The organism is Leclercia sp. UBA2479 (genome assembly GCF_002341985.1).
Taxonomy (GTDB): Bacteria; Pseudomonadota; Gammaproteobacteria; order Enterobacterales; family Enterobacteriaceae; genus Enterobacter; species Enterobacter pneumoniae.
Genome location: NZ_DDPB01000013.1, coordinates 113,932 through 171,351, shown reverse-complemented (window position 1 = coordinate 171,351; position 57,420 = coordinate 113,932). Strand labels below are relative to the sequence as shown.

Here is a 57,420-nt window from a genome sequence, read left to right as displayed (position 1 = left end):
GTAGTGACTTGCCACTCGGATGGCCGTGCCGGCACAGGCTATTATTTAGCGCTTATTGGCAGGGGCTTTGCAGGCTTTTTGAAAATATAGAAACTCGTGTTTATTGTAAAGTCAAAATGCGGGGAAATAAGGATGGCCCGACAAATAAGTGGGCCAAAAAGGAATAATTTTAAGCATCCATATATTCATGGGGTGGATAGTTTAGCAGTGCTAAAAAAGCATTAACTAAACGAGGGCGAACATTATCAATCGCTATATTATCGCTGAACTGACGCATTTGGGTCATTTCCATCCCTGCGTAACCGCATGGATTGATTCGATGGAAAGGCGAAAGATCCATATCGATATTCAGGGCCAGCCCGTGAAATGAACAGCCTTTGCGGATGCGTAAACCCAGTGAGCAAATTTTCATCTCGCCCACGTAGACGCCCGGCGCATCGGCACGTGGATGGGCTTCAATATCGAATTCCGCCAGCGTATTGACCACCGTCTCCTCAAGCAGTGTGACCAGCTCCCGCACGCCTAGCTTTCTGCGCTTCAGGTTAAGTAACACATACATCACCTGCTGGCCCGGGCCGTGGTAGGTGACCTGACCGCCGCGGTCGCTCTGGATCACTGGAATGTCACCCGGCATCAGCAGATGCTCGGCTTTACCTGCCTGGCCCTGGGTGAAGACGGGCGGATGTTCAACTAACCAGATTTCATCCAGGGTGTTTTCATCGCGGGTATCAGTGAATTCGTGCATAGCAATGGAGACTGGTTCATAGGGCTGTAGCCCCAGATGGCGGACAAGAATTTTATCCTGATGCAAAACAACATCTCCGAAAACGAGAGGAAAAGTGTAGCGGGGAGTATATCACAGGGGGAAAACGGGTTACCCGGCAAACCGGGTAACCGAGAGGATTAGAGCACCATACGTACGATTTCGATGTTACCGAGCTCTTCGTACAGGGTTTCCACTTGCTCAATGTGCGTCGCGGTGATGGTGATTGAAACCGAGTGGTAGTTACCTTTGCTGCTCGGTTTGACCGACGGAGAATAGTCACCCGGCGCATGGCGCTGTACCACTTCCACCACCTGATCAACCAACTCAGGTTTCGCCAGACCCATTACTTTGTAAGTAAAAGGGGTAGGGAATTCAAGCAGTTCGTTAAGTTTGGTTTTCATGTCAGCTCCGGTATTGCATCGAAAAAAGAATAACTCCCACGCGGGTGGGAGTTATCAGGTTACATAGTATATGGGGACGGAAATCACACTTTCAAGTGTTCAGATTTCAACCAAACCAGTGGTGGAACATCAATTTAATGTAATCAATGATTTTGCCAAAGAAATTGCCTTCCGGAATTTCTTCCAGCACCACCAGCGGACGCTGATCGATGGTTTTGCCATCAAGCTGGAAATTGATGGTGCCGACAACCTGATTTTTCTGCAACGGTGCATGCAGCTCGCTGGAGGTCAGCACATAGCTGGCTTTCAGGTCTTTCATACGGCCACGGGGAATGGTGAGATAGAGATCTTTATCTACACCTAAAGAGGCGCGATCGTTGCTGCCAAACCAGACGGGCTCGGAAGCAAACTCTTTACCGGCTTTCAGCGGGTTCACGGTTTCGAAGAAACGGAAGCCCCAGGTCAGCAGTTTTTTGCTCTCAGTTTCGCGACCTTTATAAGTACGACCGCCCATTACGGCAGAGATCAAGCGCATCTGACCTTCGGTGGCGGAAGCAACCAGGTTATAGCCGGCTTTATCGGTATGGCCGGTTTTGATGCCGTCTACCTTCAGGCTGTTATCCCACAGCAGGCCGTTACGGTTCATCTGGCGGATGCCGTTAAAGGTGAACTCTTTCTCTTTGTAGATAGAGTATTCGTTCGGCACATCACGAATCAGCGCCTGACCAATCAGCGCCATATCCCGTGCGGAGCTGTACTGCCCCTCTGCATCCAGGCCGTGTACCGTCTGGAAATGGCTATTCTTCAGACCCAGCGCGTTCACATAGCTGTTCATCAGACCGACGAAGGCATCCTGGCTACCGGCAGCAAAATCGGCCATCGCCACGCAGGCGTCATTACCGGATTGCAGGTTAATGCCACGAATCAGCTGGGATACCGGAACCTGCATGCCTGGTTTCAGGAACATCAGAGACGAGCCTTTAAAGACCGGGTTGCCCGTCGCCCAGGCATCGTTACCGATGGTGACCAGATCCGTCTCTTTAAATTTACCCGCTTTCATTGCCTGGCCGATGACATAGCTGGTCATCATTTTGGTCAGGCTGGCCGGATCACGGCGCGCGTCAGCGTTCTGTTCCGCCAGCACTTTGCCGGAGTTGTAGTCGATCAGGATATAAGATTCCGCGTCAATCTGCGGAACGCCAGGGATCATGGTCTTGATGTTAAGGTCATCGGCGTGAGCGGCAGACAGTGTGGCTGCGCAAAGTGCCGTGGTGAGCGCCATGCGCTGCACAAAACGAGCGGAGAAAGTGGTCTTCATGGTCAGAACAACGACGTCCGTGATGAAATTAAAAAAAGTGCCTTACTATAGCAAAAGCTATACAGGCAGGCATCCGACTTTCAGCGTGAGAGTGTTAACCACTCTGACAAAAACTGACAATTCGGACACCGCCGATTAATCATTTTGCAACAGCGATAAAGGACTGCAGTTGCGCTTCATTTTGTAAACGTTGTTGCAGCGCTGCGGCTTCACTCTTGCTGGCAAACGGGCCTAACTGAATACGCCAGACGGCGCCATTTTGTTCAAGGCGACCCGGTACACCAAACTTCTGGCTGAGCCCCTGCTGATACTGCTGGGCGCGAGCCTGATCGCTGACTGCACCAACCTGTACGACAAAGTTACCCGCAGCAGCAGGGGAGGCGGCAACGGCACCCTGGGTAGAGCCTGGCGCCGTGACCGGTGCTGTGTTTTGCGGCGCTGCAACCGGCTGCGGTGCTGGCGGCTCGCTACCTTCCAGCACGCCAGAAGCCAGCGTGGTTGGCGCACCGAGGAAGCCACTGCTGCTGACTGGCGCGCCCATGCTGTCTTCACTTTTCAGCGTATCGTTGCTGATAGCACGTACATCACCCTGGGGAACCGCAGGCTCAGCCGGGGAGGAGACGCTACCCATTCCGCCGCTTAAATCGGGGCGAGCAGGCAGAGCGTAGGTCTGTTTAGCGACCGTAGTGCAGGCCATACCCGGACCTGAAAGCGAACCATCCTGCGCCACGATGATAGGATCGATGCGCACTTTGGTATTGTTTGAGGTGTTCAGTCGGTCTGCCGCCGCGCGGGAGAGCGAAATAACGCGATCATTACCGTACGGGCCGCGATCGTTAATGCGCACCACAATCATCCGGCCATTGGCCAGGTTAGTGATACGGGCATAGCTCGGGATCGGCAGCGTTGGATGGGCGGCAGTAAGCTGCATAGGGTCGAACGCTTCGCCAGTAGCCGTCAGGTTACTGCCGGGCTCGGCATCATAAATCGCAGCCAGGCCAGCCTGACTGAAGCGCGAAGCATCCTGCACAATTTTATAGCTTTTGCCGTCACGCTCGTAATCCTGATTGGCGGTAGCGCTCAGCGGTTCAAAACGTGGATCGGCACCACTAATCTCAACAATCGGACCATTACAGACCGCTGGCTGCGCGGGTGCGACGGTCGCTTGCTGCTGACCATCGTCACTTGTACAGGCTGCCAGTAAACTTACTGCGATGCAGATCCCAGGCCACTGCTTGCGCATTGCGCTCCCCTTATACGCTCTTCGACAACATTTTTCTGTGGGTATGGATCGACATGACGATACCAAACCCGGCCATCAGCACGATCAGTGCCGACCCTCCGTAACTTACCAGCGGCAGCGGTACGCCAACCACCGGCAGAATACCGCTCACCATACCAATATTTACGAAAACATAAACGAATAAAATCAACATCAAGCCACCGGCCATTACGCGACCAAAGGTGGTTTGCGCCCGCGCCGCAATCCACAGCCCACGCATGATAAGCAGCAGATAAAGCGCCAGCAGGATTAAGATGCCAACCAGCCCCAGCTCTTCTGCCAGTACCGCAAAGATAAAGTCGGTATGACGTTCAGGTAAGAACTCCAGCTGCGACTGGGTACCATGGAGCCAACCCTTTCCGCGCAGGCCACCGGAACCAATAGCAATCTTCGACTGTATAATATGATAGCCCGCCCCCAGTGGATCGCTCTCTGGATCCAGCAGCATCATGACGCGTTGACGTTGATAGTCGTGCATCAGGAAGAACCACAGGATGGGAATAAAGGCTGCCACCAGCACCACCGCGATGCCAATCAGACGCCAGCTCAGGCCGGAAAGGAACAGTACAAACAGACCGGAAAGGGCGATAAGAATCGAGGTTCCCAGGTCAGGCTGTGCCGCCACCAGCAGGGTAGGCAGGAAGATCAGCACCAGTGCGATAGCCGTGTTCTTCAGTGAGGGGGGGCAGACGTCGCGGTTGATAAAGCGCGCCACCATCAGCGGCACCGCAATTTTTGCAATCTCTGAGGGCTGAAAACGTACTATCCCCAGATCAAGCCAACGCTGTGCACCCTTGGAAATGGCGCCAAACGCATCGACGGCGACCAGCAGAATGATACAAAAAATATAGAGATAGGGGGCCCAGCCTTCATAGACACGAGGTGGGATCTGCGCCATCACCACCATCACCACCAGGCCCATGGTAATCTGGCCGATCTTGCGCTCCGTCATACCCAGGTCCTGGCCGCTGGCGCTCCAGATAACCAGCGCGCTATAAACCAGCAGCGCCAGCAAAATCAGCAGCATGGCCGGATCGATATGGATTTTGTCCCACAGCGATTTTTTATTCGGATTATCCGTCACGATTATTGGTCCTCCGCGGCGGCGGTAGCCGGGTTTTCATTTGGCAATTCGGTGTTGTTATCACCCAGCATGATGTGATCGAGGATCTGGCGCATGATGGTACCAACCGCCGGGCCGGCGCCGCCGTTTTCCAGAATAATCGAGACGGCAACCTGCGGGTTGTCATAAGGGGCGAAGCCGATCATCAGTTTGTGGTCACGCAGACGTTCGGCAATTTTATGCGCGTTATAGGTTTCGTTAGCCTTCAGGCCGAAGACCTGCGCAGTACCGGATTTCGCCGCAATTTTATAAGGTGCGCCCGCAAAGTATTTATGCGCCGTACCGTTCGCACGGTTCGCAACGCCAAACATCCCGTCTTTGGCAATTTCCCAATAACCGGAATGAATATCGCCCACCGGCGGCTCGTGCGGCTGAATCCAGGGGACTTTCTTGCCATTTTCAACGGTGCTCATCAGCAGGTGCGGCACTTTTACCACCCCGTCGTTAATCAGCGTCATCAGCGCTTTGTTCATCTGGATCGGCGTAGCGGTCCAGTACCCCTGACCGATGCCTACCGGGATGGTATCGCCCTGATACCAGGGTTTTTTGAAGCGTTTTAGCTTCCATTCGCGGGTTGGCATGTTACCGGAGCGTTCTTCCGAAAGATCGATACCGGTGTAGTGGCCATAGCCAAATTTCCCCATCCACTCGGACAGCCGATCGATACCCATGTCGTAAGCGACCTGATAGAAGAAGGTATCGGCAGACTCTTCAAGCGATTTGGTGACATTCAGATGACCGTGACCCCATTTTTTCCAGTCACGGTACCGCTTTTCAGAACCTGGCAGCTGCCACCAGCCGGGGTCAAAGAGGCTGGTGTTACGGGTGATTACCCCAGAACTGAGGGCAGAAACGGCCACATACGGCTTCACGGTGGACGCTGGCGGGTAGACGCCCTGGGTGGCGCGGTTAATTAGCGGGGTGTTCGGGTCGTTCAGCAGGCCGGAGTAATCCTTGCTGGAGATCCCATCCACAAAGAGGTTCGGATCATAGCTTGGCGTTGAGACCAGCGACAGAATGCTGCCGGTACGCGGGTCGGTAACAATCACCGCCGCACGACTGCCGGCCAGCAGGGTTTCGATATATTGCTGCAGCTTCAGATCGAGGGTCAGGTAGATATCATGCCCTGCCTGCGGCGGCACCTCTTTTAACTGGCGGATGACGCGGCCACGGTTGTTAACTTCAACCTCTTCATAGCCCGTCTGGCCATGCAGCACGTCTTCATAGTAACGCTCAATCCCCAGCTTGCCGATATCATGGGTCGCCGCGTAGTTAGCGAGTTTGCCATCTTTATCCAGGCGTTCGACGTCTTTATCGTTAATTTTAGAGACGTAGCCAATAACGTGGGTCAGGGCCGAGCCATAAGGGTAAAAGCGGCGTTTATAGCCTTTCACCTCAACGCCCGGGAAGCGGTACTGATTAACAGCAAAGCGGGCGACCTGGACCTCGGTCAGGTTCGTTTTCACCGGAATGGAGGTAAAGCGGTGCGAGCGTGAGCGCTCTTTTTTAAAGGTCGCGATATCCTCGTCATTCAGGTCCACCACGCTGCGCAGGGCTTCCAGCGTCTGCTGAACATTATCGACCTTCTCAGGCATCATTTCGATTTGGTAGATCGTGCGGTTCAGCGCCAGCGGCGTGCCGTTACGATCGTAGATAATGCCGCGACTCGGCGCGATGGGAACCAGTTTGATACGGTTTTCATTAGAACGCGTCTGGTAGTCGGTAAAACGGACGACCTGCAGATTATAGAGGTTGGCAATTAGCACGCCAGTAAGCAGCAAAATCCCCAAAAAGGCGACCAGCGCCCGACGCACAAACAGCGCGGACTCAGCCGAATAGTCGCGAAAAGAATTCTGTAGTTTCATCCGCTGCTTAATTTATCCAGAACGTAATCATTACTCACGGTGATAAGGATGGTTGGTTGTGATGCTCCACGCGCGGTAGAGGCTCTCGGCAACCAGCACCCGCACCAGAGGGTGGGGAAGTGTCAGCGCGGAGAGAGACCAACTCTGTTCTGCTGCCGCTTTGCAGGCAGGGGATAACCCCTCCGGGCCGCCAATCAACAGGCTGACGTCGCGACCATCCTGCTTCCAGCGTTCGAGCTCGTGCGCCAGTTGGGGCGTATCCCAGGGTTTCCCCGGAATATCGAGAGTGACGATGCGGTTTTTACCTGCTGCAGCCAGCATCATCTCACCCTCTTTATCCAGAATGCGTTTGATATCCGCGTTTTTGCCACGCTTACCCGCCGGAATTTCGACCAGTTCAAACGGCATATCCTTAGGAAAACGGCGCAGATATTCAGTGAAACCGGTTTGTACCCAGTCGGGCATTTTGGTGCCAACGGCGACCAGCTGCAGCTTCACGCATTAACCCCAGAGCTTTTCCAGCTCATACAGGCGACGACTCTCTTCCTGCATGACGTGGACAATAACATCGCCTAAGTCAACAACGACCCAGTCAGCGGTCGCTTCGCCTTCCACGCCCAGCGGTAACATACCTGCCGCGCGAGACGCCTGAACCACATGGTCAGCAATAGACGCGACATGGCGCGTGGAGGTACCGGTGCAGATGATCATGCAGTCGGTGATGCTTGATTTGCCCTGAACGTCAATGGCAATGATGTCCTGACCTTTCAGGTCATCAATTTTGTCGATAACAAAATCCTGGAGTGCTTTACCCTGCAAGTGTTCCCCCTGGGGTGAGTGAGATTGAGCAACATTAAATTCGTAGCCAGACAGTATACCTGAACTGACGGCGGCGTCGGGACAATTGTCACCGGACGGGCGTTTGGAGGCGGGTATCATCCCACCCCCGGTCAGAGATTGCATCGCCATTTTTGTAAAACAGTTTTTGTAAAAGCATGCCTGGCATCGCCTGGCTGCGGAGGATATCAGCCTGGATGGGGCTGTCAATGGCGAGAGCGTGAATGGACGGCTTTTTCAGCCTTTCAGCGCGTCGTTGTCGGTTTTCTGGTACAGACCCTGCTGCTGAATGTAACGAAGTACCGCTTCGGGTAACATTTCTGCGCAGGATTGACCGTTCTGCAGGCGCTGACGAATCTGGGTGGCAGAGATATCAAACCACGGCGTTTCAGCCAGATAGATTTTACCGGCAGGCAAGGTATGCAGGTCGTCAACGTGGGGTGTCAGGTGCGCTTCCAGCCACTGCTGGTGCACCTCTTCTTTCATCGTTAAAGGATAGCCCGGGCGACGGCAGACAATAAGATGGCTGTTATTGAGGATGGTGTCGTACTGATACCAGGAGGGAAAGCTGAGTAACGAATCCTGCCCAATAATAAAGGCCAGCGGTGCGTCCGGGCCTTGCTCTTCTCGCCATGCCTGCAAGGTTTGCGCAGTCCAGGAGGGAGTATCCCGACGGAGCTCGCGCTCATCGAGGCGAAAAAGGGGTTTATCAGCAATCGCCAGCTCAAGCATAGTTTTACGCTGTTCGCTGGTCGCCTCCGGCTGAGGGCGATGAGGGGGCACATTATTGGGCATGATGATAACCCGCTGCAGCCCAATCAGGTTTGCCAGTACCTCTACCGGCTTCAGATGCCCATAGTGGACTGGGTCGAAAGTGCCGCCATACAGCGCCTGTAGCGTTTTCATATCAGCCTTCGATAAAAATATCAGCCAGTGCTTTATGGCACAGCAATAACGACAAGCTCTCCAGCTCTGACCATATCGACTGGCCGTAATCCTGTTTCAGCGTGAGTTCAGCGCGGGTCAACAGTTGCACGGCCTGGCGCAATTGCTCCGGGCTGAGGCGGTTCAGCGCCTCGGTGGTCATCCCCCGGCGGTTTTGCCAGACGCGGTGCTTATCGAACAGCGCGCGCAGCGGCGTGTGAGCTGACTGACGTTTCAGATTAACCAGCAGCAAGAGTTCCCGCTGCAGGGTTCTGAGTAGGATCACCGGCTCGCTGCCCTCAAGACGCAGCTGCTGCAAAATGTGCAGGGCACGTTTGCTTTTGGCGGCCAGCAGGGCATCTACCCAGTGAAACGGGGTAAAGTGAGCGGCATCGTTCACCGCCTGCTCCACGCGGGGCAGGGTCAGTTTGCCATCCGGCCAGAGCAGAGAAAGACGCTCCAGCGCCTGGGCGAGGGCCAGCAAATTCCCTTCATAACAGTAACAGAGCAGCTGGTTGGCGGCATCGTCGAGCTGAAGGTTGTTCTGCCGGGCGCGGGCGGCCACCCATTTGGGTAGCTGCGCCTGTTCCGGTGTCTGGCAGGTGACCAGCACGGACTGGTTTGCTAACGCAGCGATCCAGGCGGCATTTTCTTGTGCTTTAGTGAGCTTATTGCCTCGCACTATCAGCAGCAGATCGCTGTGCAGCAGGCTTACCAACGTAGCGAGTTGCTCGTTGATGGCGGCGTTAGGGCCGTTTTCGGGTAGCTGGATCGACAACGTCTGTCGCGTGGCGAACAGGCTCATCGCCTGGCAAAGCGAAAAAATCTCCTGCCAGTCGGTGCTGTTATCCAGCGTAAAGCTATGGTGTTCGTCGAACCCCTGGGTCGCGGCTATCTGACGCACCGCGTCATGGCTCTCTTGTAACAGCAGCGGATCGTTTCCGAGTAACAGATACGCCGCGCGCAGCCCCTCTTTGAGCTGCGCGCGGAGTTGTTCAGGGTACAACCTGATCATCAGTTACCCAGCGTCGTGGAGACGCGAGGCGTGGTCGTAACGGGCGTCGCTTCTGCCGTCTCTTTTTTATCCGCAGCCTGGATACTCGGCAGCTTACGGATCAACTGTTCAGCCGCTTTGTCGTACATTTCGTTGACGATAATGGTGCGTTCAGCATCTTTTGCCAGCGCTGCCTGCGGGTTATCGAAGAACGAACGGTACACTTTAGTACTGATCGGATAGATATCATGGCCCGGAATCAGTACTGCCGCGCTCACCTGCATGACCATCTGGTATTCCGCGGTACGACCATCCTGGAAGATGGAAGCGGTATCCTGGCTCAGGGATGAGCGCAAGACACGGAACGATGGCACATCCTGACGCAGAGAACCTTTTTCGATCAGTTCAACGCCGTTAAGGCGCAATTGGTTACGGATGGCACGGCTAAGCGGGCCATTCGGATCCCCGGAATCGAAGATCATGGTTTTCATCTGATCCGGCACCGCAGTGGTATTACGCAGGTGCCAGCCACAGCCAGCGGTGACAAGCACCGCCAGAGATAATAGTAATGTTGCCAGTTGTCGCACGCTTCCTCCTGCGCTTAGCCAACGACCAGATTCAGCAGTTTACCGGGTACGTAGATCACTTTACGTACGGTAACGCCGTCAAGGTACTTCGCCACCAGAGGCTCCTGAGCTGCACGTTCACGTACCTGCTCTTCAGAAGCATCCACTGCCACGGTGATTTTGCCACGCACTTTGCCGTTAACCTGCACCACCACCAGCGTGGTGTTTTCAACCATGGCTGCCTCGTCGGCAACTGGCCACGGCGCGTTGTCGATATCGCCTTCGCCGTTGAGCTCTTTCCACAGGGTAAAGCTGGCGTGCGGGGTGAACGGGTTCAGCATACGAACAACAGCCAGCAGCGCTTCGCGCATGACGGCACGATCCTGCTCGCCCTCCTGCGGGGCTTTCGCCAGTTTGTTCATCAGTTCCATAATAGCCGCAATTGCGGTATTGAAGGTCTGACGGCGACCAATATCGTCCGTAACTTTGGCAATCGTTTTATGCACATCACGGCGCAGTGCCTGCTGATCTTCAGTCAGAGCGTCAACCTTAAGATCCGCGACGTCGCCCTGTGCAAGGTGTTCATAAACCAGTTTCCAGACGCGTTTCAGGAAGCGGTTAGCCCCTTCAACGCCTGATTCCTGCCACTCCAGCGTCATATCTGCCGGTGAAGCAAACATCATAAACAAACGCACGGTATCCGCGCCGTAACGCTCAACCATCACCTGCGGGTCGATGCCGTTGTTTTTCGACTTGGACATCTTGCTCATGCCGGTATAGACCAGTTCATGACCTGCGGCGTCTTTCGCCTTAACAATACGGCCTTTCTCGTCGCGCTCAACAATCGCATCTACCGGGGAAACCCAGTTACGCTCGCCGTTCGCGCCCACGTAGTAGAAGGCATCTGCCAGCACCATACCCTGGCACAGCAGCTGTTTGGCTGGCTCGTCAGAGTTAACCAGGCCTGCGTCACGCATCAATTTGTGGAAGAAGCGGAAATAGAGCAGGTGCATGATGGCGTGTTCGATACCACCAATATAGATATCGACCGGCAGCCAGTAGTTTGCTGCTTCGGAATCCAGCATGCCTTCCTGATACTGCGGGCAGGTATAGCGCGCGTAATACCAGGAGGACTCCATAAAGGTGTCGAAGGTGTCAGTTTCACGCAGCGCAGGCTGACCGTTCACGGTGGTTTTTGCCCACTCCGGATCGGCTTTGATTGGGCTGGTGATACCGTCCATGACGACGTCTTCCGGCAGGATCACCGGCAGCTGGTCTTCTGGCGTTGGCATTACGGTGCCATCTTCCAGCGTCACCATAGGGATTGGCGCACCCCAGTAACGCTGACGGGAAACGCCCCAGTCGCGCAGACGGTAGTTCACTTTACGCTCGCCAACGCCCATGGCAGCCAGCTTGTCGGCGATAGCGTTAAAGCCCTCTTCGAAGCTCAGACCGCTGAATTCGCCGGAGTTGAACAGGGTGCCTTTTTCGGTCAGCGCCTGTTCGGACAGGTCAGGCTCAGCGCCATCTGCCGCCAGGATAACCGGCTTGATGGTCAGGCCGTATTTCTTAGCAAACTCGTAATCGCGCTGATCGTGGCCCGGAACCGCCATCACGGCGCCGGTGCCGTACTCCATCAGTACGAAGTTAGCTGCCCAGACCGGCACGGCTTCGCCCGTCAGCGGGTGGATAGCGTTGAAACCGGTCGCAACACCTTTTTTCTCCATGGTCGCCATGTCGGCTTCGGCCACTTTGGTGTTACGGCATTCATCAATGAAGGCAGCCAGCTCTGGATTGTTCTCGGCGGCTTTCTGCGCCAGCGGGTGCCCTGCGGCTACGGCCAGGTAGGTCGCACCCATAAAGGTGTCCGGACGCGTGGTGTAAACGGTCAGGGTCTGATCGTAGTTTTCTACGTTAAAGGTGATTTCCACCCCTTCAGAACGACCGATCCAGTTACGCTGCATAGTCTTCACGGTATCTGGCCAATGATCCAGATTATCCAGATCGTTCAGCAGCTCGTCAGCGTAAGCGGTAATTTTAATAAACCACTGTGGGATCTCTTTACGCTCAACTTTAGTGTCGCAGCGCCAGCAGCAGCCATCGATAACCTGTTCGTTCGCCAGTACGGTCTGGTCGTTCGGGCACCAGTTAACGGCAGAGGTCTTTTTATAGACCAGCCCTTTTTTGTAGAGCTCGGTGAAGAACTTCTGCTCCCAACGGTAATATTCCGGGGTACAGGTGGCCAGCTCGCGGCTCCAGTCATAGCCAAAGCCCAGCATTTTAAGCTGGTTTTTCATGTAAGCGATGTTGTCATAGGTCCACGGCGCAGGGGCCGTGTTGTTTTTCACCGCCGCCCCTTCAGCCGGCAGACCGAACGCATCCCAACCAATTGGCTGCAGCACGTTTTTGCCCAACATGCGTTGGTAGCGGGCGATCACATCACCGATGGTGTAGTTACGCACGTGGCCCATGTGTAGTCGACCAGAAGGATAGGGAAGCATCGACAGGCAGTAATACTTCTCTTTGCTCTCGTCTTCGGTGACTTCAAAGGTGCGCTTCTCGTCCCAGTGTTGCTGGACGTGGGATTCTATCTCTTCCGGGCGGTATTGCTCTTGCATGGCAGCCAGTGGTCCTGTGTTCAATACAGCTACAAATGTAGCCAATGTAAGTGGTATTCCAGATCCGCATAGCATAGCCCAAACGCCCGCGTCAAAACAGCCTTTAGCATAAAAGCGGCGGACATGAATTTACGCTATCTGTGGCAGAACTGACAAAGCGCTGAATAAATAAGGTCTATTATTAGAGACAGTTACTCACCCAGGAGGCAAAAAGATGAACAAGGTTGCTCAATTTTACCGTGAACTGGTCGCCACGTTGACTGAACGTCTGCGTAACGGCGAGCGCGATATCGATGCGTTGGTAGAGCAGGCGCGTCTGAGGGTAATCCAGACGGGGGAGTTAACGCGGACAGAGGTTGAAGAGCTGACCCGGGCTGTGCGCCGCGATTTAGAAGAGTTTGCCCGTAGCTATGAAGAGAGCCAGGGCGAGGTGGCAGACAGCGTATTTATGCGGGTAATTAAAGAGAGTCTCTGGCAAGAGCTGGCGGATATCACCGATAAAACGCAGCTCGAATGGCGCGAGGTGTTTCAGGATCTCAACCATCATGGGGTCTATCACAGCGGCGAAGTGGTGGGGCTGGGGAATCTGGTTTGCGAAAACTGCCACTACCATCTGGCGGTTTATACCCCGGATGTGTTGCCGGTCTGCCCGAAATGCGGTCACGATCAGTTCCAGCGCCGACCCTTCGAGCCGTAACCGTTCTGTGAACGAGTGAGAGGGGACGTGACGTTCCCTCAGCCCTGAGTCGGCGCGCTGAATCTGCGGAATGAGAGCGATGTCTCGGGGGTGTCCCACACCAGAATAAGCTGCAGCACAGGAGAATCTGACGGCTGCGGTGGAATATCGATCAACGACGTAATATATCCCCTGGCAATAAGCGCATTCTGTAGCGTGCGTGAAAAGAGCCGTACCCCTTCAACCCCAAGACATTTATTGACGGCCTGCTGAATAATCCCGCCCAAGAGCGTATACGCCAGCTGTGGGTTATCCGTATCAAATGTTACGTGAGTAATTTTTCTGCACGTGGTCTCGTGGGGAAAAAGGATCCGGTTCGGGCGTCGCTGAGGAGGCGCTGGGGCATATTTAGGCCTGTCCCAGCTGAAAGTCTGCTTTCGGTTATGACTTTGTCCGTGGAGATCCGGGATGCTGTTGGCAACGCTGGCGTGAGCAAACTGACAGCCAAATAAGAGAAACAGCAGGCCGGTGAACAGGCCATTGAAAATCATTGTCATGACGCAACATCCATTTTGATTCTTTCACTGAGGTATAACGACGATCGTCACATCGCAAGATCCCTTCTCGCGAGGTTATAGCTTTGTCGTAATGGTGAAACAAAGCAAATAATGTCTGATTTAAGAAGCGCTAATTATGTCGGGGACGAATCAGGGCCGGATTGACTAACCCGGCCGCGCAGGGTTATTGCTGATAAAAAGCCAGTCGCTCTGCCAGCAGATCGACAAACGCCTGACGATCAATATCCAGCATCACTTCAGTATTCGGTGCGTTGCCGCTGAGGAAGTAATAATCGACCACGGTCATGCCTTGCGTATATTTGCCCTGCGTCTCAACGCCGACCCAACGTGTTACGGTAGTGAAGATCTCCGGCTTCAACAGCCAGGCGATGGTACAAGGGTCGTGCAACGGCGCTCCGTTAAAGCCCCATTTCTCGGTTTTATGATATTCCATAAAGAAGTCGAGGAGCTCGGCGACCGTGGTGGCGACGGGGTTGCCAATGCTGCGAAAACGTTCGATATCAGCGGCCATAATCTGCGCCCGATGAGTAACATCAAGGCCGGCCATCACCACCGGAATTCCGGACTGGAAGACAATTTCGGCAGCTTCAGGATCGACGAAAATGTTGAATTCCGCGCTGGGCGTCCAGTTGCTGAGCGTCATCGCGCCGCCCATAATCACGATTTTCGCGATCCTGTCATGCAATTCAGGGTGGCTGTTAAGCAGCAGCGCCACGTTAGTCTGCGGGCCTGTGGCAACCAGGGTGACGGGCTCGCTGCTTTCACGTAGCACCTTCGCCATCAGCTCAACTGCGGTGCAATTTTGTGGCGCAAAGGTGGGTTCCGGCAGCGCCGGGCCATCCAGTCCACTTTCGCCATGGACGTTGTCGGCAATAATCAACTCACGCATCAGCGGTTTTTGCGCGCCGCCGGCAACCGGAATATCGGTGCGCTGTAGCAGGGTGAGCATCCGCAAGACATTGCGCAGCGTTTTATCCGGGGTCTGGTTTCCGGCGGAAGAGGTCACCGCTTTGACATCCAGTTCGGGGGAGGCGAGGGCAAGAACAAGCGCTATCGCGTCATCATGACCCGGATCGCAGTCGAGGATTATTGGCTGTGCCATAGGACTCTCCATTTCTCAGTGTAGTTTTGTGACAAGGCTAACGCTTACGCCATAAGCAGACGAGAACAAGAGAGTAAAAGCGTGAGGAGGTGCGCAATCCTGCGATTGCGCACCCTGGGTTTAGTGCAGAATTTTGGCGAGGAAGTCTTTCGCGCGGTCAGACTGTGGATTAGCAAAGAACTCTTCTTTGGCGGAGTCTTCGACGATCTTCCCTTCATCCATAAAGATGACGCGGTTAGCCACCTTGCGGGCAAAGCCCATCTCGTGGGTAACCACCATCATGGTCATGCCTTCGTTGGCCAGCTCAACCATTACGTCCAGCACCTCGTTGATCATCTCAGGGTCGAGCGCGGAGGTCGGTTCATCAAACAGCATAGCGACCGGATCCATGCACAGGGCGCGAGCAATGGCGACGCGCTGCTGCTGGCCGCCGGAAAGCTGCGCCGGGAATTTATCAGCATGCGCCGAAAGCCCAACGCGCTCCAGCAGCTTCAACCCTTTGTCACGAGCCGCCGCTTTATCGCGCTTGAGAACTTTCACCTGCGCCAGGGTCAGGTTCTCAATGATCGACAGGTGAGGGAACAGCTCAAAGTGCTGGAACACCATGCCCACCTTCGAACGCAGCTTCGCCAGATCGGTTTTCTTGCTATTTACCACGGTACCATTGACCGTGATCTCACCCTGCTGCACGGGTTCAAGGCCGTTCACCGTTTTGATAAGGGTGGATTTACCGGAACCCGATGGACCACAAACCACCACCACTTCGCCTTTCTTCACTTCCGTAGAGCAGTCGGTCAGCACCTGAAAGTGCCCATACCATTTAGAAACATTTTTCAGGGAAATCATTACACTGTCCTTTTCTTCAGCCAGCTGACCAACAGCGACGCGCTTAAACTAATGACAAAATAGACCGCACCTGCAAACAGGATCATCTCGACCTGCGTACCGTCACGCTCACCAATCGTAGAGGCGGTACGGAAGAAGTCCGCCAGACTGAGTACATACACCAGCGAGGTATCCTGGAAGAGAACGATACCCTGAGTGAGCAGCAACGGAACCATGGCGCGAAATGCCTGCGGCAGAATGATTAGTTTCATCGACTGCCAGTGGGTCATCCCTAACGCCAATGCCGCACTGGACTGCCCGCGTGAAATACTCTGGATCCCGGCTCGGATAATCTCGGAGTAGTAGGCCGCTTCAAACATCGAGAAGGCCACCATCGCCGAGATCAGGCGAATATCGGACTTCGGCGAAAGCCCCAGAACATCCTGCAAGAATCCAGGAACGATCAGATAAAACCACAGCAGCACCATCACGAGCGGAATGGAGCGGAACACGTTTACGTATGCGGTCGCGAACCAGGCGACTGGCTTAAAGCTCGACAGACGCATGACTGCCAGCAGGGTGCCCCAGATAATCCCGACGATCACCGCCGTGATGGTAATCTTCAGGGTAATGACCAGGCCGTCCAGCAGGTAGGGCATGGAGGGAACAATAGAACTCCAGTCAAACTCGTACATTATTTGCCCCCCAGGTTGCCCGGCAGGCGTACTTTACGTTCGACCAGGTTCATCACCAGCATGATGATGGCGTTAATCAGCACATAGGCCAGCGTAATCGCGGTGAAGGATTCCCAGGCGTGCGCGGAGTAATCCAGCAGTTTCCCGGCCTGTGCCGCCATATCCACCAGACCAATGGTTGAGGCGATGGCCGAGTTTTTCACCAGGTTCATCATCTCCGAGGTCATCGGTGGAACAATCACCCGATAGGCATTCGGCAGCAGTACGTAGCGGTACGCTTGCGGCAACGTTAGTCCCATCGCCAGCGCGGCGTTTTTCTGCCCACGGGGCAGCGACTGAATGGCGGCGCGTACCTGCTCGCACACGCGCGCAGCGGTAAACAGCCCCAGACAGAGCATCGAGGAGACAAAGAACTGAATGTTAGGATCCAGTTCCGCCTTGAACCACATGCCGATATCTTCCGGCAGCAGTTCTGGCACCACGAGGTACCAGGTAAAGAACTGAACGATTAATGGGACATTTCGGAACAGCTCCACGTAGAGCGTGCCGATTGATGAGAGAAAGCGATTCGGTACGGTGCGTAAAATACCGAACAGGGAGCCGACGAAGAAAGCGATGATCCAGGCCGTAATCGACAACGCGACGGTAACCTGAAAGCCGCTCCACAGCCAGCCAAGATAGGTGGTGTTGCCGAACGGGGCTTGTTGCAGAAAAATGCCCCAGTTCCAGTCTATTGACATAATAAACTCCAGAAAAAAAAGGGTAGCAGCGCTACCCTCGAAGATTGGTGAGAAGCTCATTTTTCGCGCTGAGTGGGGAACGACCACTCAACGTATAGTCTGTCCATGCTTCCCGACAATCGAGAGGGCAGGAGATCCCGCCCCTGTTGTTCTAATTAGTTAAGAGCCTTGTCGTTTGGTGATTTGAACAGTGCTTTCATGTCGTCAGACAGTTCAAAGTTCATATTCAGATTTTTTGGTGGGATAGGGTTCTTGAACCACTTATCGAACCATTTTTCCGCTTCGCCGGACGTCTGCACCTGAGCGATGGTGTCATCGATCAGTTTCTTAAAGTCCGCGTCATCTTTGCGCAGCATACAGCCGTAGGCCTCTTTCGACTGCGCCGTGCCGACGATTTCCCAGTTGTCTGGTTTCTTCGCCTTCGCACGTTCGCCCGCCAGCAGGGCATCATCCATCATGAACGCCACCGCGCGGCCGCTCTCCAGCGTACGGAAAGAGTCGCCATGGTCTTTGGCGCTGATGATACGCATATCCATTTTTTTCTCGTCGTTCAGCTTGTGCAGCAGAACTTCGGACGTGGTACCGGACGTCACGACAACCGCTTTACCTTTCAGGTCAGCGAAGTCTTTAATCTCACCGCCTTTTTTGGTCAGCAGGCGTGTACCTACGACAAAAATAGTGTCAGAGAAGGCGGCTTGTTTCTGGCGCTCCAGGTTGTTGGTGGTGGACCCACACTCAAAGTCGAAAGTCCCGTTCTGCAGCAGCGGAATACGGTTCTGGGAGGTGATTGGAATCAGCTTCACCGCCAGGTCAGGCTTGTTCAGCTTCTTCTTCACCGCTTCAACGATGGCGTTGGAATAGTCCTGTGAGTAACCCACGACTTTTTGCGTGTTGTCGTAGTATGAGAACGGGACAGAGGATTCACGGTGGCCGACCACGATGACGCCGTTTTTGGCAATCTTGTCGAGCGTGCTGCCCGCTGCCGGCGCAGCGTCGTCAGCGTGCACCACGCCTGCGGACATTCCCATCACCAGCATTGCTGTGGCCAGTTTACGTAATTGCATACCCAACTCCTTTCTTATCAGCGCCAGAGACGCATTGATACCCATTGTGATGTTGTTATATCTCGCGCTATGCGAGTGCAGTGTTATGCAAGCTTGTTAACATTTAGTCTGGCTTAATGTAAAGATTTTGCTGCGTTATTGTTTATTTTTGCGAAGCGCGCCGCACCATTCAGAGGCAAAAATCTCTCCTTGCACCGTTTCGGTGCTACCGCTGAACTACGGTGGTGCGACCAGGTTGTACATCAAGCCAGATTGCGTTTGCTTGAATAAACAAAGCAATAGCCGTGCCAGAATTGGCAGGTTTACGGTCAGAGAGATAAATAGCGAAGACTAGGGGAGAAAGGGGGGCGGAAACAGCCCCTCTCACCGGTGAGGAGAGGGGCCTTCAGGCTTACTTACGACGCTGACGCAAGCTCATCAGCACCGCACCAAAGCCAAACAGGGCGGTGATAATCCATACCGGCCAGTTGCCGGTACGCGCATACGGCGTCAGGCCCGTCGTTGGCGTAACGCTGGCGGTCAGCACCTGGCGGGTAAACTGCGGGATCATCGCCTGAATCTCGCCCTGCGGGCCAATAACAGCGGTGATGCCATTGTTGGTGCTACGCAGAAGCGGGCGGGCCAGCTCCAGCGAGCGCATGCGCGCCATCTGGAAGTGCTGCCACGGGCCGATAGACTTACCGAACCACGCATCGTTAGAGATCGTCAGCAGATAATCCGTATTTGCACGGAAATTATCCCGCACCTGTTCGCCCAGGATGATTTCGTAGCAGATGGCAGGAGTCAGCAACATGCCGTGCGCATTCAGCTGAGGCTGCACGTACGGGCCACGGCTGAATGATGACATCGGCAGATCGAAGAACGGTGCCAGTGGCCGCAAAATTGACTCCAGCGGCACGAACTCACCAAACGGCACCAGATGGTTCTTGTTGTAGCGGTTGGCCGATTCGTAGTTGTAGGCGTTATCTTTGCCCAGCGTGATGATGGTGTTATAGGTGTCGTAGCGGTTCTGTTTATTCAGTCGCGCATCGACGATACCGGTGATCAGGGTGCTGTTATGCTCGCGCATCAGGTCATCGACCCGGCGCAGGAACTGCTGCTGATTAATCTCCAGATCGGGGATGGCAGATTCTGGCCAGATGATCAGCTGCGATTTGCCCATCTCCGGCTCAGAGGCCTCAAGATAGATTTTGAGGGTATTAAGCAGCTGGTTTTCATCCCATTTCAGTGCCTGGGGAATATCACCCTGCACCATAGAGACCTGCATGGTGCGCTCGGGTTCCGGGGTGAACCACTGAATAAAACGTAGCGGGAAGGGGAGCGCGAATAACACCACGGCGGCAGCCAGCGGGCGCCAGTTGCGCTGCACCATCGCCAGCACCAGCAGGCCGCTTACTACCATCAGCAGGAAGTTGATGGCCTCAACGCCCATCACCGGTGCCAGCCCCTTCAACGGGCCGTCAATCTGGCTATAGCCAAACTGCAGCCATGGGAAGCCCGTCAGCACCCAGCCGCGTAAGAACTCGGTCAGTTGCCAGACGACCGGAGCCGCAATCGCCACGCGCCATACGTTGGCCTTTGGCCACAGGCGCGCCAGCACCCCGGCAAACAGGCCGGTATAGAGCGACAAATACGCGGCCAGCAACACAACCAGGAAAACGTTGACCGGGCCAGGCATGCCGCCAAAGGTGGCGATACTGACATATACCCAGTTTATACCGGTGCCAAATAGCCCCATACCCCAGGCGTAGCCAATGGCTGCGGCCTGTACCGGACGTCGGTTCAGGGTAAGCCCCTGTAGCCCCATCAAAGAGAGCAGGGCCGCGGGCCAGATGTCATAAGGAGAAAAAGCCAGCGTTCCGCTGGCTCCGAGAATTAGCGCCAGCAGCAGACGTACGCGCTGGCGTTCAAGCAATGGGGCAAATGCCATTTAAATCATTCTTCCATTGTGGGTTGCGGAGCATCGTCCGGCATTCTGACATGAACCTGAATAATACGACGACTGTCGGCCATGGCGACCTTAAACTGGTAACCGTCTATTTCAACCGTCTCACCGCGAGCCGGGAGATGGCCAAACGCCTGCATCACCAGACCGCCGATGGTATCCACCTCTTCATCACTGAAACGCGTGCCGAAGGTATCGTTAAAGTCTTCGATTGGCGCCAGTGCGCGGACGGTCCAGGTGTGGCGGCTCAGCTGACGGAAATCGATATCCTCTTCTTCGTCATATTCGTCTTCGATTTCGCCGACGATAAGCTCCAGAATATCTTCAATGGTCACCAGGCCAGACACGCCGCCAAATTCATCGATAACAATCGCCATGTGGTAACGCTGAGAGCGGAACTCTTTCAGCATGCGGTCAACCCGCTTACTCTCCGGAACAACCACCGCCTGACGTAACACTTTATCCATGCTAAAGGCTTCGGCATCGCTGCGCATAAACGGCAGCAGATCTTTCGCCATCAAAATCCCTTCGATGTGATCTTTGTCCTCGCTGATGACCGGGAAGCGCGAGTGTGCCGATTCGATGATCACATCGAGGCACTCGTCCAGAGGCTGGTTGCGTTTCAGGGTAATCATCTGCGAGCGGGGGATCATAATATCGCGAACGCGCTGGTCGGCGATGTCCATTACCCCTTCGAGCATTTCGCGCGTATCTTCGTCGATAAGGTCGTTCTGCCCGGAATCACGGATCAGCTCCAGAAGTTCATCACGGTTTTTGGGTTCGCCGTGGAACAGCTGGCTCAGAATAAGGGAGAAAAATCCCTTTTTGCTGTTTGTCGTGTCGCTACTGTGTGAATTGTCGTCGCTCATGGCGTTTGTTAAGGGTTCTCTTGTTAGTTAAATAATAACCGCCGCGCTATCTCCTTACGCGGCGGCATGATAGTCAGCCTGTGACCGACTACTCTTTCTCGGCAATGTACGGATCCTCATAGCCCAGAGCAAGCATTATCTCTGTCTCGAGGGACTCCATCTCTTCCGCTTCCTCATCTTCAATATGATCGTACCCCAGCAGATGCAGGCTGCCGTGCACCACCATATGGGCCCAGTGGGCCTCGAGCGGCTTCTGCTGCTCTTGCGCTTCCTGCTCAACCACCTGACGGCAGATGATCAGATCGCCCAGCAGCGGCATTTCAATACCCGGAGGGGCTTCGAAGGGGAAAGAGAGCACGTTGGTCGGCTTATCTTTCCCGCGGTAGGTCAGGTTAAGCTCATGGCTTTCTGCTTCATCCACCAGGCGAATCGTCACTTCTGATTCTTCCTGAAACTGAGGGACAACGGCATCCAGCCATTTCTGAAATTGTGCCTCTTCTGGCATGCCGGAATTATCTTCACAGGCCAGCTGTAAATCGAGGATCACCTGACTCATTTATGTTCTTGCTCCTGCGCTTCGCGCTTACGTTCTGCGGCCAGTTCGGCCTTGCGCTTCTGATCGGCCTCTTCCCAGGCCTCATAAGCGTTAACGATGCGGGCAACCACCGGGTGGCGCACCACGTCTTCACTGTGGAAGAAGTTAAAACTGATTTCATCGACTTCTGCCAGCACTTCGATGGCGTGGCGCAGGCCAGATTTAGTGCTGCGCGGCAGGTCAATCTGCGTGATGTCCCCTGTGATGACGGCTTTCGAGTTAAAGCCGATACGCGTCAGGAACATCTTCATCTGTTCAATGGTGGTGTTCTGGCTTTCATCAAGAATGATAAACGCATCGTTCAGCGTGCGGCCGCGCATATAGGCCAGCGGGGCAACTTCAATCACGTTACGTTCAATCAGCTTCTCGACCTTTTCAAAGCCGAGCATCTCGAACAGAGCATCGTAAAGAGGACGCAGATAGGGGTCGACCTTCTGGCTTAAATCGCCCGGCAGGAAGCCCAGTTTTTCACCGGCTTCCACAGCAGGACGGGTAAGCAGAATACGGCGGATCTCCTGACGCTCCAGGGCATCTACCGCAGCAGCCACCGCCAGATAGGTTTTACCCGTACCTGCCGGGCCGACGCCGAAGGTGATGTCATGATCAAGGATGTTCGCGATGTACTGTGCCTGGTTAGGCGTACGCGGCTTAATCACACCCCGCTTGGTCTTGATATGGATAGCTTTGCCATAGTCCGGCACGCTTTCGGCGCTCTGTTCCAGCACGCGGGCTTCTTTAATGGCCAGATGAATCTGTTCGGGTTCGATATCCTGCGTTTGACCGCGCATCGGCGCGGTGTCGACATAAAGCGTGTGCAGAATATCCGCAGCGGCATTAACGCAAAGTGTGCGGCCGGTGAGTTTGAAGTGATTATCGCGACGATTGATCTCGATACCCAGACGTCGCTCCAGTTGTTTGATGTTGTCATCAAACGGCCCACAGAGGCTCAGCAGGCGAGCGTTGTCTGCAGGCTCAAGGGTAATTTCACGCGTATCTATATTCAAACCGTTCCTCTTGATGTCTCGCATCCCCGAAAAAGGGGGCTTTGATGGAATTATTTACGCCACAGAATAAAGGCGCAAGCATTGCGAAGGATATTGGGGGCGGAAGCAGGAAATACAAGGCCTGCCAGAATTGGCAGGCCTGTTGAGGTCAGGGCTGATAAACACCTACGCCCAGGTCGTTCTCTTTACGGGTACGTGCCATTACGGACTCAGGCGTTTGCGCTACGCGCAGACCCATCTCATCTTCAGTCCGTACCACTTTGCCGCGCAGGGAGTTCGTCAGCACTTCCTGAATTTCGATATCCACGAACTTGCCGATCATATCTGGCGTACCTTCGAAGTTCACCACGCGGTTGTTCTCGGTACGACCGGATAGCTGCATGATGCTCTTACGTGAAGTGCCTTCAACCAGTACGCGCTGAACGGTGCCGATCATACGACGGCTCCAGGCGTTGGCCTGCTGGTTAATACGCTCTTGCAGGATATAAAGACGCTGCTTCTTCACCTCTTCTGGCACGTCGTCCACCATGTCGGCGGCTGGCGTACCCGGACGGGCAGAGAAGATGAAGCTATAACTCACGTCGAAATTCACATCGCCGATCACCTTCATCGTCCGTTCAAAGTCTTCATTGGTTTCGCCAGGGAAACCGACGATAAAGTCAGAACTGATTTGAATATCCGGGCGCGCTTCACGCAGCTTACGGATAATCGCTTTATACTCCAGCGCGGTGTGGGTACGGCCCATCAGATTCAGTACGCGGTCAGAGCCACACTGAATCGGCAGGTGCAGGAAGCTCACCAGCTCAGGCGTATCGCGATAGACATCAATGATGTCATCGGTGAATTCAATCGGATGGCTGGTGGTAAAGCGGATACGGTCGATACCGTCAATGGCTGCTACCAGACGCAGCAGTTCAGCAAAGCTGCCGGTGCTGCCGTCAAAATTCTCGCCGCGCCAGGCGTTCACGTTCTGGCCGAGCAGATTCACTTCACGTACGCCCTGGGCCGCCAGTTGGGCGATCTCATACAGGATGTCATCGCACGGACGGCTCACTTCTTCGCCGCGGGTATAAGGCACTACGCAGTAGGTACAATATTTATTGCAGCCTTCCATAATGGAGACAAAGGCTGTCGGGCCATCTGCGCGCGGTTCCGGCAGACGGTCAAATTTTTCGATTTCCGGGAAGCTGACGTCGACGACCGGGCTACGATCGCCGCGAACCTTATTGATCATCTCCGGCAGGCGGTGCAGGGTTTGAGGACCAAAGACGATATCCACGTAGGGGGCTCGCTGGCGAATTAATTTCCCTTCCTGCGACGCAACGCAGCCGCCCACGCCGATAATCAGCTCCGGATTTTTTCGTTTCAGAAGCTTCCAGCGACCTAACAGGTGAAAGACTTTTTCCTGCGCTTTTTCACGAATTGAACAGGTATTCAGCAGCAGCACATCGGCTTCTTTCGCATTTTCAGTCAGCTGGTATCCGTGGGTAGCATCCAGCAGATCGGCCATCTTTGATGAATCGTACTCGTTCATCTGACAGCCCCAGGTTTTTATATGGAGTTTTTTAGTCATCGACATGCTCATGCTCAGGATTGCAGGGCGCGTATTGTAATGCTTTGGTCCGGTTGTGACCAGTATGAAGGTTGTCGGTCTCATGGGGAAAAAAATCCGGTAAACTTAAGGGATTCTCCAATAAGGACAAATGACCATGACTATCCAACAAGCCGGAGTCGCCGTCGTCGGCGGCGGTATGGTCGGCGGGGCGCTGGCGCTGGGGCTGGCGCAACAAGGGTTCGACGTTACTGTAATTGAACAGGCTGCGCCGCCTGCATTTGACGCCGCCGGGAAGCCGGACGTGCGTATCTCTGCGATTAGCGCCGCCTCGGTGGATCTGCTGCGCGGGCTGGGCGTATGGGAGGCGGTGCTGGCCATGCGCGCTCATCCCTGGCGTCGCCTTGAAACATGGGAGTGGGAAACTGCCCGCGTCCAGTTTGATGCAGCAGAGCTTAAGCTGCCCCTGCTGGGCTATATGGTTGAAAATACGGTTCTACAGCAGGCGCTCTGGCAGGCGCTGGAAGCGCATCCCGGTGTGACCCTGCGGGTGCCGGCGTCGATTAAGGCTCTCCATCGCCATAACGATCATCATGTGCTGGCGTTGAGCGAAGGTGACGAGCTGGCGGTAAAACTGGTGATTGGCGCGGACGGGGCGAATTCCAGGGTCCGGGAGATGGCCGGAATTGGCATTCATGCGTGGGCGTATCCGCAATCCTGCATGCTGATAACAGTGCAATGCGAGAGCGAACCGGGTGATTGCACCTGGCAACACTTTACGCCGACGGGGCCCCATGCTTTTCTGCCATTGTTCGACAACTGGGCCTCGCTGGTGTGGTACGACACGGCCGCCCGCATTCGCCAGCTGCAAGGGATGACAATGGAACAACTGGGGCGTGAAATTGCGCACCATTTCCCGCAGCGCCTCGGCAAGGTCACGCCAGTGGCAGCGGGTGCCTTCCCGCTGGCCCGGCGTCATGCACTGGACTATGCGCGCGAAGGATTAGCGTTGGTGGGCGATGCGGCGCATACCATCCATCCGCTGGCGGGGCAGGGCGTGAACCTGGGATACCGTGATGTTGAAGCCTTACTGGACGTAGTGGGTAATGCGCGCGCTCACGGCGAAGCCTGGGCGAGCGAGCAGGTATTGAAGCGTTACCAGATGCGACGGATGGCAGATAACTTCATCATGCAGTCAGGGATGGATCTCTTTTATGCCGGGTTCAGTAACGACCTGGGGCCGGTGCGGATCCTGCGCAATATTGGTTTGATGGCGGCGGAACGCGCCGGTGGCCTGAAGCGTCAGGCCCTGAAATATGCGTTAGGCCTGTAAGCATTACACTGACGATTCCCTCACCCCTGTGGGTGGGGGCTCAGACCGTACTGAAGACAAAAACAAAAAAGCCCGCAGAGCGGGCTTATTTGTTTTTAAGTGGCTGGGGTGCAGGGATTCGAACCCCGGAATGCTGGTATCAGAAACCAGTGCCTTACCGCTTGGCGACACCCCAATTGCGTTAAACAAACTGCTTAACGACTTTTTAAAATGGCTGGGGTACGAGGATTCGAACCTCGGAATGCTGGTATCAGAAACCAGAGCCTTACCGCTTGGCGATACCCCAACAATTTTTTCTAGTCTACCGAATAAATCGACAGATGACTAATTTGGTGGCTACGACGGGATTCGAACCTGTGACCCCATCATTATGAGTGATGTGCTCTAACCAACTGAGCTACGTAGCCAGTACTGCAATCTTCGATGGCTGGGGTACCTGGATTCGAACCAGGGAATGCCGGTATCAAAAACCGGTGCCTTACCGCTTGGCGATACCCCAATACCGCGGAGAACCGCAAATCGAAGAAATATGGCTGGGGTACCTGGATTCGAACCAGGGAATGCCGGTATCAAAAACCGGTGCCTTACCGCTTGGCGATACCCCATCCGTGCAACGCTTACCTGGGAATGGTGCGGGAGGCGAGACTTGAACTCGCACACCTTGCGGCGCCAGAACCTAAATCTGGTGCGTCTACCAATTTCGCCACTCCCGCAAAAAAGATGGTGGCTACGACGGGATTCGAACCTGTGACCCCATCATTATGAGTGATGTGCTCTAACCAACTGAGCTACGTAGCCATCTTTTTTTCGCGTTACCTTATCGGCGTTGCGGGGCGCATTATGCGTATAGACCCTTGCAGCGTCAACACCTTTTTCAACGAAAATGGCCGGAATGTGACTGTTTGGTTAGGTTGCGAACAGCGTGGCCGAATATTCGGCAATTATTGGTTATTAATCGATTTTACAGCCTTTAATTCAGAATAAAAAAAAGGCCCCAGAGGGCCTTTTCGATCGTGCAGATCGGTCGCTCAGATTATTGATAAGCAGACTGGTGAACGCCTACCGCACGCCCTGACGGATCGTTCATGGATTTGAACGATTCATCCCATTCAATGGCTTTCGCAGAGGAACACGCCACGGATGGACCACCCGGTACACACTCTGCGGCGCTTGGCACAGGGAAGAGCTCTTCAAAGATTTCACGATACAGATACGCCTCTTTCGAGCCTGGCGTGTTGTACGGGAAACGGAAGCTGGCGGTCTCCAGTTGTTGATCGGAAATCTGTTTTGCCGCCACCTCTTTCAGGGTGTCGATCCAGCTGTAACCTACGCCATCAGAGAACTGCTCTTTCTGACGCCATGCCACGCTCGCCGGCAGATAGGATTCAAAACATTCACGCAGGATATGTTTTTCCATTTTGCCGTTGCCGCACATCTTGTCCTGCGGGTTGATGCGCATTGCCACATCGAGGAACTTTTTATCAAGGAACGGCACGCGCGCTTCCACGCCCCAGGCCGACATCGCTTTGTTGGCTCGTGCGCAGTCAAACATGTGCAGCGCCTGAAGTTTACGCACGGTCTCTTCGTGCAACTCTTTGGTGTTTGGCGCTTTATGGAAGTAGAGGTAGCCGCCAAAGACTTCGTCAGAACCCTCGCCAGAGAGCACCATTTTGATGCCCATCGCTTTGATCTTACGTGACATCAAGTACATCGGCGTGGAGGCGCGGATGGTGGTCACATCGTAGGTTTCAATGTGGTAGATCACATCGCGGATCGCATCCAGACCTTCCTGCACGGTGAAATGAATTTCATGGTGTACGGTGCCGAGATGGTTTGCCACTTCCTGGGCGGCTTTCAGATCCGGCGCCCCTTCCAGACCCACGGCGAAGGAGTGCAGTTGCGGCCACCAGGCCTCTGAACGTTCCTGATCTTCTACACGACGCGCGGCAAATTTCTTGGTGATTGCAGAGATCACCGAGGAGTCCAGCCCGCCGGAGAGCAGTACGCCATAAGGCACGTCTGACATCAGATGGCTTTTTACGGACTCTTCCAGCGCCTGACGCAGCTCGGCTTTGTCGGTAACGTTGTCCTTAACGGCGTCGTAATCAAACCAGTCGCGTTGGTAGTACGGGCGGATCTCACCGTCCTGGCTCCACAGGTAGCTGCCCGCCGGGAACTCTTTAATGGTGCGGCAAACTGGTACCAGGGCTTTCATTTCAGAGGCGACGTAGAAGTTGCCGTGCTCATCGTGCCCCATGTACAGCGGGATAATACCAAGGTGGTCACGGCCAATCAGGTACGCATCTTTTTCGCTGTCGTACAGGGCAAAGGCAAACATCCCCTGCAGGTCGTCGAGGAATTCAGGTCCTTTCTCCTGATACAGCGCCAGAATGACTTCGCAGTCAGAGCCGGTCTGGAAGGTGTAACGGTCGCTGTACTCAGCACGCAGCGCCTGATGGTTGTAGATTTCACCGTTAACGGCCAGCGCGTGGGTTTTTTTCTCGTTATACAGCGGCTGAGCGCCCGCGTTGACGTCGACAATTGAAAGACGTTCATGGGCCAGGATGGCCTTGTCGCTGGCATAGACACCGGACCAGTCCGGGCCGCGATGGCGCATCAGACGAGAGAGTTCCAGTGCTTTTTTACGCAGCTCGCCCGCGTCAGTTTTGATATCCAGTACGCCAAAAATTGAACACATAACCTTCTCCGTTAACCCTGTTGCAGTGTGATGTTGCTTACTTAAGAAAATGCCGCAAAAGGTGAGGGGCGGCAAGGGTTTTGCCGGCTAAAACGAAAATAACGCAATGGTCATTGCTGAATGTTGAAAAATGCGTATGTCTTAACCTTATTCTTTGATGAATTGTTAGTGAAGAGGGGTTTTTATTAAATGTGATAACTTTTTGCTGGCAATAAAATGAAAAAACCACGTCGCAGGACGTGGTTTCAGCTTACAGAACATCGATTTCGGCGACCGAGGGGTAAATCCAGCTCGGGCGGAACGGCATGGAGTCAATATCGTCGAGGGTCGAAACGCCTGAGAGAACAAGGATGGTCTCCAGCCCCGCCTGGAAGCCGGCGAGAATATCGGTACGCAGGTTATCGCCCACAATCACCGTATCTTCGGAATGGGCCTGCATCTTGTTGAGCGCCGCGCGAATAATCCAGGGGCTGGGTTTGCCCACATAGAATGGCGTGCGGCCAGAAATTTTCTCAATGCCCGCGCAGAGTGCCCCGCAAGCCGGATAGAAACCGCGACCATGGGTATCGGGATTGGTGGCGATGAAGCGAGCGCCGTTTGCCACGAAATAAGCGGCTTTGTGCATCATCTCCCAGTTATAGGAGCGGGTTTCACCCACGATGACAAAATCCGGATTCACATCAGTAATAGTGAAGCCGGCTTTATAGAGTTCATGAATTAGCGCACCTTCGCCCACCACATAGGCTTTCTTACCCTCCTGACGCTTCAGGAAATCGGCGGTGGCCATGGCAGAGGTATAAAACACGCTCTCTGGCACATCTACGCCGGCGGTGGCAAAACGGTTCGCCAGATCTTGCCCGGTCTGCGACGGAAAATTGGTCAGCAGTACCAGCGGCATCCCTTTTTCCATGATGGCGTTAAGAAATTCCGCTGCGCCCGGCACGGCAACGTTGTCGTGCATCAGCACGCCGTCGATATCACAAATTACATTCTTAATGGTCATGGACTGTCCGACATCTGAAAAAGAAGGCGTCACTATAAAACCCCGTTAGTTTTCCAGCAAACGTTGCAACAGGATCCCGTTGAGCATGGCGCGTTTCACCAGCGCAAAGGCACCAATGGCAGAGCGGTGATCCAGCGTCGAGCGCACTACCGGCAGGTTCTGGCGAAATGCTTTTAACGCCTGGGTATTAATGCAGCCTTCAACGGCCGGTAACAGCACCTTTTCGGCTTCAGTGATCTCACCGGCAATCACCACTTTCTGCGGGTTGAAAAGGTTAATGGCGATGGCGATGGTCTTACCCAGGTGGCGTCCAACCTGCTCAATCACTTCACAGGCCAGCGCATCGCCTTTGTTGGCGGCTTTGCAGATCGCGCCAATTTTACACTCTTCCAGGGTCAGGCGGCTCTGGTAGCCCTGCTCGAGCAGGTGGCGCACCCTCTGTTCTATAGCGGCATTGGCGGCGATGGTTTCCAGGCAGCCAAAGTTGCCGCAGTGACAGCGTTCACCCAGCGGCTCTACCTGAATATGGCCAATTTCGCCCACGTTGCCATTACGGCCGATAAAAATGCGACCATTCGAGATGATCCCGGCCCCCGTTCCGCGGTGAACACGCACCAGTATTGAGTCTTCACAATCCTGACTCGCACCAAAGTAGTGCTCAGCCAGCGCCAGGCTGCGAATATCGTGGCCGACAAAGCAGGTGACGTTAAAACGTTTTTCCAGCGCCTTAACCAGTCCCCAGTTTTCAACCTGAATATGAGGCATGTAGCGAATCACGCCGCTTTCCGGGTCGACAAGGCCGGGCAGAATCACGGAGATGGCAATCAGTTCGCGAATTTTACGCTGGTGGGTCTCAATAAAGAGGGCGATGGTATTCAGCAGGGCATGTTCCAGCGTCTCCTGAGTCCGTTCTGGTAGGGGATAGTGCTCTTCGGCAACGGCTTTACTGCTCATGTCATACAGGGTCAGCGTAGTGTCGTGGCGACCCAGACGCACCCCGATGGCATGGAAATGACGGGTTTCGGTAATGATCGAGATGGCGCGACGGCCTCCGGTGGAGGCCTGCTGATCCACTTCTTTGATCAGGCCACGCTCAATCAACTGACGGGTAATTTTCGTGACGCTGGCGGGGGCAAGCTGGCTCTGTTCCGCGATCTGAATTCGGGAGATGGGCCCATGCTGGTCAATCAGGCGGTAAACCGCCGCACTGTTCAGCTGTTTTACGAGATCAACATTACCAATTTGAGCTTGTCCGCCTGATGTCATACTTTTACTTACTCAGTGACGACCTCGTTACCGTTAACGATGGTCTTGATGATTTTAAAATCGTGCGTGAATGCGGTCAGGTTTGCCACCATGCCTGGCGCAATGCTGCCTAGCCTGGTCGCGACACCCATCGCGCGCGCCGGGTAGAGCGTTGCCATACGCAGGACTTCATCCAGCGCAATACCACAGTGTTCAACCAGATTGCGGACACCTTCGATCATCGTCAGCGCAGAGCCGCTGAGGGTGCCGTTCTCATCCACGCACAGTCCATTCCGGTAGTATATTGTTTTACCAGCAAAAATGAACTGCTCAATATTTGCACCTGCGGGCGCGGTCGCATCTGTAACCAGACAGAGCTTGTCGCCTTTGATGCGTTTGGCATTGCGGATATTGGCATAATCTACGTGCAGACCATCAGCGATGATGCCGCAATAAACGTCTGGCTCATCGAAAATCGCACCAACCAGCCCTGGTTCACGCCCGGTAATATAGGGCATTGCGTTATAGAGATGCGTCGCAAAAGTAATGCCCGCGCGGAAACCGATTTTGGCTTCTTTGAGGGTAGCGTTGGAGTGGCCCGCAGAGACCACGATACCCGCGGCAGACAATTTGCTGATGACCTCAGGCCCGGCCATTTCAGGTGCCAGGGTCACTTTAGTAATCACGTCGGCGTTAGCGCACAGGTAATCCACCAGTTCGCTATCCGGTTTACGTACGTAGTCCGGGTTATGGGTGCCTTTTTTAACGATATTGAGCCACGGCCCTTCAAGATGCAGACCCAGAGCCTGATTCGGGTGTTGGCTCAGGTAGTCGCGCATGACCGCAATACCCTGTTTCATCAGCTCATCGCTGGTGGTAATCAGCGTCGGTAAATAGCTGGTGCAGCCGGATTTCTCATTCGCTTTCTGCATGATCTCCAGCGTTTCCACCGTGACCGCTTCAGCCGTGTCGTTAAACTGCACGCCGCCGCAGCCGTTAAGCTGCACGTCGATAAAACCGGGGGAGATGATGGCACCATTCAGCGCGCGTTGCTCGATGTCCGCTGGCAGTTCGCTCAGCGGGCAGATACGTTCAATCAGGCCATTTGCGACAACAATCGCATGGTCATCCAGAATTTCATGGCCGGTATAAATCCGACCGTGGGTTAAAGCGTACATAACGACCCCCGGTATTAAAAAAACTGCCCGCCCCAAATGAAAGAGGCGGGGCTATATTACAGACCTTTGATGTTTTCTGCTTCTAACTCGTTGAAGTATTTCAGCGTTTTGACTTTCAGTTCCATCGTAGATGGCTCATCACACACCACAACGGCCTTCGGATGCAGCTGCAGACAGCTGATGGTCCACATATGGTTAACGTTGCCTTCAACGGCCGCCTGCAGCGCCTGCGCTTTCACGTTGCCCAGCACCAGAATCATTACCTCTTCTGCATCCAGCAGCGTACCCACGCCAACGGTCAGGGCGTATTTTGGTACCTGATTAACGTCGCCGTCAAAGAAACGGGAGTTTGCCACGCGGGTGTCATGGGTCAGGGTTTTAATACGGGTGCGTGAGGCCAGGGAAGAGGCGGGCTCGTTAAACGCGATATGGCCATCGTTGCCCACGCCACCCATAAACAGGTGAATTTTACCGTAAGCACGGATTTTTTCTTCGTATTGGCGGCACTCTGCGTCAATATCAGGCGCGTTGCCATCCAGCAGGTTGATGTTTTCAGCCGGGATATCAACGTGGTCAAAGAAATTACGGTGCATAAAGCTATGGTAGCTTTCCGGATGCTCCTTCGGCAGGCCAACGTATTCATCCATGTTGAAGGTCACCACATGCTTGAAGCTGACCTGGCCCGCTTTGTGCATCTCAACCAGAGCTTTATACGCAGTAAGAGGCGTGCCTCCGGTCGGCAGACCGAGTACGAAAGGACGATCGGCGGTAGGTTTGAACGCGTTGATACGGTTTACGATGTGGCGTGCAGCCCATTTACCGACCTGTTCTGCTGTAGCCAGGGGGATCAGTCTCATTATTCACCTCTGAGTTTGAAAATAAAAAGTTGGCGGATTGAGCGCCTGGGCACGATCTAAGCCTAACCTGGTTCTTGCCGTGAGGGGTCAATTCGTCTTGATTTTTTGAATCATAAAATAAGTTTTCGCTGTTTGCCAGTGCAGGGAGGGGTAATTAACGATATTTGGTGACAAAAATCACAAAAAGTACGCGTTTAATTTGCGATACGAATTAATTTTTCACACACTCAATCAGCCAGTGAATCATCAACTGTATTTATAAGTTAGTGACACAATAAAAACACAGCTGAGAACGCGCCTTAACGGGGTCTCATAGGGGGAAGAAAGTGAGTATTCTAGGTTATTTACAAAAGGTTGGCCGTGCCTTAATGGTACCGGTCGCCACGCTGCCAGCCGCAGCGATATTAATGGGTGTCGGTTACTGGATTGACCCGGTGGGTTGGGGTGGAGACAGCGCGGTAGCGGCGTTCTTCATTAAATCCGGTTCTGCCATTATCGATAATATGTCCGTTCTGTTCGCCATTGGCGTGGCGTACGGCATGTCCAAAGATAAAGACGGTGCTGCGGCACTGACCGGTTTTGTGGGCTTCCTGGTGCTGACCACGCTCTGCTCGCCTGCTGCGGTTGCAATGATTCAGAAAATCCCGGCGGAACAGGTTCCGGCGGCGTTCGGTAAGATCAGCAACCAGTTCGTGGGTATTCTGGTGGGTATCATCTCTGCTGAGCTGTACAACCGCTTCAGCGGCGTTGAACTGCCGAAAGCGCTCTCCTTCTTCAGCGGTCGTCGTCTGGTACCGATCCTGACCTCCTTCGTGATGATCGTGGTTGCCTTCATCATGATGTACATCTGGCCGGTGATCTTCGATGGCCTGGTGAACTTTGGTGAACATATCCAGAAGCTGGGTTCCGTCGGTGCGGGCGTCTATGCGTTCTTCAACCGTCTGCTGATCCCGGTGGGGCTGCACCACGCTCTGAACTCCGTGTTCTGGTTTGACGTGGCAGGCATTAACGATATTCCTAACTTCCTCGGCGGCGCACAGTCCATCGAAGCCGGTAAAGCGGTAGTGGGTATCACTGGTCGTTATCAGGCGGGCTTCTTCCCGATTATGATGTTCGGTCTGCCGGGTGCGGCGCTGGCTATCTACCATTGCGCGCGTCCAGAGAACAAAGCAAAAGTGCTGGGTATCATGATGGCGGGGGCGTTCGCAGCCTTCTTCACCGGTATCACCGAGCCGCTGGAGTTCTCCTTCATGTTCGTTGCGCCAGTACTGTATGTGATCCACGCGGTGCTGACCGGTATCTCTGTCTTTATCGCTGCCAGCATGCAGTGGATTGCAGGCTTCGGTTTCAGTGCCGGTCTGGTGGATATGGTGCTTTCTTCCCGTAACCCGCTGGCGGTTCACTGGTACATGCTGATCCTGCAGGGTCTGGTGTTCTTCGCTATCTACTACGTGGTGTTCCGTTTCACTATCACCAAATTCAATCTGATGACGCCGGGGCGTGAGCTGGCCGTTGCCGGTAGCGAAGCAGATGGTGAAGATGTGAATGTTAGCGCAGATAAAGACCAGGACGTTGCAGGTCTGGCGCGTCAGTACATCGCCGCAGTCGGCGGTTCTGACAACCTGACCGGTATCGATGCCTGCATCACCCGTCTGCGTCTGAACGTGAAAGACTCCTCACTGGTGAATGAAGCGCTGGCAAAACGTCTGGGTGCCTCTGGCGTTATTCGCCTGAACAAAACCAGCGTGCAGATTATCGTAGGCTTTGTGGCTGAGAAAATTGCTAACGCGATGAAAACCACTGGCCCGGTAGCAGCGGCAGAAACCGCGCCGGCGCCAACAGCCGCACCGGTTGCAAAACCGCAGGCTGTACCTAACGCCGTCACCATCGCGGCGCTGGTCTCTCCGGTTACCGGCGAAGTGGTAGCGCTGGAGCAGGTGCCTGACGAAGCCTTTGCCAGCAAAGCGGTAGGCGACGGCGTTGCCGTGAAACCCACTGAAAAAACCGTGGTTTCTCCAGCAGCCGGTACCGTGGTGAAAATCTTTAATACCAACCACGCGTTCTGCCTCGAAACCGACAAAGGCGCGGAAATCGTTGTCCACATGGGTATTGATACCGTTGCGCTGGGCGGCCAGGGCTTCACTCGCCTGGTAGAAGAGGGGGCTGAAGTGGTTGCAGGCCAGCCGATTCTGGAAATGGATCTGGATTTCCTGAACGCCAACGCACGCTCGATGATCAGCCCGGTGGTTTGTAGCAACATCGACGACTTCAGCGGTCTGGTTATTCAGGCGCAGGGTCAGGTGGTTGCCGGTCAAACTCCACTGTATGAAATTAAAGGCAAGTAAGTGCTCCTGAGTTAGCGTTGATGCCTGAGCGGCGGGGATATCCCCGCCGCTTTTTTTTGCAGCACTTGCCCCCATTATTTACATCCAGGGCGTTTTTAGAGGTTGTCACTGCGACCAGCTTATAAGATCATACGCCGTTATATGTCGTTTACGCTTTGAGGAATCCACGATGAGTGAGGCTGAAGCCCGCCCGAGTAACTTTATTCGTCAGATCATTGATGAAGATCTGGCTACTGGTAAGCACACCACTGTTCACACCCGTTTCCCGCCGGAGCCAAACGGCTACCTGCATATTGGTCATGCGAAATCTATCTGCCTGAACTTTGGCATCGCGCAAGACTATCAGGGTCAATGCAATCTGCGTTTCGATGACACCAACCCGGCGAAAGAAGATATCGAGTACGTAGAGTCCATTAAGAACGACGTACAATGGTTGGGCTTCAACTGGTCTGGCGACATCTGCTACTCCTCTAACTATTTTGATCAGCTTTACGCCTACGCGGTTGAGCTGATCAATAAAGGCCTCGCCTACGTTGACGAACTCTCTGCTGACGAAATCCGCGAATACCGTGGCTCCCTGACCGCTCCGGGTAAAAACAGCCCGTTCCGCGATCGTAGCGTGGAAGAGAACCTGGCCCTGTTTGAAAAAATGCGCGCCGGTGGCTTCGAAGAGGGTAAAGCCTGTCTGCGTGCCAAAATCGATATGGCCTCGCCGTTTATCGTCATGCGTGATCCGGTGCTGTACCGCATTAAGTTCGCGGAACACCACCAGACCGGGAACAAGTGGTGCATCTACCCGATGTATGACTTCACCCACTGCATCAGCGATGCGCTGGAAGGCATTACGCACTCCCTGTGTACGCTGGAGTTCCAGGACAACCGTCGTCTGTATGACTGGGTGCTGGATAACATCACCATCCCTGTGCATCCGCGTCAGTACGAGTTCTCTCGTCTGAATCTGGAATACACCGTGATGTCCAAGCGTAAACTGAACCTGCTGGTTACCGACAAGCAGGTTGAAGGCTGGGATGACCCACGTATGCCGACCATTTCCGGTCTGCGTCGCCGTGGTTATACCGCGGCTTCTATTCGCGAATTCTGTAAACGCATTGGGGTAACTAAGCAGGACAACACCATTGAGATGGCCTCTCTGGAGTCCTGTATTCGTGAAGATCTTAACGACAACGCACCGCGCGCAATGGCCGTTATCGATCCCGTGAAGCTGGTGATCGAAAACTACCCGCAGGGTGAGAGCGAGCAGGTCACCATGCCAAACCATCCAAACAAACCTGAGATGGGCAGCCGTGATGTGCCGTTCAGCGCTGAGATCTGGATCGATCGTGCAGATTTCCGTGAAGAAGCGAACAAGCAGTACAAACGCCTGGTGCTGGGTAAAGAAGTGCGCCTGCGTAACGCCTACGTAATCAAAGCAGAACGCGTTGAGAAAGACGAACAGGGTACCATTACCACCATTTACTGCAGCTACGATGCAGAGACCCTAAGCAAGGATCCTGCCGATGGCCGTAAAGTGAAGGGTGTTATCCACTGGGTGAGCGCTGCCCATGCGCTGCCGGTAGAAATTCGCCTTTATGACCGTCTGTTCAGCGTACCTAACCCAGGCGCTGCGGATGACTTCCTGGCAACCATCAACCCGGAATCGCTGGTCATCAGACAGGGTTATGCGGAGCCTTCTCTGGCGAATGCTGAAGCTGGCAAAGCCTACCAGTTCGAGCGTGAAGGTTACTTCTGCCTCGACAGCCGCTACGCAACGGCAGACCATTTGGTCTTTAACCGTACCGTGGGGCTGCGTGATACCTGGGCCAAAATCGGCGAGTAATCAGGTCAACCACAAACAAACGCCGCTTCTGCGGCGTTTTTTTTTGCTTATCGATCAGGATTTTATTTATTAGCCGCTTTAACCCCTCGCGAAATTAGTGGTCAATGAGCTGCTACTTTTTTTATAAAATAAACTTACTCATTCCCTAAAAAATGTATTGTTAGAAAGATTAAAGATAATAATTATTGTTAACTATCGATTTTTACTTGAATTTATTATGAAAATATCTGGCTTCTGTTGAATGTTTCAAAACACTACTGATTATGTGCACTTCGTCATAATCCTGCATTTTCCTCTCTGAAAAGCATTGATAATTCGCGTCGCGAAAAATAGTCTAAAGGCGGTGGCAATTTCGGGGATATTTCCAGCCACCGTGACCGCAGGTCTTTTTTATTTTTACGCCGCTTAAGGCGTTTTTAAATCGTCAATGAGGAATACATTATGCGTACGTTTAATGGCAAACGTAGTGCGCTGTCGCTGGCTATCGCCGGTATCACAGCCATGTCAGGTTTTGTGGTCGCCCCTCAGGTGCAGGCCGCCGGTTTTATCGATGACTCTACTCTGACGGGCGGCATCTATTACTGGCAGCGCGAGCGCGACCGTAAAGATGTTACCGATGCGGATAAATATAAAACCAACCTTTCTCATTCGACCTGGAACGCCAATCTCGATTTCCAGTCGGGTTATGCGGCCGATATGTTTGGTCTGGATATTGCGGCGTTCACCGCTATTGAAATGGCAGAGAATGGCGACAGCGCCCATCCAAACGAAATTGCCTTCTCAAAAAGTAATAAAGCCTATTCTGAAGACTGGTCCGGCGATAAGAGTGGGATCAGCCTCTATAAAGCCGCGGCGAAATTTAAATATGGCCCGGTCTGGGCGCGTGGCGGTTATATTCAGCCGACCGGTCAGACACTATTAGCCCCGCACTGGAGTTTTATGCCCGGTACCTATCAGGGTGCCGAGGCCGGAGCCAACTTTGATTACGGTGATGCCGGTGCGTTGAGCTTCTCTTACATGTGGACGAACGAATATAAATCGCCGTGGCACATCGAAATGGATAAGTTTTATCAAAATGATAAAACCACCAAAGTGGATTATCTCCACTCCTTCGGCGCGAAATATGACTTCAAAAACAACCTGGTGCTGGAAGCGGCATTTGGCCAGGCGGAAGGCTATATCGATCAGTACTTCGCCAAAGCCAGCTACAAGCTGGATGTTATCGGCGGCCCACTGACCACCACTTATCAGTTCTACGGTACGCGCGATAAAGTCAGCGACGGCAGCGTTAACGATATTTATGATGGCACCGCATGGCTGCAGGCGCTCACCTTCGGCTACAAAGTAGGGCAGGTGGATTTACGCCTCGAAGGGACCTATGTGAAGGCCGACGGGCAGCAGGGTTACTTCCTGCAACGTATGACGCCAACCTACGCCTCCTCTAATGGTCGACTGGACGTATGGTGGGATAACCGCTCTGACTTCAACGCCGATGGCGAAAAAGCAATCTTCTTCGGCGCTATGTATGATCTGAAAAACTGGAACCTGCCAGGCTGGGCGGTGGGGGCATCTTATGCTTACGCCTGGGATGCAAAACCGGGCGATATGGCGACCCCAGACGCCTATTACGATCCTAACTACCGTCTGAAAGAGTCTGCTTACAGTCTGGATGCGATTTATACCCTGCAGGATGGGTGTGCGAAAGGCACCATGTTTAAGCTGCACTTCACCCAGTACGACAACCACTCCGACATTCCGAGCTACGCTGGTGGCTATGGCAACATCTTCCAGGATGAGCGTGACGTGAAGTTTATGGTTATCGCACCGTTCACCATTTTCTGATGCGCAACCCGCAGACAGGAGCATAGAGTATGTTGAGAAAAATGGTTCTTGTGGCCGTGCTGGCCTCGGGGCTGGCGGCTTGCGCCCACTCTCCGGCACAGAAAGAGGATTCACGCCTGAAAGAGGCTTACAGCGCCTGTATTAATACGGCGCAAGGCTCCCCGGAAAAACTGGAGGCCTGCCAGAGCGTGCTGAACGTGCTAAAGAAAGAGAAAGCACATGAACAGTTTGCCACGCAGGAGAACGTTCGCGTAATGGATTATCAGGCTTGTATTCAGGCGCGTAAAACAGGTAACGATCAGGAAGTGGCAAAACGCTGCGATAAAATCTGGCAGGAAATACGTAACAACAACGCACAGTAAGTGGTTGTTATCATGTCCGGTGGCGCATTCATCTGCGGCACCGGTTTTTTTTGCCTTCTGATGGGCAAAAAAAAGCCAACCGTCAGGTTGGCTCAGAGTACGAGAAGTGATTAACGGGCGTCGTGCGCGTGATCGTCTTCGCGGCAATCGCCTTCAGCACAGTGACCATACAGGTAGAGGCTGTGGTTGGTCAGACGAATGCCATGACGAGCGGCGATTTCGCGCTGACGTAATTCGATGGAATCATCACTGAATTCGATCACTTTGCCGCAATCCAGGCAAATCAGGTGATCGTGATGGTGCTGCTGAGTCAGTTCGAAAACAGACTTGCCGCCTTCGAAATTGTGACGGGTTACAATGCCGGCGTCATCAAACTGGTTCAGAACACGATAAACGGTAGCCAGACCAATCTCTTCGCCCATGTCGATAAGACGTTTATATAAGTCTTCCGCACTGACATGATGGTTTACCGGTTCCTGAAGTACTTCCAAAATTTTAAGACGAGGAAGCGTGACTTTCAGCCCGGCCTTCTTTAATGCGGTATTGTTGTCAGTCATGCGGAATCTGTCCTGTTGCTAAACGATTCACTTCAAACAGAGAAGTGACAGAAAATGCAGTTGAGATAATGCGTCTCATTATAGAACTGCCATGCTTAAATGAAAACTGCAAGCCTCAAGCAAAGTATGCTTATAAAAACGTGGTGCTGCCAACAAAGTTGTTATCAAGCTACCCCGTTTGACCTGGATCATTGTACAGGTATGAAAGCAAAAGTTAAAAATTTGTAGCAATTATTTTGATTGATATTACCTATCAATACAGCGCAGCGCCATCGCTGCGCTGTATTGCAATCAGGCATTGATAATGGCGTCGAGCTGCAGCTCATCACGAATCTGCTTAACCCATTTATCAACGCGCTCTGCGGTCAGCTCTGGCTGACGATCTTCATCGATGGCCAGGCCCACAAAGTTATTATCATCCGCCAGACCTTTAGAGGCTTCGAAGTGATAGCCCGCCGTTGGCCAGTGGCCCACGATCACGGCGCCGCGTGGTTCGATGATGTCGCGAATCGTACCCAGGGCATCACAGAAGTACTCTGCGTAGTCTTCCTGGTCGCCACAGCCGAAGAGGGCAACCAGCTTACCGGTGAAGTCTACCTCTTCGAGGGACGGGAAGAAGTCATCCCAGTCACACTGCGCTTCGCCGTAGTACCAGGTCGGGATGCCCAGCAGCAGAATATCGTAGCCTTCCAGATCTTCTTTGCTGCTTTTAGCTATGTCATGAACATCGGCAACGTCTTTACCCAACTGTTTTTGAATGTTTTTTGCGATGTTTTCCGTGTTACCGGTGTCGCTGCCGAAAAAAATGCCGATGATAGCCATGAGTAAAATAACCTCTTGAAACTTAATAGTATGGTGGCGCAAATTGTCCACGGATAAGGGCAATCATAGCAGAACAGAGAAGCCTGCGGAAACTGCTATCGCGCAGGACTGCACTCTGTGCTACATGAAAACAAGAAGAAGGGGATTTTTCTGACTTAGGCTTTGCCGTGCAGCTGTTCCAGCTGCAGCATCAGCATCTCTTCGATAAGTTCGCTACGGCTCATCTCCCGGGCCGCGGCCAGTTCGTTCAGGGCGTCTACGGCGTCAGCGTTCAATTTTAACTCGACGCGTTTAAGCCCACGACTTTTATCGCGTTTAAGTTGGTTGCGCTTATTGATGCGCAGCTGTTCATCGCGCGAAAGCGGATTGGTTTTCGGTCGTCCCGGGCGACGCTCATTCGCGAACAGATCTAGTGTCGTGCGGTCCGTTTGTTCTTTGGCCATGATTTTGAGACTTCGGGGGAAACAAAGACGCCCTGCTAAAGCCCGGGCGATAAGCGCGCCATCATACATCACCGAAAACAGCACGCCAACGACTGGTCGCCCCCAGACGACCAGTCGCTTTCTTTTTAATCAATTTTTTAATCAATTCTCGCCTTCAGCGAGGTAACGACGGATGGCACGCAGTACGGCATCAGGTTTTTCAGCGTGAACCCAGTGTCCTGCCCCCGCAATGACATGCGCCCGGGCCTGAGGGAATTGCGCCAGAAGTGCTTCACGGTAAGCCTCGGTAACGTAAGGTGAGTTGCCACCGCAAATAAAGAGCGTCGGATGCGGCCAGACCGGAACGGTCTGCCAGCCCACAATATTGGCATATTGATCCCACAACACAGGAACATCGAAGCGCCAGGCGCCATCAATAAAGGATTTCAGCAAGAACTGCACCACCCCCTCTTCATCGAGATGCTGGCGCATAATCGCAGCGGCCTGCTGGCGTGTCGTCACCGCTGCGTCCGTGACCGCATTGATAGCAGCAAAGATCTCATCATGACGACGTACTTGATAATCAACCGGCGCCACATCAATGACTACCAGCCCTGCAATGCGTTCCGGGGCCAGCGCCGTCAGCGCCATCACCGCTTTGCCGCCCATCGAGTGGCCAATCAATACGGCTTTCTCAATGTTGTGCGCATCCAGCGTATCCAGCAGATCCTGAGCCATTGCGGCGTAGGTCATTTCAGAGGAACGGGGCGACTGACCGTGGTTACGCATATCCACCTGCAGGATATCGTGATCGGTGACTAAATCCCGCGCCAGCACGCCAAGGTTATCCAGGCTACCAAACAGACCGTGAACCAGAACAACGGGAGAATTATTGTGCGGCGATTGTGCAGATTGCGCTCGGGTATTTAATTTCATGGCAAAGTTCTTTTTTTACGGATGTCAGGTTAGGGTATTATGTTGACCATTCTGCCGCCCGGCTGCAAGGAAACAGTTTAATCTGACTTTTGCCGCCACTCAGGTTTGACGCTATCCGCTGTTGGGTTTAGACCTTATACTCCCAACGACTTGTATTCAGATAAGATATCGCACTGGATTAAGATGAAAACAATCGAAGTTGATGACGAGCTCTATCACTATATTGCCAGCCAGACACGGCATATCGGCGAGAGCGCGTCCGACATTTTACGGCGCATGCTGAAAGTTTCAAATGCCACCCTGTCTGCCGCTCCGGCCACCAAAGAAGTGCGCCTGCCTTCTACGCCTGCGCAAGAAAAGCCGAATACCCCGGCAAAAGACAGAGTGCGCGCGATGCGCGAGCTCCTGCTCTCGGACGAATACGCGGAACAAAAGAAAGCCGTCAACCGCTTTATGCTGGTGCTGTCTACACTGTATTCACTGGATAACAAGGCATTCGCTGACGCAACAGAATCTCTGCATGGCCGAACCCGCGTCTACTTCGCGGGCGACGAGCAGACCCTGTTGCAGAATGGCAATCAAACTAAGCCCAAACATGTTCCTGGTACGCCGTACTGGGTCATCACCAATACCAACACGGGACGCAAGCGCAGCATGATCGAACATATCATGCAGTCCATGCAGTTCCCGGCGGAATTGACTGATAAGGTTTGCGGTACAATCTAACCCTTGCATTGGAAGGATCAGGCAATGGCAAATCACACTCGTGCGGGTCAGCCTGCACAACAAAGCGATTTGATTAACGTCGCTCAACTGACATCTCAGTACTATGTGCTGAAGCCTCAGGTGGGCAACGCAGAACACGCAGTGAAGTTTGGTACGTCTGGTCACCGCGGCAGCGCGGCTCGCCACAGTTTTAACGAACCACACATTCTGGCCATTGCCCAGGCCATCGCGGAAGAGCGCGCCAAAAATGGCGTAACCGGTCCATGCTACGTGGGTAAAGACACCCATGCGCTCTCTGAGCCCGCATTTATCTCCGTGCTGGAGGTGCTGGCTGCCAACGGCGTAGACGTGATCGTGCAGGAAAATAACGGCTATACGCCGACCCCTGCCGTTTCCAACGCCATTCTGGTGCATAACAAAAAGGGCGGGGCGCAGGCCGATGGTATCGTCATCACCCCGTCGCATAACCCGCCGGAAGATGGCGGTATCAAATATAACCCACCTAACGGTGGCCCGGCTGACACCAACGTCACCAAAGTGGTGGAAGATCGTGCTAACGCGCTGCTGGCCGATGGTCTGAAAGGCGTGAAGCGTATCTCTCTGGACGCGGCGATGGCCTCTGGCCACGTGAAAGAGCAGGATCTGGTGCAACCCTTCGTTGAAGGGCTGGCGGATATCGTCGATATGGCGGCTATCCAGAAAGCGGGCCTGAAGCTGGGCGTCGATCCGCTCGGCGGCTCCGGTATTGAATACTGGAAACGTATCGCCGAGTTTTACAAGCTGGATCTGACCCTGGTTAACGATCAGGTCGATCAAACCTTCCGCTTTATGCACCTGGATAAAGACGGCGCAATCCGTATGGACTGCTCATCCGAGTGTGCGATGGCGGGGCTGCTGGCGCTGCGCGACAAGTTCGCTCTGGCCTTCGCTAACGACCCGGATTATGACCGCCACGGCATCGTCACCCCGGCTGGGCTGATGAATCCGAACCACTACCTGGCGGTGGCGATTAACTACCTGTTCCAGCACCGTCCACAGTGGGGCAAAGATGTCGCCGTTGGTAAGACGCTGGTCTCCTCCGCCATGATCGACCGGGTGGTGAACGACCTCGGCCGCAACTTGGTCGAAGTTCCGGTAGGCTTCAAATGGTTCGTGGATGGTCTGCATGACGGCAGCTTCGGCTTCGGTGGTGAAGAGAGCGCAGGGGCCTCGTTCCTGCGTTTCGATGGCACCCCGTGGTCGACCGATAAAGACGGCATCATCATGTGCCTGCTGGCTGCGGAAATTACCGCGGTTACCGGTAAAAACCCGCAGGAGCACTATAACGAACTGGCGGCACGCTTTGGCGCACCGAGCTATAACCGCATCCAGGCGAGCGCAACCTCTGCCCAGAAAGCGGCGCTCTCTAAACTCTCTCCGGAGCAGGTGAGCGCAGATACCCTGGCGGGTGATCCGATCACCGCCCGTCTGACCGCGGCGCCGGGCAACGGCGCCTCTATTGGCGGCCTGAAGGTGATGACGGAAAACGGCTGGTTCGCGGCGCGTCCGTCCGGCACGGAAGATGCGTATAAAATTTACTGCGAAAGCTTCCTCGGCGACGAACACCGTAAGCTGATTGAGAAAGAAGCGGTAGAGATAGTGAGCGAAGTGCTGAAAAACGCCTGATAGCGGAAGGCGGAAAACATACCCGGTAGGCGGTCGCGCCACCGGGTTTTTTTATGGCCTGCGATCAGAGCAAAAAGCGATACCCGACCCCGGTTTCAGTTAACAGATGGCGCGGGCGCGCGGGATCGGCTTCCAGCTTCTGGCGCAGGTGGCCCATATAAATGCGCAGGTAGTGGCTGTGCTCTACCGCGTTCGGCCCCCAGACCTGATTCAGCAGCTGGCGCTGGGTCAGCACCTTGCCATGATTGTTAAGCAGTATCGCCAGCAGGCGAAATTCAATGGGGGTGAGGTGGATCTCCTCTTCGCCACGCACAATACGGCGCGCCGCCAGATCAACGGTGATATCCGAGAAGCGATGAACGGGATCTGGAGAGGCCGTACTCCCATGACGACGCAGCGCCACACGCAGACGCGCCTGCAGTTCGCCAATGCCGAACGGCTTGCTGAGATAATCGTCTGCACCGGCATCCAGCGCGGCAATTTTGTCATCCTCTTCTACCCGCGCCGACAAGACGATAATCGGCATCTGGCTCCACTGGCGCACGTCGCGAATAAAGTCCAGCCCGTCGCCATCCGGCAGGCCGAGATCGAGGATCACCAGATCGGGTTTGCGCGTCGCCGCTTCCAGCAGACCGCGCTGCAGTGTTCCCGCTTCGTAGACGCGCAGACCGTCGGCTTCCAGAGCGGTGCGCAGAAAGCGGCTGATAGCCAGTTCGTCTTCGATTATCAGGACGTTAATCACATATCCTCGGGTAAGCCATTGAGTTCAGGGGGCGGTTCGAGCGGGAGTGTAACACAAAAACGGGCCCCTCCCTCGGGGCGGTTTTGCGCCGTAATTGTCCCGCCATGCACCTCGACTATCGCCTGGCAGATAGCCAGCCCCAGCCCGACGCCAGGAATGGCCGACTCTTTGTTCCCGCGAGCAAACTTATCAAAGATAGCGCGCTCTTGCCCGTCAGGAATGCCCGGTCCGTTATCCCACACCGTCAGCGTAAACCGTTTTTCGGCTGTCCGGGCCTGAATACCGATATCGGCTTTCGGGCCGGCATATTTCACCGCATTCTCCAGCAGATTGATGAGGACCCGTTCAAACAGCGGGCCATCGACGTGGATCAGCGCCAGGGGCTCAGGCAGATCCAGCGCGATATGCCGCCTACCCGAGCCCGGCTCCAGCGTTTTCAGGGCGCTGCCGACTACCTCTTCCAGCGTCAGCCACTCTTTTTTCAGGTTAAAGCCGCCAGACTGGATGCGCGCCATATCCAGCAGATTGTTGACCAGTCGGGTGGTATTCAGGACATGCTGGCGGATCTCACTGGCCTGCGTAGCATGCGGCGACCCCTCAGCCGCCAGGTCGAGGGTCAGAATTTCTGACTGGCCAAACAGCACCGTCAGCGGTGTACGGAGATCATGCGACAGGGCGGCGAGCAGTGAATTACGAATACTCTCCCGCTCGCTGGCAAGCCTTGCCTGCTCTTCGCTGGTGGTGAGTGCCAGCCGTTCCAGCGCACTGGCGACCAGCAGGGTAAAGGTTTCCAGTAGCCGTTGCTGCTCGGGGATCATCAGCTGGCGCAGATTTGTCGGCTCAACAATGGCCAGCCCCTGAATATTGGCTGCGCTGCGTAACGGTAAAATTTGATACGGCACGCCGGGCAGGGTATCCGTGCCGGCACCCGCCGGTAAGCCTTTATCAAAGCTCCAGCGCGCTATCGCCTCGTCCCAGGGCGTCATGCCGGTGGCGGGGGTGAGCGGGCCGAGCTTGCCTTCGGCGTCCGGCAGCAGAATCAGGCTGTGGGCATGAAAGGTGGAGTGAATAAATTGCTGGCTGGTCTGGACGATCTCCAGCGGGGTGCGGCCCACTGCCAGCGCTTTCGACATCTCATACAGGTGGCGGGTGCGCTGTTCACGATAGCGGGCAATCCGCGCCTGGTAGCGTACTCCGGCGGTGAGGTTACCGATGAGCAATCCCACGGCGAGCATTACCGCGAAGGTGAGCACATACTGCACGTCTGAAACTGCCAGCGTGCCGCGTGGCGCAATAAAGAACAGGTCAAAGCTGATGACATTAATCACCGTCGCCAGGACCGACGGCCAGCGCCCGTAAAACAGCGCCACCACCACGACTCCCAGCAGATAGATCATGACCAGGTTGGCCGCATCAAAACCGGGCAGCCATTGACTGGTGATAAAGGTAATGAGGGCGCAAAGCAGCACAGCCACCAGACAACCACGCAGCTGGATGCGCCACTTCTCGTTAAAAGTGCGATTATCGGGCGTTTTGACCAGTAGCGGGGCAGGGGTATCATCCAGCGCCACCACCACCAGATCCAGCTCCGGTGCGCGCTGGGCCAGCTTGTCGGCGAAGCTGCTGCGATCGAACCAGCGACGGCGATTGCGACGTCCGAGCACGATTTTGCCGAGGTTATGTTCCCGGGCATAGCGCACAATGGCTTTATCTTCCGCCGGGTCGGTGAGCGTGGCGGTCTCGGCCCCGAGCTCCTGGGCCAGGTGCAAGGCACTAAGAATGGCGCGCCGTTGCTGCTCCGGCAGGCGATGTAGCTGCGGGGTTTCGACGTAGACCGCGTGCCAGACGCTGCCAAGCTTCGCCGCCAGTCGCGCGGCGGTACGTACCAGCTTCTCATTACCCCGGCTATGCCCAATGCACAGCAGGATGGCATCGCGGGTGTGCCAGACCTTCTCTTCTCCCTGGCGGTCGCGCCAGGCTCGCATCTGATCGTCCACCCGATCGGCGGTGCGACGCAGCGCCAGTTCGCGCAGGGCGATAAGATTACCTTTACGGAAGAAATGTTCGATGGCGCGCTCGGCCTGACCGGCAATATAGACTTTGCCCTCATGCAGGCGCTGACGCAGATCGTCCGGCGGCAGATCCACCAGCACCACCTCGTCGGCGGCGTCGAAGAAGGGGTCGGGGACCGTCTCACGCACCTGAATGCCGGTGACACCGCTCACCACGTCATTGAGGCTTTCGAGATGTTGCACGTTGACGGTGGTAAACACATCGATGCCCGCTTCCAGCAGCTCTTCCACATCCTGCCAGCGCTTGGGATGGCGGGATCCGGGCACATTGCTGTGGGCCAGTTCGTCCATCAGGATCAGCGCCGGGCGGCGGGCGAGGGCGGCATCAAGGTCAAACTCCGTGACCGTACGGCCACGGTGCGTGAAATGCCGGGGTGGCTGTGTCGCCAGCCCGGTAAGCAGTGCGGCGGTCTCCTGACGACCATGGGTTTCAACCACGCCGATCAGGATATCGAGCCCCTGGGCGCGCAAACGCTGCGCTTCCGCCAGCATGGCGAAGGTTTTTCCTACCCCCGCGCAGGCGCCAAAGAAGATTTTTAGCTTACCGCGGTGGGGCGCAGCGGTCTGTTCCAGCAAACGATCCGGATCCGGGCGCAGGGGCTCGTCGGTCATATTAAGGGTTCCTTAGTGCGTCCAGCGCCAGGTTTACTTCAACGATATTCACTATCGGCATGCCCAGGAAGCCGACCAGCGGTTTTTGGGTATGCTTTGCCACCAGTTCACTGACCTGGGCAGGGGTTAGCCCGCGGGCCTGCGCGACACGGGGGATCTGCCAGGCGACTGCGCCGGGGGTGAGGCTGTAATCCAGTCCGCTGGCCGAGGCGGTAATCAACTCAACCGGTACCGCCGCCGTCGCTTGTGGATTGGCGGCCCGCAGGGCCGTCACCCGCTCTGTTACTGCGCTGTCCAGCGCCGGGTTACTGCCGGCCAGATTACTGCCCCCGGAGGCCATAGGATTATACGGGCTTTCTGCCGTGGCGGAAGGCCGCCCCTGGAAGTAACCCGCGCCGGTAAAGTTCTGCCCAATCAGCCGCGAACCGCGAACCTCACTCCCCTGGATAATCAAAGAGCCGTTGGCCCGATCGTGAAACAGCCACTGCCCCAGCGCGGTGGTCACCAGCGGGTAGAGCCCGCCGGTAATGGCGGCCAGCAAGATAAACAAAAGTATAGCGGGACGTAACATAGCCATTTGAATTACCTCTTAAACCAGTCCGAACAGGGTCAGCAGCAGGTCGATCGCTTTAATGCCGATAAAGGGCACCAGTAACCCACCCAGACCGTAGATCCATAAATTACGACGTAGCATGGCGGCGGCGGTGAGCGGCTTGTAACTCACCCCTTTCAGCGCAAGCGGGATCAGGAAGACGATGATCAGCGCGTTAAAAATCACCGCGCTGAGGATCGCCGACGCGGGGGAGTGCAGCTGCATCACATTCAGGGCGTTGAGCTGCGGATAGGTCACCGCAAAGGCCGCCGGGATAATGGCGAAATATTTCGCCACGTCGTTGGCAATACTGAAGGTAGTAAGCGAGCCCCGGGTCATCAGCATCTGTTTACCGATGTGTACCACTTCAATCAGCTTGGTCGGGTTTGAGTCCAGATCGACCATGTTGCCTGCCTCTTTCGCCGCCTGGGTACCTGAGTTCATGGCGACCGCCACGTCCGCCTGGGCCAGCGCTGGCGCATCGTTGGTGCCATCGCCGGTCATAGCCACCAGCCGACCTTCGGCCTGATACTGGCGGATCAACGCCAGCTTCGCCTCGGGGGTGGCTTCAGAGAGAAAATCATCCACCCCGGCTTCAGCCGCGATGGCCGCTGCGGTCAGACGGTTATCACCCGTGATCATCACCGTTTTGATGCCCATCTTACGCAACTGAGCAAAGCGCTCTTTGATGCCGCCTTTAACGATGTCCTTCAGGGCGATGACCCCCAGCACGCTGGCGCCTTCGGCCACCACCAGCGGGGTAGCACCCTCCCTGGCGACGCGCTCTACCAGCGCATCGACTTCAGCAGGAAAGTGGCCGTTATTGGCCGCGATATGGCGGCGAATGGCATCCACTGACCCTTTACGGATCAGGCGATCCTGTATGTTGATGCCGCTCATCCGGGTCTGCGCGGTGAAAGGTACGAAGGTAGCCTGCAGGCTCTGTACATCGCGCTGACGCAGATTAAAGCGCTGTTTCGCCAGTACCACGATGCTGCGGCCTTCTGGCGTCTCATCCGCCAGCGAGGCGAGCTGCGCTGCGTCGGCCAGGGTCTTCTCCTCAACGCCGGGCGCGGGCAGAAAGTCAGACGCCTGGCGATTACCCAGCGTAATAGTGCCGGTTTTATCCAGCAGTAATACGTCCACGTCGCCCGCCGCTTCGACCGCGCGGCCGCTGGTGGCGATAACGTTGGCCCCCAGCATCCGGCTCATCCCCGCTACGCCGATGGCGGAGAGCAGCCCGCCGATGGTGGTGGGGATCAGGCAGACCAGCAACGCCACCAGCACCGTCACGCTCACAGGCGTGCCGCCGTAAGCCGAGAACGGCCACAGGGTGGCTGTCGCCAGCAGGAAGACCAACGTCAGGGCCACCAGCAGAATGGTCAGGGCAATTTCGTTAGGCGTCTTGCGGCGTTGGGCCCCTTCGACCATGGCGATCATCCGATCAAGAAAGGTTTCACCAGGGTTAACGCTGCACTGAATCACCAGCCAGTCCGAGAGAATGCGCGTGCCGCCCGTTACGGAGGCAAAATCGCCGCCGGATTCACGGATCACCGGGGCCGATTCACCGGTGATGGCGCTCTCGTCCACCGAGGCGCCGCCTTCGATCACCTCCCCATCGCACGGAATGATATCGCCGGCTTCCACCAGAACAATATCCCCTTTGCGCAGGGTCTCTGCCGGAACCTTATCGCTGGCGGCGCCGTACTTCGGCTCACGCAGTTTGCGGGCAAAGGAGGTTTTCTTTACCCCCTTCAGGCTATTGGCCTGGGCTTTACTCCGCCCTTCGGCCAGCGCTTCGGCAAAGTTGGCAAACAGGACGGTAAACCACAGCCACAGGCTGATGGCCGCGGTGAACACCGCATTGCCCGGCAGTTTTCCCCCCGCCATCGCGATGGCAAGCAGGGTAGTGAGCAGGCTGCCAATCCAGACGATAAACATCACCGGGTTGTGCCACTGCACGCGCGGACTCAGTTTTTTTACCGCATCCAGCAGCGCCTGGCGAACCAGCGAGGGTTCGAGCAGGGCCAGTTGCTTACGACTCATGACTAATACTCCGCAAAATCAGCGTAAAGAGAGATGTTCCGCGACCGGGCCTAATGCGAGGGCGGGAATAAAGGTCAGCGCACCCACCAGCAGTACCGTGCCGATCAGCAGGCCGATAAACAGCGGGCCGCTGGTGGGCAGCGTACCGGTAGAGGCAGGCTGGATTTTTTTGTTAACCAGAGCCCCGGCAATCGCCATCACCGGAATAATCACTCCAAAGCGACCCAGCAACATGCAGGCCGCCAGCAGGCAGTTCCAGAATGGCGTGTTCGCACTTAAACCGGCAAAGGCGCTACCGTTGTTATTGGCTGCGGAAGAGACCGCGTAGAGCACCTCGCTAAAACCGTGGATGCCGGGATTAAAGATGCCGCTGCGTCCTGCGTCGGTCATCAGCGCCAGGGCGGTACCGAGCAGCACCAGCGCGGGGGTGACCAGAATAGCCAGCGCGGTCAGCTTCATTTCGCGCACGTCAATTTTCTTACCCAGATATTCCGGTGTGCGGCCAATCATCAGCCCGGCGATAAACACCGCCAGCAGGACGAACAGCAGCATGCCGTACAGGCCAGAACCCACCCCGCCGAAGACCACTTCCCCAATCTGCATCAGCCACAGCGGGATCATCCCGCCCAGCGCGGTAAAGGAGTCGTGCATGGCATTCACCGCCCCGCAGGAGGCCGCCGTGGTTACCACCGCGTACAGGCTGCTGGCCAGAATGCCGAAGCGGCTCTCTTTGCCCTCCATGTTGATTGCGCTATCCGCGCCAAGAGCCAGGAAGTGGCTGTTGCCCTGCCACTCGGCCCACATGACCAGCCCGGCGCACACCACGAAGATCGCCGACATCGCCCACAGGATCGCCTGACCCTGGCGGCGATCGCGAACGGCCTCACCAAAGGCAAAGCAGAGCGCAGTCGGAATTAAAAAGATCGCCAGCATCTGGGCGAAATTGGTTAGCGCGGTGGGGTTCTCGAAAGGATGTGAAGAGTTTGCGTTAAAGAAACCGCCGCCGTTGGTGCCCAGCATTTTTATCGCCTCCTGAGAAGCAACCGGCCCCATTGGCAGCAGCTGTTTTGCCCCTTCCAGCGAGGTGTAAGGCTGGTAAGCGTGCAGGTTTTGCAGCGTCCCTTGCTGGATAAAGAACAGCGCCAACAACAGCGAGATCGGCAACAGCACCCACAGCGTAATACGGGTGAGATCCACCCAGGCGTTGCCCAGCGTCGACACGCTTTGACGGGCAAAGGCGCGGGTCAGGGCGAAAATGACCGCAATGCCGCTGGCGGCAGAGAGGAAGTTTTGCACCGTCAGGCCAGCCATCTGGCTGAAGTAGCTCAACGTTGACTCCCCGGCATACGACTGCCAGTTGGTGTTACTGACGAAGCTCACCGCCGTATTCAGCGCCAGATGCCAGGAGAGGCCGGGCAATTGCTGAGGGTTAAACGGCAGGGCGCCCTGTAGCATCAGCATGGCAAACAACACGACCAATCCCACCAGGTTCAGCAGCAGAATTGCCGCCAGATAGCGCCGCCAGCTCATCTCCTCACAGGCAATACCTAAGCCGCGCAGCAGGGCGCTATCCAGCCGCGCGATAGCTGGCAGCGGGGTGCCGGTAATCATGCGGGCAAGTAGCGAACCCAGCGGCTTTGCCAGCACGAACAGGACCAGCAGAAAGCTGGCAATCAGCAGAAATCCTTGCGCGGCCATCAGAATGCCTCCGCATTAATCAGGGCATAAACCAGGTACGCCAGTAACAGGAACACCAGCACGATGCCGGTAATCACACCTGCAGTCACAATTCACCTCCGGGTGACGTTGATATTGATGAAAAAGGTAGGATTTCCGGCGCAAAGATTTCGTAAAAAAGCGGGGGGCAGGGTGTAAAAAAAGTATAAAAATAGCCAAAACCACAATTTAACTAATGATTAGTATTAATTTAACTTTTTTGTAACTCGCTTACGAAAGAAGTGTAAATATTCACTAAATGAATAAAAAAGAGTGGTCGGATGAGTGGTAAACTTTCAGTCAACGCGGTACTATTTTACCCAGATAACCTGTTTAACTTTTTCCGGAGCATGTTTCCGGCCAACTTAGGGGAGAGAATAATGGATCACTACAAAGAGTTTCCGGCACATATCGTATTATTACGCCGCGCTTTCGCCGTGGTGGCTGGCATCCTGGCGCTGCCGGTGATGTTGTTCTGGAAAGATCGTGCCCGTTTTTACAGCTATCTGCACCGCGTCTGGGCTAAAACCAGCGATAAACCGGTCTGGATGGCGCAGGCGGAAAAAGCCACCTGCGATTTTTACTAATAAGAAAGACGATACACAGCAATAAACCCGCCGCCACAGCAATGTGGCGGTTTTTTTATGTCCGCAGGATGGGCAACCAGAGAAGATCGCGTCATTTCAGAATGGCTACAATTGTTAATGCGAAGTATTCTGAATCGCTCAACTCTGTTACGGACGAACACTCTGGAGTTTTATGCCCATCCATCTGGTCTGGTTTCGCGCCGATCTGCGCATCCATGACAACCTGGCGCTTGCCGCCGCCTGTCGGAACAAAAATGCACGCGTACTGGCGCTCTTCCTGGCGACACCCGGTCAATGGCAGCGTCACCTTATGGCGCCGCGCCAGGCGGCTTACCTTCATGCGCATTTAAATAATCTGCGTCAACAACTGGCCGAAAAAGGCATTCCGCTTCTTTATGATGAGGTTGATGACTTTGCCGCCCAGGCTGAAAAAGTGGCGCAAATCTGTGCCGAACATGAGGTAACGGATCTCTTTTACAATTATCAGTACGAAGTGAACGAGCAGCAGCGCGATCGGGCGCTTGAGCGATCGCTGCAGCAGGTAACGTGTCAGGGTTTTGATGACAGCGTGATCCTGCCACCCGGCAGCGTGATGACGGGCAATCATGAGATGTACAAGGTCTTTACGCCGTTCAAAAACGCCTGGCTACGTCGCCTGAAGGAGGGCATGCCGGAGTGCGCATCGGCGCCCACCCAGCGGGGAGAGGAAGCGATGCCTGCGCACGCCTCGCCGCTCGATTTCAATTATCCTCAACAGCCCTTTGATGCCGGGCTCTTCCCCCCCACGGAAAAAGAGGCCATTGCCCATCTGCGCCATTTTTGCAAGGAGGGGGCAGGGGAGTATGAAGCTCAGCGCGATTTCCCGGCCATCGAAGGAACCAGCCGTCTTTCCGCTTGCCTGGCCCTCGGGGTGTTATCGCCGCGCCAGTGTCTGCATCGCCTGGTGGCCGAACAGCCCAGGGCGCTGGAGGGGGGACCGGGTGCGGTCTGGCTCAATGAACTTATCTGGCGTGAATTTTATCGTCATCTGATGACGTATCACCCTGATTTATGTAAACATCGGCCATTCATCCGCTGGACAGAACAGGTCGCCTGGCAGCACGATGAAAAGCAGCTTCATGCCTGGCAACAGGGGCAAACCGGCTATCCCATCGTCGATGCGGCCATGCGTCAGCTCAATGAAACGGGCTGGATGCACAACCGTCTGCGCATGATTACCGCCAGTTTTCTGGTAAAGGATCTGCTTATCGACTGGCGTATTGGGGAGCGTTATTTTATGTCTCAGTTGATTGATGGCGATCTGGCCGCCAATAACGGCGGCTGGCAGTGGGCCGCCTCAACCGGCACCGATGCGGCTCCCTATTTTCGCATTTTTAACCCGACAACCCAGGGGCAGAAGTTTGATGCCGACGGCACGTTTATCCGCCGTTGGCTGCCGGAGCTGGCAAGTTTGCCAGACAAGGCGATTCACGACCCGTGGATCTGGGCGGATAAACAAGGGGTGACCCTCGACTATCCGCGTCCGGTTGTCGACCATAAACAGGCGCGCGCCGCCACCCTGGCAGCCTATGAAGCTGCCCGTAAAGCGTAAGAGAGTGATGATGAAGAACAGCGAACTGGAAAGCCTGATTAACGACAAACTCAACAGCGCCAAATTTAGCGACTACGGCCCTAATGGTCTGCAGGTCGAAGGGCGCGAACAGGTACAGAAAATTATTACCGGCGTGACCGCCAGCCAGGCGCTGCTGGATGAGGCCGTGCGCCAGAATGCGGATGCGGTGATCGTGCATCATGGTTATTTCTGGAAAAACGAAGCGCCGATTATCCGCGGCATGAAGCGTAACCGTTTAAAAACGCTGCTGGCCAACGATATCAACCTGTACGGCTGGCACCTGCCGCTCGATGCCCACCCGGAGCTGGGCAACAACGTCCAGCTGGCACAGCTACTGGGCATTACGGTGATGGGCGAAATTGAAGAGCTGCTGCCCTGGGGCGAACTGGCGATGCCGGTACCGGGTCTGGAGTTGGCCTCCTGGATTGAAGCGCGTCTGGGACGTCGCCCGCTCTGGAGTGGTGATACCGGGCCGGATCTGGTGAAACGCGTCGCCTGGTGCACCGGCGGCGGACAGGGCTTTATCGACAACGCGGCCCGTTTCGGGGTGGATGCGTTTATCACCGGTGAAGTTTCGGAGCAGACTGTTCACTCCGCCCGCGAGCAGGGGCTGCATTTTTATGCCGCAGGACACCACGCCACCGAACGCGGCGGTATCCGTGCGCTCAGCGAGTGGCTGACTGAAAATACTGACCTGGATGTCACTTTTATTGATATCCCTAACCCAGCCTGATGAGAGGTGCTTAAGTGCAGCGAGCGCGTTGTTATCTGTTAGGCGAGACCGCCGTGGTGCTGGAGCTGGAACCTCCCGTCACCCTGGCGACGCAAAAAAGGATCTGGCGTTTAACCCAGCGGCTCGGGGAAATTCCGGAGGTGGTGGAAGCGATCCCCGGTATGAATAACATCACCGTGGTATTACGCAACCCACACTCGGTGGCGCTGGACGCCATTGAACGGCTGCAACGCTGGTGGGAAGAGAGCGAGGCGCTGGAGCCTGAGTCGCGCGCTATCGAGATCCCGGTGGTCTACGGCAAAAGCGCCGGGCCCGATCTCGGTGAAGTGGCCCGTCATGCGGGGTTGTCGGAGAAACAGGTTGTCGAGCTTCACGCATCAGTCGATTACGTGGTCTGGTTCCTGGGCTTCCAGCCGGGATTCCCCTATCTGGGAGGTTTGCCAGAAAAGCTGACCACGCCACGTCGCGACGAACCCCGTCTGCAGGTGCCTGCCGGCTCCGTGGGCATTGGCGGCGCGCAGACGGGAATTTATCCGCTCGCGTCCCCCGGCGGCTGGCAACTGATTGGGCATACCTCGCTGCCGCTGTTTGATCCGCGTCTGGATGAGCCGGTCCTGCTGCGTCCTGGCGATACCGTGCGCTTTGTCCCGCAAAAGGAGGGGGTATGTTAAAGGTTATTCGAGCCGGGCTATACACCTCCGTGCAGGATGGCGGGCGGATTGGCTTACGTCAGTCGGGCATCAGTTATTGTGGCGCGCTGGACAAACCGGCATTGCAGATTGCCAACCTGCTGGTGGGCAACGCACCCGACGCCGCCGCGCTGGAGATCACGCTCGGCCAGTGCTGTTTTGAATTTGAACAGGACGGCTGGTTTGCCCTGACGGGGGCAGGCTGTGATGCGAAGCTCGACGACGCGGCGGTCTGGACGGGATGGCGTCTGCCGGTGAAAGCCGGGCAGCGGTTGACCCTGAAGCGCCCTGTACACGGTATGCGCAGCTATCTGGCCATTGCCGGGGGCATTGACGTGCCGCAGGTGATGGACTCTTACAGTACCGATCTCAAAATCGGTATGGGCGGTTTTGAAGGCCGGCTGCTAAAAGATGGCGATTGCCTGCCGATTTGCCCGGGTGGCCACTCATTTATGGAGGCGCAGGGGGTAAAACAACTGCTCTGGAATAACCGTGTGCGCGCGTTGCCGGGCCCGGAATATCATGAGTTCGATCAGGCCTCGCAGGATGCGCTCTGGCGCTTGCCCTGGCAGCTCAGTCCGCAAAGTAACCGTATGGGCTACCGCCTGCAGGGGCAGAAACTGCAGCGCACCACCGACCGTGAAATGGTGTCGCATGGCCTGCTGCCGGGGGTGATCCAGGTGCCGCATAACGGTCAGCCGATCATACTGATGAACGATGCCCAGACCACCGGCGGTTATCCACGCATCGCCTGCATTATTGAAGCGGATATGTATCATCTGGCACAGATCCCGCTGGGACAGCCGATTCACTTTGTGCCCTGTACCCTGGAAGAGGCGCTGGAAGCGCGACGTGTACAGAAGCAGTATCTCGAACAGCTGGCATGGAGGTTACATGAGCGTGATTGATTTAAATGCCGATTTAGGCGAGGGGTGCGGCAGCGATGCCGCCCTGCTGCAGCTCGTTTCGTCCGCCAATATCGCCTGCGGTTTTCACGCCGGGGATGCCGAAACCATGCTCACCTGCGTGCGTGAAGCGCTGAAAAATGGCGTAGCCATCGGGGCGCATCCCAGCTTCCCGGATCGGGAAAATTTTGGCCGCACGGCAATGACCCTGCCGCCGGAGACCGTCTACGCCCAGGTGTTGTATCAGATTGGTGCCCTGGCGGGGATGGTACGCGCAGAAGGGGGGCAGCTACGCCACGTCAAACCCCACGGGATGCTCTATAACCAGGCGGCCAAAGAGCCGATGCTGGCTGACGCTATCGCCCGTGCGGTGCACGCCGCCGATCCCGCGCTGATCCTTGTCGGTCTGGCCGGGAGCGAACTGATCCGTGCCGGGGAGCGTTACGGGCTGGTGACGCGGGAAGAGGTCTTTGCCGACAGGGGATATCAGGCGGACGGTAGCCTGGTGCCGCGAGGCCAGCCAGGCGCGCTGATCGTCGACGAGCAGCAGTCGCTGGCGCAGACCCTGGAGATGGTGCAACACGGTCGGGTGAAAAGTATTACCGGCGAGTGGGCGACGGTGAAGGCGCAAAGCGTGTGCATTCACGGTGACGGTGACCATGCCCTGGAATTTGCCCGACGCCTGCGCAGTGAATTTGCCGCACAACAGATAAAAATTAGCGCGTAGCGCACTTAAAACACAACACAACACAACCAACAGGAACGTCATCATGGCAGAGACGCTAAACCTCTGGCCACTCATCGGTATCGCGGTGATTGTGGTCGGATTTCTTTTACGCTTTAACCCGGTGCTGGTTGTCATTGTCGCCGGGATCGTGACGGGGCTGGCGGCGCAGATGCCGATTGCAACCATCCTCGAAAAATTGGGCGAAGGGTTCCTCAACACC

At 55.2% G+C, this 57,420-nt stretch carries 53 protein-coding genes and 7 tRNA genes (1 of these 60 only partly in view); 15 read left to right on the top strand and 45 right to left on the bottom strand.

Annotated elements, in window-relative coordinates:
- Nucleotides 1-169: 169 nt before the first annotated feature.
- The 12 genes from lipB to leuS all read right to left on the bottom strand — a co-directional run bounded on the left by lipB (nt 170) and on the right by leuS (nt 12,694).
- Nucleotides 170-811 (bottom strand): lipoyl(octanoyl) transferase LipB, encoded by a 642-nt coding sequence (gene lipB, locus B3B59_RS18700; RefSeq protein WP_046884299.1) that lies wholly within the window; start codon nt 809-811, stop codon nt 170-172.
- A 92-nt stretch (nt 812-903) separates the two neighbouring features.
- Nucleotides 904-1,167: a DUF493 family protein YbeD gene (ybeD, locus tag B3B59_RS18695; RefSeq protein WP_003858718.1), complete on the bottom strand. Its 264-nt coding sequence runs from the start codon at nt 1,165-1,167 to the stop codon at nt 904-906.
- Between the two features lie 106 nt (nt 1,168-1,273).
- Nucleotides 1,274-2,485, bottom strand: a complete 1,212-nt coding sequence (gene dacA, locus B3B59_RS18690) for a D-alanyl-D-alanine carboxypeptidase DacA (protein ID WP_046884298.1) — start codon at nt 2,483-2,485, stop codon at nt 1,274-1,276.
- A 139-nt stretch (nt 2,486-2,624) separates the two neighbouring features.
- The gene (gene rlpA, locus B3B59_RS18685; RefSeq protein ID WP_286809701.1) at nt 2,625-3,728 is read right to left on the bottom strand and encodes an endolytic peptidoglycan transglycosylase RlpA; all 1,104 of its coding nucleotides are present in this window, start codon (nt 3,726-3,728) and stop codon (nt 2,625-2,627) included.
- Nucleotides 3,729-3,738: 10 nt separating this feature from the next.
- On the bottom strand, nt 3,739-4,851 hold the full coding sequence (gene mrdB / locus B3B59_RS18680; RefSeq protein ID WP_032617027.1) for a peptidoglycan glycosyltransferase MrdB: 1,113 nt from the start codon (nt 4,849-4,851) through the stop codon (nt 3,739-3,741).
- A 2-nt stretch (nt 4,852-4,853) separates the two neighbouring features.
- On the bottom strand, nt 4,854-6,755 hold the full coding sequence (gene mrdA / locus B3B59_RS18675; protein ID WP_046884296.1) for a peptidoglycan DD-transpeptidase MrdA: 1,902 nt from the start codon (nt 6,753-6,755) through the stop codon (nt 4,854-4,856).
- A 30-nt stretch (nt 6,756-6,785) separates the two neighbouring features.
- Nucleotides 6,786-7,253 carry a 23S rRNA (pseudouridine(1915)-N(3))-methyltransferase RlmH gene (gene rlmH, locus B3B59_RS18670; RefSeq protein WP_040076580.1) on the bottom strand — a complete coding sequence of 156 codons (468 nt, stop codon included), beginning with the start codon at nt 7,251-7,253 and terminating at the stop codon, nt 6,786-6,788.
- Between the two features lie 3 nt (nt 7,254-7,256).
- Nucleotides 7,257-7,574, bottom strand: a complete 318-nt coding sequence (gene rsfS / locus B3B59_RS18665) for a ribosome silencing factor (protein WP_040076579.1) — start codon at nt 7,572-7,574, stop codon at nt 7,257-7,259.
- 255 nt (nt 7,575-7,829) lie between these two features.
- A complete protein-coding gene (gene nadD / locus B3B59_RS18660; protein ID WP_046884295.1) occupies nt 7,830-8,498 on the bottom strand; it encodes a nicotinate-nucleotide adenylyltransferase in 669 nt (222 codons plus the stop codon).
- A gap of 1 nt (nt 8,499) precedes the next feature.
- A complete protein-coding gene (holA, locus tag B3B59_RS18655; RefSeq protein ID WP_286809699.1) occupies nt 8,500-9,531 on the bottom strand; it encodes a DNA polymerase III subunit delta in 1,032 nt (343 codons plus the stop codon).
- On the bottom strand, nt 9,531-10,097 hold the full coding sequence (gene lptE / locus B3B59_RS18650; RefSeq protein ID WP_046884293.1) for an LPS assembly lipoprotein LptE: 567 nt from the start codon (nt 10,095-10,097) through the stop codon (nt 9,531-9,533). Before lptE ends, holA begins: the two co-directional genes overlap by 1 nt.
- 14 nt (nt 10,098-10,111) lie before the next feature.
- Nucleotides 10,112-12,694 carry a leucine--tRNA ligase gene (gene leuS / locus B3B59_RS18645; RefSeq protein ID WP_052452769.1) on the bottom strand — a complete coding sequence of 861 codons (2,583 nt, stop codon included), beginning with the start codon at nt 12,692-12,694 and terminating at the stop codon, nt 10,112-10,114.
- Nucleotides 12,695-12,908: 214 nt separating this feature from the next.
- On the opposite strand from leuS, the gene B3B59_RS18640 reads away from it, so the two are divergent.
- Nucleotides 12,909-13,391 (top strand): zinc ribbon-containing protein, encoded by a 483-nt coding sequence (locus tag B3B59_RS18640; RefSeq protein WP_040076574.1) that lies wholly within the window; start codon nt 12,909-12,911, stop codon nt 13,389-13,391.
- A gap of 38 nt (nt 13,392-13,429) precedes the next feature.
- On the opposite strand, the gene B3B59_RS18635 is transcribed toward B3B59_RS18640, so the two are convergent.
- From B3B59_RS18635 to miaB, 11 genes are all read right to left on the bottom strand, one after another.
- Nucleotides 13,430-13,927 carry a POTRA domain-containing protein gene (locus B3B59_RS18635; protein ID WP_263617303.1) on the bottom strand — a complete coding sequence of 166 codons (498 nt, stop codon included), beginning with the start codon at nt 13,925-13,927 and terminating at the stop codon, nt 13,430-13,432.
- Between the two features lie 184 nt (nt 13,928-14,111).
- Nucleotides 14,112-15,050: a pyrimidine-specific ribonucleoside hydrolase RihA gene (rihA, locus tag B3B59_RS18630; RefSeq protein WP_286809698.1), complete on the bottom strand. Its 939-nt coding sequence runs from the start codon at nt 15,048-15,050 to the stop codon at nt 14,112-14,114.
- Nucleotides 15,051-15,170: 120 nt separating this feature from the next.
- Nucleotides 15,171-15,896: an amino acid ABC transporter ATP-binding protein gene (locus B3B59_RS18625; protein ID WP_040076571.1), complete on the bottom strand. Its 726-nt coding sequence runs from the start codon at nt 15,894-15,896 to the stop codon at nt 15,171-15,173.
- Nucleotides 15,896-16,570, bottom strand: coding sequence for a glutamate/aspartate ABC transporter permease GltK (gene gltK, locus B3B59_RS18620; protein WP_046884289.1), 675 nt, complete (start codon nt 16,568-16,570; stop codon nt 15,896-15,898). The genes B3B59_RS18625 and gltK overlap by 1 nt, the downstream gene beginning before the upstream one ends.
- On the bottom strand, nt 16,570-17,310 hold the full coding sequence (gltJ, locus tag B3B59_RS18615) for a glutamate/aspartate ABC transporter permease GltJ (RefSeq protein ID WP_040076569.1): 741 nt from the start codon (nt 17,308-17,310) through the stop codon (nt 16,570-16,572). The genes gltK and gltJ overlap by 1 nt, the downstream gene beginning before the upstream one ends.
- 155 nt (nt 17,311-17,465) lie before the next feature.
- Nucleotides 17,466-18,374 (bottom strand): amino acid ABC transporter substrate-binding protein, encoded by a 909-nt coding sequence (locus B3B59_RS18610; RefSeq protein WP_040076568.1) that lies wholly within the window; start codon nt 18,372-18,374, stop codon nt 17,466-17,468.
- 391 nt (nt 18,375-18,765) lie between these two features.
- Nucleotides 18,766-20,304, bottom strand: a complete 1,539-nt coding sequence (gene lnt, locus B3B59_RS18605; RefSeq protein ID WP_207293226.1) for an apolipoprotein N-acyltransferase — start codon at nt 20,302-20,304, stop codon at nt 18,766-18,768.
- Nucleotides 20,305-20,309: 5 nt separating this feature from the next.
- Nucleotides 20,310-21,188: a CNNM family magnesium/cobalt transport protein CorC gene (gene corC / locus B3B59_RS18600; RefSeq protein ID WP_040076566.1), complete on the bottom strand. Its 879-nt coding sequence runs from the start codon at nt 21,186-21,188 to the stop codon at nt 20,310-20,312.
- Nucleotides 21,189-21,276: 88 nt separating this feature from the next.
- Nucleotides 21,277-21,744, bottom strand: a complete 468-nt coding sequence (gene ybeY, locus B3B59_RS18595; protein WP_040076565.1) for an rRNA maturation RNase YbeY — start codon at nt 21,742-21,744, stop codon at nt 21,277-21,279.
- The gene (locus B3B59_RS18590; RefSeq protein ID WP_040076564.1) at nt 21,741-22,787 is read right to left on the bottom strand and encodes a PhoH family protein; all 1,047 of its coding nucleotides are present in this window, start codon (nt 22,785-22,787) and stop codon (nt 21,741-21,743) included. Before B3B59_RS18590 ends, ybeY begins: the two co-directional genes overlap by 4 nt.
- Nucleotides 22,788-22,935: 148 nt before the next feature.
- Nucleotides 22,936-24,360: a tRNA (N6-isopentenyl adenosine(37)-C2)-methylthiotransferase MiaB gene (gene miaB / locus B3B59_RS18585; RefSeq protein ID WP_040076563.1), complete on the bottom strand. Its 1,425-nt coding sequence runs from the start codon at nt 24,358-24,360 to the stop codon at nt 22,936-22,938.
- 136 nt (nt 24,361-24,496) lie between these two features.
- Between miaB and ubiF the strand changes: the two genes are divergently transcribed.
- Nucleotides 24,497-25,672, top strand: a complete 1,176-nt coding sequence (gene ubiF / locus B3B59_RS18580; protein WP_286809697.1) for a 3-demethoxyubiquinol 3-hydroxylase — start codon at nt 24,497-24,499, stop codon at nt 25,670-25,672.
- 100 nt (nt 25,673-25,772) lie between these two features.
- Here ubiF and B3B59_RS18575 read toward each other — a convergent pair.
- The 12 genes from B3B59_RS18575 to nagB all read right to left on the bottom strand — a co-directional run bounded on the left by B3B59_RS18575 (nt 25,773) and on the right by nagB (nt 32,653).
- Nucleotides 25,773-25,847 (bottom strand) — tRNA-Gln (locus B3B59_RS18575).
- A 36-nt stretch (nt 25,848-25,883) separates the two neighbouring features.
- A tRNA-Gln gene (locus B3B59_RS18570) sits at nt 25,884-25,958 on the bottom strand.
- Nucleotides 25,959-26,002: 44 nt separating this feature from the next.
- Nucleotides 26,003-26,079, bottom strand: a tRNA-Met gene (locus B3B59_RS18565).
- Between the two features lie 17 nt (nt 26,080-26,096).
- A tRNA-Gln gene (locus B3B59_RS18560) sits at nt 26,097-26,171 on the bottom strand.
- A gap of 31 nt (nt 26,172-26,202) precedes the next feature.
- A tRNA-Gln gene (locus tag B3B59_RS18555) sits at nt 26,203-26,277 on the bottom strand.
- A 23-nt stretch (nt 26,278-26,300) separates the two neighbouring features.
- Nucleotides 26,301-26,385: transfer RNA gene (locus tag B3B59_RS18550), tRNA-Leu, on the bottom strand.
- Nucleotides 26,386-26,393: 8 nt separating this feature from the next.
- Nucleotides 26,394-26,470: transfer RNA gene (locus B3B59_RS18545), tRNA-Met, on the bottom strand.
- Between the two features lie 235 nt (nt 26,471-26,705).
- A complete protein-coding gene (gene asnB / locus B3B59_RS18540) occupies nt 26,706-28,370 on the bottom strand; it encodes an asparagine synthase B (RefSeq protein WP_046884284.1) in 1,665 nt (554 codons plus the stop codon).
- Between the two features lie 250 nt (nt 28,371-28,620).
- Nucleotides 28,621-29,373: a ribonucleotide monophosphatase NagD gene (gene nagD, locus B3B59_RS18535; protein WP_040076560.1), complete on the bottom strand. Its 753-nt coding sequence runs from the start codon at nt 29,371-29,373 to the stop codon at nt 28,621-28,623.
- A gap of 45 nt (nt 29,374-29,418) precedes the next feature.
- Nucleotides 29,419-30,639 carry a DNA-binding transcriptional regulator NagC gene (nagC, locus tag B3B59_RS18530; protein ID WP_046884283.1) on the bottom strand — a complete coding sequence of 407 codons (1,221 nt, stop codon included), beginning with the start codon at nt 30,637-30,639 and terminating at the stop codon, nt 29,419-29,421.
- Between the two features lie 8 nt (nt 30,640-30,647).
- Nucleotides 30,648-31,796 (bottom strand): N-acetylglucosamine-6-phosphate deacetylase, encoded by a 1,149-nt coding sequence (gene nagA / locus B3B59_RS18525; protein WP_046884282.1) that lies wholly within the window; start codon nt 31,794-31,796, stop codon nt 30,648-30,650.
- 56 nt (nt 31,797-31,852) lie between these two features.
- Nucleotides 31,853-32,653: a glucosamine-6-phosphate deaminase gene (nagB, locus tag B3B59_RS18520; protein ID WP_046884281.1), complete on the bottom strand. Its 801-nt coding sequence runs from the start codon at nt 32,651-32,653 to the stop codon at nt 31,853-31,855.
- Nucleotides 32,654-32,979: 326 nt separating this feature from the next.
- Between nagB and nagE the strand changes: the two genes are divergently transcribed.
- From nagE to chiQ, 4 genes are all read left to right on the top strand, one after another.
- On the top strand, nt 32,980-34,998 hold the full coding sequence (nagE, locus tag B3B59_RS18515) for an N-acetylglucosamine-specific PTS transporter subunit IIBC (RefSeq protein WP_072056315.1): 2,019 nt from the start codon (nt 32,980-32,982) through the stop codon (nt 34,996-34,998).
- Between the two features lie 169 nt (nt 34,999-35,167).
- Complete coding sequence (gene glnS / locus B3B59_RS18510) at nt 35,168-36,835, top strand: glutamine--tRNA ligase (RefSeq protein ID WP_046886589.1); 1,668 nt, start codon at nt 35,168-35,170, stop codon at nt 36,833-36,835.
- 441 nt (nt 36,836-37,276) lie between these two features.
- Nucleotides 37,277-38,677: a chitoporin ChiP gene (gene chiP / locus B3B59_RS18505; protein WP_286809696.1), complete on the top strand. Its 1,401-nt coding sequence runs from the start codon at nt 37,277-37,279 to the stop codon at nt 38,675-38,677.
- A gap of 32 nt (nt 38,678-38,709) precedes the next feature.
- Nucleotides 38,710-39,039 (top strand): ChiQ/YbfN family lipoprotein, encoded by a 330-nt coding sequence (gene chiQ, locus B3B59_RS18500; protein WP_046886590.1) that lies wholly within the window; start codon nt 38,710-38,712, stop codon nt 39,037-39,039.
- A gap of 110 nt (nt 39,040-39,149) precedes the next feature.
- On the opposite strand, the gene fur is transcribed toward chiQ, so the two are convergent.
- The 4 genes from fur to ybfF form a co-directional block, all read right to left on the bottom strand.
- A complete protein-coding gene (fur, locus tag B3B59_RS18495; protein WP_040076553.1) occupies nt 39,150-39,596 on the bottom strand; it encodes a ferric iron uptake transcriptional regulator in 447 nt (148 codons plus the stop codon).
- A 291-nt stretch (nt 39,597-39,887) separates the two neighbouring features.
- Entirely contained in the window at nt 39,888-40,418 is a 531-nt protein-coding gene (fldA, locus tag B3B59_RS18490) for a flavodoxin FldA (protein WP_040076552.1), read from the bottom strand.
- Nucleotides 40,419-40,573: 155 nt separating this feature from the next.
- Nucleotides 40,574-40,861, bottom strand: coding sequence for a LexA regulated protein (ybfE, locus tag B3B59_RS18485; protein ID WP_046886586.1), 288 nt, complete (start codon nt 40,859-40,861; stop codon nt 40,574-40,576).
- Nucleotides 40,862-41,002: 141 nt separating this feature from the next.
- On the bottom strand, nt 41,003-41,776 hold the full coding sequence (gene ybfF / locus B3B59_RS18480) for an esterase (RefSeq protein ID WP_046886585.1): 774 nt from the start codon (nt 41,774-41,776) through the stop codon (nt 41,003-41,005).
- 183 nt (nt 41,777-41,959) lie between these two features.
- Here ybfF and seqA point away from each other — a divergent pair, with 183 nt between their 5' ends.
- Both seqA and pgm read left to right on the top strand, forming a co-directional pair.
- On the top strand, nt 41,960-42,502 hold the full coding sequence (gene seqA, locus B3B59_RS18475; protein WP_286809695.1) for a replication initiation negative regulator SeqA: 543 nt from the start codon (nt 41,960-41,962) through the stop codon (nt 42,500-42,502).
- Between the two features lie 24 nt (nt 42,503-42,526).
- A complete protein-coding gene (pgm, locus tag B3B59_RS18470) occupies nt 42,527-44,167 on the top strand; it encodes a phosphoglucomutase (alpha-D-glucose-1,6-bisphosphate-dependent) (RefSeq protein ID WP_286809693.1) in 1,641 nt (546 codons plus the stop codon).
- A gap of 64 nt (nt 44,168-44,231) precedes the next feature.
- Here the strand turns inward: pgm and kdpE are convergent, their stop codons facing one another.
- The 6 genes from kdpE to kdpF are packed head-to-tail and all read right to left on the bottom strand — an operon-like array spanning nt 44,232 to nt 52,018.
- Complete coding sequence (gene kdpE, locus B3B59_RS18465; RefSeq protein ID WP_286777683.1) at nt 44,232-44,909, bottom strand: two-component system response regulator KdpE; 678 nt, start codon at nt 44,907-44,909, stop codon at nt 44,232-44,234.
- Complete coding sequence (gene kdpD / locus B3B59_RS18460) at nt 44,906-47,593, bottom strand: two-component system sensor histidine kinase KdpD (RefSeq protein WP_286809692.1); 2,688 nt, start codon at nt 47,591-47,593, stop codon at nt 44,906-44,908. The genes kdpE and kdpD overlap by 4 nt, the downstream gene beginning before the upstream one ends.
- Before the next feature lies 1 nt (nt 47,594).
- Nucleotides 47,595-48,170, bottom strand: coding sequence for a potassium-transporting ATPase subunit KdpC (kdpC, locus tag B3B59_RS18455; protein WP_286809691.1), 576 nt, complete (start codon nt 48,168-48,170; stop codon nt 47,595-47,597).
- Nucleotides 48,171-48,182: 12 nt separating this feature from the next.
- Nucleotides 48,183-50,231, bottom strand: a complete 2,049-nt coding sequence (gene kdpB, locus B3B59_RS18450) for a potassium-transporting ATPase subunit KdpB (protein ID WP_286809690.1) — start codon at nt 50,229-50,231, stop codon at nt 48,183-48,185.
- 18 nt (nt 50,232-50,249) lie between these two features.
- A complete protein-coding gene (gene kdpA, locus B3B59_RS18445) occupies nt 50,250-51,929 on the bottom strand; it encodes a potassium-transporting ATPase subunit KdpA (RefSeq protein ID WP_046886580.1) in 1,680 nt (559 codons plus the stop codon).
- A complete protein-coding gene (gene kdpF, locus B3B59_RS18440; protein WP_080346643.1) occupies nt 51,929-52,018 on the bottom strand; it encodes a K(+)-transporting ATPase subunit F in 90 nt (29 codons plus the stop codon). Before kdpF ends, kdpA begins: the two co-directional genes overlap by 1 nt.
- A gap of 309 nt (nt 52,019-52,327) precedes the next feature.
- On the opposite strand from kdpF, the gene B3B59_RS18435 reads away from it, so the two are divergent.
- The 7 genes from B3B59_RS18435 to B3B59_RS18405 all read left to right on the top strand — a co-directional run.
- Nucleotides 52,328-52,534, top strand: coding sequence for a YbfA family protein (locus tag B3B59_RS18435; protein WP_046886579.1), 207 nt, complete (start codon nt 52,328-52,330; stop codon nt 52,532-52,534).
- A gap of 172 nt (nt 52,535-52,706) precedes the next feature.
- Entirely contained in the window at nt 52,707-54,125 is a 1,419-nt protein-coding gene (phrB, locus tag B3B59_RS18430) for a deoxyribodipyrimidine photo-lyase (protein ID WP_286809689.1), read from the top strand.
- A gap of 10 nt (nt 54,126-54,135) precedes the next feature.
- Entirely contained in the window at nt 54,136-54,879 is a 744-nt protein-coding gene (locus tag B3B59_RS18425; RefSeq protein WP_286809864.1) for a type 2 GTP cyclohydrolase I, read from the top strand.
- A 14-nt stretch (nt 54,880-54,893) separates the two neighbouring features.
- Nucleotides 54,894-55,550 (top strand): 5-oxoprolinase subunit PxpB, encoded by a 657-nt coding sequence (gene pxpB, locus B3B59_RS18420; protein WP_040076539.1) that lies wholly within the window; start codon nt 54,894-54,896, stop codon nt 55,548-55,550.
- The gene (pxpC, locus tag B3B59_RS18415) at nt 55,544-56,476 is read left to right on the top strand and encodes a 5-oxoprolinase subunit PxpC (protein ID WP_233801237.1); all 933 of its coding nucleotides are present in this window, start codon (nt 55,544-55,546) and stop codon (nt 56,474-56,476) included. The genes pxpB and pxpC overlap by 7 nt, the downstream gene beginning before the upstream one ends.
- Entirely contained in the window at nt 56,463-57,200 is a 738-nt protein-coding gene (gene pxpA / locus B3B59_RS18410; RefSeq protein ID WP_233801238.1) for a 5-oxoprolinase subunit PxpA, read from the top strand. The genes pxpC and pxpA overlap by 14 nt, the downstream gene beginning before the upstream one ends.
- Before the next feature lie 43 nt (nt 57,201-57,243).
- Nucleotides 57,244-57,420 carry the start of a DUF969 domain-containing protein gene (locus tag B3B59_RS18405; protein WP_286809688.1) on the top strand. Its footprint extends 543 nt past the window's final position, so only the first 177 of its 720 coding nucleotides appear in the window; its start codon is at nt 57,244-57,246; its stop codon lies off the right edge, out of view.

Bases quoted from the DNA above. Each gene is read 5' to 3' on its own strand.
- ybeD (WP_003858718.1), bottom strand. From the start codon at position 1,167: ATGAAAACCAAACTTAACGAACTGCTTGAATTCCCTACCCCTTTTACT.
- dacA (WP_046884298.1), bottom strand. From the start codon at position 2,485: ATGAAGACCACTTTCTCCGCTCGTTTTGTGCAGCGCATGGCGCTCACC.
- rlpA (WP_286809701.1), bottom strand. From the start codon at position 3,728: ATGCGCAAGCAGTGGCCTGGGATCTGCATCGCAGTAAGTTTACTGGCA.
- mrdA (WP_046884296.1), bottom strand. From the start codon at position 6,755: ATGAAACTACAGAATTCTTTTCGCGACTATTCGGCTGAGTCCGCGCTG.
- nadD (WP_046884295.1), bottom strand. From the start codon at position 8,498: ATGAAAACGCTACAGGCGCTGTATGGCGGCACTTTCGACCCAGTCCAC.
- holA (WP_286809699.1), bottom strand. From the start codon at position 9,531: ATGATCAGGTTGTACCCTGAACAACTCCGCGCGCAGCTCAAAGAGGGG.
- leuS (WP_052452769.1), bottom strand. From the start codon at position 12,694: ATGCAAGAGCAATACCGCCCGGAAGAGATAGAATCCCACGTCCAGCAA.
- B3B59_RS18640 (WP_040076574.1), top strand. From the start codon at position 12,909: ATGAACAAGGTTGCTCAATTTTACCGTGAACTGGTCGCCACGTTGACT.
- B3B59_RS18635 (WP_263617303.1), bottom strand. From the start codon at position 13,927: ATGACAATGATTTTCAATGGCCTGTTCACCGGCCTGCTGTTTCTCTTA.
- rihA (WP_286809698.1), bottom strand. From the start codon at position 15,050: ATGGCACAGCCAATAATCCTCGACTGCGATCCGGGTCATGATGACGCG.
- B3B59_RS18625 (WP_040076571.1), bottom strand. From the start codon at position 15,896: ATGATTTCCCTGAAAAATGTTTCTAAATGGTATGGGCACTTTCAGGTG.
- gltK (WP_046884289.1), bottom strand. From the start codon at position 16,570: ATGTACGAGTTTGACTGGAGTTCTATTGTTCCCTCCATGCCCTACCTG.
- gltJ (WP_040076569.1), bottom strand. From the start codon at position 17,310: ATGTCAATAGACTGGAACTGGGGCATTTTTCTGCAACAAGCCCCGTTC.
- B3B59_RS18610 (WP_040076568.1), bottom strand. From the start codon at position 18,374: ATGCAATTACGTAAACTGGCCACAGCAATGCTGGTGATGGGAATGTCC.
- lnt (WP_207293226.1), bottom strand. From the start codon at position 20,304: ATGGCATTTGCCCCATTGCTTGAACGCCAGCGCGTACGTCTGCTGCTG.
- corC (WP_040076566.1), bottom strand. From the start codon at position 21,188: ATGAGCGACGACAATTCACACAGTAGCGACACGACAAACAGCAAAAAG.
- ybeY (WP_040076565.1), bottom strand. From the start codon at position 21,744: ATGAGTCAGGTGATCCTCGATTTACAGCTGGCCTGTGAAGATAATTCC.
- miaB (WP_040076563.1), bottom strand. From the start codon at position 24,360: ATGACTAAAAAACTCCATATAAAAACCTGGGGCTGTCAGATGAACGAG.
- ubiF (WP_286809697.1), top strand. From the start codon at position 24,497: ATGACTATCCAACAAGCCGGAGTCGCCGTCGTCGGCGGCGGTATGGTC.
- asnB (WP_046884284.1), bottom strand. From the start codon at position 28,370: ATGTGTTCAATTTTTGGCGTACTGGATATCAAAACTGACGCGGGCGAG.
- nagD (WP_040076560.1), bottom strand. From the start codon at position 29,373: ATGACCATTAAGAATGTAATTTGTGATATCGACGGCGTGCTGATGCAC.
- nagC (WP_046884283.1), bottom strand. From the start codon at position 30,639: ATGACATCAGGCGGACAAGCTCAAATTGGTAATGTTGATCTCGTAAAA.
- nagA (WP_046884282.1), bottom strand. From the start codon at position 31,796: ATGTACGCTTTAACCCACGGTCGGATTTATACCGGCCATGAAATTCTG.
- nagB (WP_046884281.1), bottom strand. From the start codon at position 32,653: ATGAGACTGATCCCCCTGGCTACAGCAGAACAGGTCGGTAAATGGGCT.
- glnS (WP_046886589.1), top strand. From the start codon at position 35,168: ATGAGTGAGGCTGAAGCCCGCCCGAGTAACTTTATTCGTCAGATCATT.
- chiP (WP_286809696.1), top strand. From the start codon at position 37,277: ATGCGTACGTTTAATGGCAAACGTAGTGCGCTGTCGCTGGCTATCGCC.
- fur (WP_040076553.1), bottom strand. From the start codon at position 39,596: ATGACTGACAACAATACCGCATTAAAGAAGGCCGGGCTGAAAGTCACG.
- fldA (WP_040076552.1), bottom strand. From the start codon at position 40,418: ATGGCTATCATCGGCATTTTTTTCGGCAGCGACACCGGTAACACGGAA.
- ybfE (WP_046886586.1), bottom strand. From the start codon at position 40,861: ATGGCCAAAGAACAAACGGACCGCACGACACTAGATCTGTTCGCGAAT.
- ybfF (WP_046886585.1), bottom strand. From the start codon at position 41,776: ATGAAATTAAATACCCGAGCGCAATCTGCACAATCGCCGCACAATAAT.
- seqA (WP_286809695.1), top strand. From the start codon at position 41,960: ATGAAAACAATCGAAGTTGATGACGAGCTCTATCACTATATTGCCAGC.
- pgm (WP_286809693.1), top strand. From the start codon at position 42,527: ATGGCAAATCACACTCGTGCGGGTCAGCCTGCACAACAAAGCGATTTG.
- kdpD (WP_286809692.1), bottom strand. From the start codon at position 47,593: ATGACCGACGAGCCCCTGCGCCCGGATCCGGATCGTTTGCTGGAACAG.
- kdpC (WP_286809691.1), bottom strand. From the start codon at position 48,170: ATGGCTATGTTACGTCCCGCTATACTTTTGTTTATCTTGCTGGCCGCC.
- kdpB (WP_286809690.1), bottom strand. From the start codon at position 50,231: ATGAGTCGTAAGCAACTGGCCCTGCTCGAACCCTCGCTGGTTCGCCAG.
- kdpA (WP_046886580.1), bottom strand. From the start codon at position 51,929: ATGGCCGCGCAAGGATTTCTGCTGATTGCCAGCTTTCTGCTGGTCCTG.
- B3B59_RS18435 (WP_046886579.1), top strand. From the start codon at position 52,328: ATGGATCACTACAAAGAGTTTCCGGCACATATCGTATTATTACGCCGC.
- phrB (WP_286809689.1), top strand. From the start codon at position 52,707: ATGCCCATCCATCTGGTCTGGTTTCGCGCCGATCTGCGCATCCATGAC.
- B3B59_RS18425 (WP_286809864.1), top strand. From the start codon at position 54,136: ATGAAGAACAGCGAACTGGAAAGCCTGATTAACGACAAACTCAACAGC.
- pxpC (WP_233801237.1), top strand. From the start codon at position 55,544: ATGTTAAAGGTTATTCGAGCCGGGCTATACACCTCCGTGCAGGATGGC.
- pxpA (WP_233801238.1), top strand. From the start codon at position 56,463: ATGAGCGTGATTGATTTAAATGCCGATTTAGGCGAGGGGTGCGGCAGC.